Annotated in this window: 30 protein-coding genes and 1 pseudogene (1 of these 31 cut by a window edge); 14 read left to right on the forward strand and 17 right to left on the reverse strand. The window is 41.6% G+C overall.

The window, feature by feature from the left end; translation table 11 throughout:
• A protein-coding gene (locus J7I42_RS28225) for a dsDNA nuclease domain-containing protein (protein ID WP_209142539.1) crosses the window boundary here: on the forward strand, positions 1-1759 show its 3' end. It extends 2192 nt beyond the left edge of the window; only the last 1759 of its 3951 coding nucleotides appear in the window; its start codon lies beyond the left edge, outside the window; the stop codon is at positions 1757-1759.
• 90 nt (positions 1760-1849) lie between these two features.
• Here the strand turns inward: J7I42_RS28225 and J7I42_RS35760 are convergent.
• The 10 genes and pseudogenes from J7I42_RS35760 to J7I42_RS28270 form a co-directional block, all read right to left on the reverse strand.
• Positions 1850-2011, reverse strand: a pseudogene (locus tag J7I42_RS35760) (DUF6804 family protein); the annotation flags it as partial.
• Positions 2011-2466, reverse strand: coding sequence for a TerB family tellurite resistance protein (locus J7I42_RS28230; RefSeq protein ID WP_209142541.1), 456 nt, complete (start codon positions 2464-2466; stop codon positions 2011-2013). The pseudogene J7I42_RS35760 and the gene J7I42_RS28230, both read right to left, overlap by 1 nt.
• Positions 2463-3290 (reverse strand): RIP metalloprotease, encoded by an 828-nt coding sequence (locus J7I42_RS28235; protein WP_209142543.1) that lies wholly within the window; start codon positions 3288-3290, stop codon positions 2463-2465. Before J7I42_RS28235 ends, J7I42_RS28230 begins: the two co-directional genes overlap by 4 nt.
• Complete coding sequence (locus J7I42_RS28240) at positions 3280-5766, reverse strand: Hsp70 family protein (protein WP_209142545.1); 2487 nt, start codon at positions 5764-5766, stop codon at positions 3280-3282. The genes J7I42_RS28235 and J7I42_RS28240 overlap by 11 nt, the downstream gene beginning before the upstream one ends.
• A gap of 7 nt (positions 5767-5773) precedes the next feature.
• Entirely contained in the window at positions 5774-6154 is a 381-nt protein-coding gene (locus J7I42_RS28245; protein ID WP_209142547.1) for a hypothetical protein, read from the reverse strand.
• Between the two features lie 9 nt (positions 6155-6163).
• Entirely contained in the window at positions 6164-8089 is a 1926-nt protein-coding gene (locus J7I42_RS28250) for a hypothetical protein (RefSeq protein WP_209142550.1), read from the reverse strand.
• 4 nt (positions 8090-8093) lie between these two features.
• Positions 8094-8723: an SH3 domain-containing protein gene (locus J7I42_RS28255; RefSeq protein WP_209142552.1), complete on the reverse strand. Its 630-nt coding sequence runs from the start codon at positions 8721-8723 to the stop codon at positions 8094-8096.
• A gap of 450 nt (positions 8724-9173) precedes the next feature.
• Positions 9174-10847, reverse strand: coding sequence for a type I restriction enzyme HsdR N-terminal domain-containing protein (locus tag J7I42_RS28260; RefSeq protein ID WP_209142554.1), 1674 nt, complete (start codon positions 10845-10847; stop codon positions 9174-9176).
• Positions 10848-11481: 634 nt separating this feature from the next.
• Complete coding sequence (locus J7I42_RS28265) at positions 11482-13875, reverse strand: ABC transporter permease (RefSeq protein WP_209142556.1); 2394 nt, start codon at positions 13873-13875, stop codon at positions 11482-11484.
• A gap of 671 nt (positions 13876-14546) precedes the next feature.
• Complete coding sequence (locus tag J7I42_RS28270) at positions 14547-15092, reverse strand: GNAT family N-acetyltransferase (RefSeq protein ID WP_209142558.1); 546 nt, start codon at positions 15090-15092, stop codon at positions 14547-14549.
• Positions 15093-15422: 330 nt separating this feature from the next.
• On the opposite strand from J7I42_RS28270, the gene J7I42_RS28275 reads away from it, so the two are divergent.
• From J7I42_RS28275 to J7I42_RS28310, 8 genes are all read left to right on the forward strand, one after another.
• Positions 15423-16679, forward strand: coding sequence for a gliding motility protein GldB-related protein (locus J7I42_RS28275; protein WP_209142560.1), 1257 nt, complete (start codon positions 15423-15425; stop codon positions 16677-16679).
• Between the two features lie 469 nt (positions 16680-17148).
• Positions 17149-19494, forward strand: coding sequence for a fimbria/pilus outer membrane usher protein (locus J7I42_RS28280; RefSeq protein WP_209142562.1), 2346 nt, complete (start codon positions 17149-17151; stop codon positions 19492-19494).
• Positions 19495-19503: 9 nt separating this feature from the next.
• Positions 19504-20592, forward strand: coding sequence for a hypothetical protein (locus tag J7I42_RS28285; protein ID WP_209142564.1), 1089 nt, complete (start codon positions 19504-19506; stop codon positions 20590-20592).
• 26 nt (positions 20593-20618) lie between these two features.
• Entirely contained in the window at positions 20619-27449 is a 6831-nt protein-coding gene (locus J7I42_RS28290; RefSeq protein ID WP_209142566.1) for a hypothetical protein, read from the forward strand.
• A 17-nt stretch (positions 27450-27466) separates the two neighbouring features.
• Positions 27467-28300, forward strand: a complete 834-nt coding sequence (locus tag J7I42_RS28295) for a hypothetical protein (protein ID WP_209142568.1) — start codon at positions 27467-27469, stop codon at positions 28298-28300.
• A 155-nt stretch (positions 28301-28455) separates the two neighbouring features.
• Positions 28456-37098: a DUF6443 domain-containing protein gene (locus J7I42_RS28300; RefSeq protein WP_209142570.1), complete on the forward strand. Its 8643-nt coding sequence runs from the start codon at positions 28456-28458 to the stop codon at positions 37096-37098.
• 71 nt (positions 37099-37169) lie between these two features.
• Positions 37170-37838 (forward strand): hypothetical protein, encoded by a 669-nt coding sequence (locus J7I42_RS28305; RefSeq protein ID WP_209142572.1) that lies wholly within the window; start codon positions 37170-37172, stop codon positions 37836-37838.
• A 201-nt stretch (positions 37839-38039) separates the two neighbouring features.
• Positions 38040-40457: a glycoside hydrolase family 2 TIM barrel-domain containing protein gene (locus tag J7I42_RS28310; RefSeq protein WP_209142574.1), complete on the forward strand. Its 2418-nt coding sequence runs from the start codon at positions 38040-38042 to the stop codon at positions 40455-40457.
• Positions 40458-40525: 68 nt separating this feature from the next.
• On the opposite strand, the gene J7I42_RS35230 is transcribed toward J7I42_RS28310, so the two are convergent.
• Positions 40526-40888 (reverse strand): SBBP repeat-containing protein, encoded by a 363-nt coding sequence (locus J7I42_RS35230; protein WP_236065598.1) that lies wholly within the window; start codon positions 40886-40888, stop codon positions 40526-40528.
• A 385-nt stretch (positions 40889-41273) separates the two neighbouring features.
• Between J7I42_RS35230 and J7I42_RS28320 the strand changes: the two genes are divergently transcribed.
• On the forward strand, positions 41274-42023 hold the full coding sequence (locus J7I42_RS28320; protein WP_209142576.1) for an SDR family NAD(P)-dependent oxidoreductase: 750 nt from the start codon (positions 41274-41276) through the stop codon (positions 42021-42023).
• 14 nt (positions 42024-42037) lie between these two features.
• On the opposite strand, the gene J7I42_RS28325 is transcribed toward J7I42_RS28320, so the two are convergent.
• From J7I42_RS28325 to J7I42_RS28345, 5 genes are all read right to left on the reverse strand, one after another.
• Complete coding sequence (locus J7I42_RS28325) at positions 42038-45247, reverse strand: error-prone DNA polymerase (protein WP_209142578.1); 3210 nt, start codon at positions 45245-45247, stop codon at positions 42038-42040.
• A gap of 11 nt (positions 45248-45258) precedes the next feature.
• Positions 45259-46758 carry a Y-family DNA polymerase gene (locus J7I42_RS28330; protein WP_209142580.1) on the reverse strand — a complete coding sequence of 500 codons (1500 nt, stop codon included), beginning with the start codon at positions 46756-46758 and terminating at the stop codon, positions 45259-45261.
• 1 nt (position 46759) lies between these two features.
• Positions 46760-47482, reverse strand: a complete 723-nt coding sequence (locus J7I42_RS28335) for an ImuA family protein (RefSeq protein WP_209142582.1) — start codon at positions 47480-47482, stop codon at positions 46760-46762.
• Between the two features lie 286 nt (positions 47483-47768).
• Positions 47769-48116 (reverse strand): hypothetical protein, encoded by a 348-nt coding sequence (locus tag J7I42_RS28340; RefSeq protein WP_209142584.1) that lies wholly within the window; start codon positions 48114-48116, stop codon positions 47769-47771.
• A gap of 97 nt (positions 48117-48213) precedes the next feature.
• The gene (locus J7I42_RS28345) at positions 48214-48813 is read right to left on the reverse strand and encodes a TetR/AcrR family transcriptional regulator (protein WP_209142586.1); all 600 of its coding nucleotides are present in this window, start codon (positions 48811-48813) and stop codon (positions 48214-48216) included.
• A gap of 284 nt (positions 48814-49097) precedes the next feature.
• Here J7I42_RS28345 and J7I42_RS28350 point away from each other — a divergent pair, with 284 nt between their 5' ends.
• The 4 genes from J7I42_RS28350 to J7I42_RS28365 are packed head-to-tail and all read left to right on the forward strand — an operon-like array spanning position 49098 to position 55417.
• Positions 49098-49760, forward strand: a complete 663-nt coding sequence (locus J7I42_RS28350; protein ID WP_209142588.1) for a TetR/AcrR family transcriptional regulator — start codon at positions 49098-49100, stop codon at positions 49758-49760.
• A gap of 9 nt (positions 49761-49769) precedes the next feature.
• Positions 49770-51134, forward strand: a complete 1365-nt coding sequence (locus tag J7I42_RS28355) for a TolC family protein (protein ID WP_209142590.1) — start codon at positions 49770-49772, stop codon at positions 51132-51134.
• A gap of 6 nt (positions 51135-51140) precedes the next feature.
• Positions 51141-52208 (forward strand): efflux RND transporter periplasmic adaptor subunit, encoded by a 1068-nt coding sequence (locus J7I42_RS28360; RefSeq protein WP_209142592.1) that lies wholly within the window; start codon positions 51141-51143, stop codon positions 52206-52208.
• 35 nt (positions 52209-52243) lie between these two features.
• Entirely contained in the window at positions 52244-55417 is a 3174-nt protein-coding gene (locus J7I42_RS28365) for an efflux RND transporter permease subunit (RefSeq protein WP_209142594.1), read from the forward strand.
• 110 nt (positions 55418-55527) lie between these two features.
• Here the strand turns inward: J7I42_RS28365 and J7I42_RS28370 are convergent, their stop codons facing one another.
• Entirely contained in the window at positions 55528-56943 is a 1416-nt protein-coding gene (locus J7I42_RS28370; RefSeq protein WP_209142596.1) for a carboxylesterase family protein, read from the reverse strand.
• Between the last annotated feature and the right edge of the window lie 728 nt (positions 56944-57671).

A 57671-nucleotide genomic window follows, 5' to 3' on the forward strand; every position in this document is an offset into this window, starting at 1 on the left:
CTTTCCTGATATCGTTGAAATGGATGATCAGTATTTATTGACTGCATTGGAAAAGGAAGCGATTTCAGATGCTGCCGACCTGTTTCGGTTCTACCGAGCAATCAGGCCTGCCGCCTATCAACAGTTTATTAGCCGCCACAGGGAGACAGTCATCGCCTGGATTAAAAGGAAGTCAGCAATCATTTCCTTAACTGAAAATGGAAATGATGTTCGTATTGGCTACTTGTTCTATCAAGATTACGAAAAGGCGAACGAGGAAAGTATGGTTCGGATCAATATTGTTCATGCCTTTTTTGGGGATTATGAACGCTACTGCACCGAGATATCGCAGCATCCCTTATTTAATGATCACCTTTATGCCGTAGCCAAACAATTTGCCGAGAAGGCGCTGCCTAAAGATCAAATTCCTGATGACTTCGCCATTCATATTAACCAGATTTGGAAAAAGACAATTTTACTCAATTACTCTTCTGCGTCAGTTTACGAGTGGCAAAAGCAATTTTTTGATTTCCGATTTAAAGCCGTAAGCCTGGTAAAGACCAGTCTTAAAGTCTTTGAAGCTTACCTTTCCAGGGACGCTACTAAAATTGACGTAGCATCAAAACGTTGGATGGATGAAGCTGATAAATTCTTAAACGACAAGCAACGATTAAAGCAATTTCCTTATTATACTGTCAAGTATTTTGAAGAGTCTTCCAACCAGGACGAACAGCAGATTAATACGTTTTTTGCCTCTTTTGGAAACTTTATTAATCAAATGCCTGGTATATTTCTGCCCGATGAGGATAAGAAAAGACGCTTATCTATCTATAATCTGAGAAGTGCGGTTTGTAGCCTTGCTGCAATGCAAAAGTCGTATCAAGCTATTTTGGGATATACACATGCGCACTTCTGCGTTGACAAACTCAGTGAGGAGGAAGAGCTAATTTACAGCAAGCTTTTGAAGACTTCGCAGTTCTATGCCCATCTGTTGAAGGGTGGGTCAACCGAAAAATATCCAAACCCGTCCCGCTTTGTGGAGGCTTGGTGGCAAGCGGATAGGAAAGGCCGTTTAGATCGGATACATGCTATTATCAGGGGTTATGAGAAAGTGTCATCGATGCGGTTTTTGCTGCCGAGTGAGACTATTGAAGAAGAGAATTTGACTGGTATCATTATTGGCGTTAAGAATTGTAACCTTTATGATGATAATAATAACTCAGTCTATCACCTGATTTTAGGCCTTCGTGAACTTGGTAAGGCTGAAATTGACTATGTGACCTTTTTGTTTTTGAACGAAAAAAATGAAATCGTAGAAGTTCGAAGAGTGTATAAACGGTTGTTTGAGCGAATGATGGTTTTTGCCCAAACTAAAGATTTGGATATCGACGGAAACGGAAATTTAATAATTCAAGAAAATGTTAGCGATTCTTTTATCGGCAAGGTTAGGGGGCAGATCTCGCTGTTAAATGAGGAGGCCGATGAACAGGATCAGCGCTATGTATTGATGATGCTGAACATTTGGCAGCTGTCTGCTTATCGTAGTAACTTATCGAACCATCCGGTAGAAAGGGAATGGCTAGCAGCGTTAGAGGGAGAGTTAAAGCCCATTATTCTGCAGCACTTTACTATTGTATGGGATAATCCAAAAAGAGTTTACTTGCCCGGTAAAGCGGAAGTGCAAAAATTCCTGGATGGCGAAGTGACATTTAGTTTTGAGCAAATTCGGAGCTACATTGAGGATTGCGGAAAGGCTTTTGGAAAGGAATCTTTTGTGTAACTTTTTTGGCATAAGACAACCGTCAAAGCAACTTTTAACGTTTCCGAATTTAAGACATCGAGAAGAGTCAAGGCATCTTAAACAAACGTAAGCAATAGCTTCCGCCTTTTGCTTTTTTTCATTACCTTGATATGCGAGAACGGCAAATCCAACCATTGCCGCAAAGCGTACTAATTGATAATAGCCGTAAGGCATATTCGCCAGGCACAATAAAAATAGCAAAGCAAGAACGATCTTAATTACCTTGTCCATTAAGTAAAATTTAATTCAATGTCAAAAATGTCATCTACACCATAGTTGCCACCTATAAAATAATCAATTTGCTTTGGGAATTTTATAATGAGCAATTCTTCCGATAATTTGATTCTTGCTTTTACGAGTTGAAGAAATTGAACTTCGTTTGGATGTACTCCCTTGTCAGCCTCAATCATTCGCAGAATAACATCCAATAATATAATTTTTTGCTGCTCTGACATTTCGCTTTCGGGTAAGGAAGAAAGGAAGCTGTTAATTGCTTCCTTACCTTTTGTATTTATTTCCCCAATAATTTCTTTCAAGGTTAGGTCATATTCAAAATCCAGAAAGTATGCTGTATTTTTAATGATTGATTTTACTTCTTCCATTTCAGCTTCATGAATTTCTCCATCCACTGCGATTGTAGTAACTGCAGTACGAAAAAGAAGCTGTTGAAATATTTCTGATTTCATAACCTAATAGTATTTAGTTTTACTAAAATCACTGCAAGTACAAATATTAATGCACCAATAAAATATAGACCTAAAAGGAAACTGGCAATGTAGATTATATTCTGGTGAAATGAAAAGAAAGAAAAAACAAATACAGGAATTTTCCAAAGGGCCAAATACATGACAAAAATGGTTACAATAAAACCTACTATTCTTATCAGCCAATGGGGCTTTTTTTCATCTCGGGAATATAAGTTCATGATTTTTGTCATTGGGGTAAGAATAATATACATTGAAATCAATAATGTCAAAGAAAATGATATAATATTTTTATCATAGAGAATGTTATTTGTCCTCTTCACGAATTCACTATCTGAAATCGAACCAAACATTGTTTTAATAACCAACAAAATGTAATTACCCATTTCTTCTACAGCTTGAAGAAAATTACTGGAGCTTTTTAAGGTATATACACTTAGTAGTAAAACGAATAGCCAAACAAAAAAAGGTGTAAGGCGAAAAAGTATTTGCTTTGCTCTCGGCTTGCTAAAAAAAGAAAATGGGATTTCTTCTTTAACTATTCCTTTCGCATCTTCTTTTGACATTCCCAATGGCTTTATATATGCCCCCAAAGGCAACCAACCTAAAATATACGTCGTGCCATTGATTTCTTTTTTGAGCAAAGAAAACCAAGGATTTAAGAAAAATGCAAACTCTATGATTTTAACTTTCCAAATTTTACAGAGCCATACATAAATAAAATTACTAAGCGAAATTGCTAGAAAAACCATTGCGCCTAATCGAAAAGCATTATAGCTAAAAATAAACATTAGATTAGAAGCCAATTTTTGTATTTATTTCTTTTTGAGCAGATTTAGGCAACTGGTTGATGAGGGCACTATCAATCTCACTAAGTCTGTCCCAATTCTGGCTTTCAATAGCAAATCTCCCCGCATCAATCAAGGACTTGGCTTGCGTTTGATCATTCATCTTAGTAGATTTTTGAGAAAGGTCCTTGAAAATCGAGATTAAAAATTCAGGTGTCCGCCAAAGGATCGTTACTACTATGGCATGCAATTCCTCAGTTTTTTCCTGTATTTTTATTGGGTTGGTGGAGCTTAAGAAAGCAGATTCCTGCACAACAATATCATTGAAATGTTTATGCTCATAATCATTGCCATTTTCATTTAATAATTTTTGACATTTTTCTTTAGTATCAAAATAATCAACTTTAGCTGCCGCTGTTCTTTTGTCTTTCGTAGCATTATCAATGGCTTGAGCGAGTTTTCTTTTCCTATCTTCAAGCTGATATCGTTTATCTGTTACATCATCATCAGTTAAAGCCTCGGCATTTTCGGAAATGTTTTCCATGTCCTTTTTTAGGCAGGAAAGCTCTTTTGCGGCTTCAAAGTTTTCTTTTTCCGTTGCTTCTTCAATTTCCTCCTCTAACTTATCGGATAGACTTTCAATATCCAATTTTAGAGCATTAATGGGAGTATGTCTCTCCTTTGGGTTAAAGGTTTGTTTGAACTCCTGATCTGCCATGTTTAAATACACGGAGATAGTTAAATCTCTGGACTCAGTCATTTGTAGTGTAACCTCAATATCTGAGCCTTTGTGTACATCTCTTGCAATATTTCTACCAGAAAGTTCCATAAAGCCAATTGATTTATTTGCTTCAGGTAAGGATGTTTGGGGCCCCTCTAAAACATTAACCCGAATAATTTCTTCAGTCGAGCCCTTTATTACAGTTTTGTTTAGAATTCTTGTAAATGTTCTTTTAAGAGGCAAGATTGAGTTTTTTTGAAATGCTGGCAATAGTTTTGTCTCCCCTTTTAAATCATCATCATCCACTTCCAAGCAAATATCCTCGGGTAGGGGTTGACCACTTATGCCAAAACCACTGTTTATTCCAATCATATCAACATCTGTTTCAACTATATTATTTTGATTGTCATAAACTGTAATTTTAAAAAAGTTATAAGCATTTTCAACCAGTGGTAAATCTTCATTAATCCTTTCGGTTAGTTTCTTTAACCCAGTATCAAATCCTCCATCCTCTCTTGTTATTCGATAAAAAAGGCCATTTATATCGCCTGAGATCCTTGCCGAAAATAGTTCCTCCTTTTCTTTTGATGCTTTTTGGTATGCAGCCCTGATAGATATACTTGTTCCTTTTTTAGGTTTATCATCATTGGGTAACTGTTTAGGCTTTGTAGCTGCATAATAAGCTGCACCAATAGCTACTGCTGTTGTTGGATCAATTTCACAATTAATTGGAATTTGTAAAACTTCCTCAACTCGTTGCCGAACAAAAGGTATAAAGGTGGAGCCTCCGACCATTAAAGTAAATTGAACATCATTTGCTTTCAAAGTATTCCTGGTCAAAATCTTTTTAACCATCTCAATAGTACTGTCGGTATGCTGTTTTATCAGTTCATTAAATTCTGAACGTGTAATAGTAAGCTCGAAATCCACATCAGCGTTATTCTCATCTTGAAATCCTGTTACTTCTATTTCTGTTGATGACCTTGCAGAAAGATCAATTTTAGCTTTTTCTGCTGAATTCAATAGGATATAATATTTGGCGTTATACTTTCCTGAAGCACTTTTCATTTCATCTTCAAGGTTCTCAAAACTGTACCTTTCAGTAATTTTGGGAATGAGAATTTTCTCTACAATCAACCTGTCAAAGTCAGAGCCACCTAAGAAATTATCCCCTTCATGGTCTAATACTTTCATTTCTCCATCCTTAATTTTAATGAGGGCTACATCGAATGTACCTCCTCCAAAATCATAAACCAGCCATTGACCATCAGTTAAGTCTTTTTCTTTTTTCATATTGGCATATGCTAAACTTGCCGCAATTGGTTCTTGCAATAAAACTACTTGCTTAAATCCAGCCTGAATTCCTGCTTCCTTTGTTGCATTGGATTGTATTGTATCAAATGAAGCTGGAATGGTAATAATAGCCGCCTGTGGGGATTCACCAGGCGGCAAAAAAGTCTTTAGTTCTTTAAGAACAATAGCTGAAAGTTCTATAGGTGTTTTGGATTCGCTTATTGACTTGATTTTAAAACTCTCCGATGTTCCCATTTTTCTTTTAAAAACACCAACAACACTTTTTGGATCTTTTTCTAAAAGCTCTTTGGCTTTGCTTCCAACAAATATTTTATCTTTTTTAAACCCGACAACAGAAGGTAGTGTGTTTCTGCCATAGTCAGTTGGATTATTAAAGACGTTTATTTCCCCTTTGACAAATTTTGCTATAGCTGAGTTTGTTGTACCTAAGTCAATTCCTATATTGATCATGTTTTCCATGGTATCGTTATTGTGGTTTAGTTTGTTTTTTTGATTCTACAACTACAATTGCTTTTTGAACAATTATATTCATTCCTCCCTTGCGATAACGAATAATAGGCTTAATCACTTCAATGATTTTTAAATTTTCCGTACTTGTTCCAGCAATACTTGCTTCGCAGTCTGTTCTTGTTTCGTTATAATCTTCGCCTAATGGGTTATAATAGATGAATCCCTGCGGTTCACCTCCGGTTTGATTGCCTAAATCGTTTTCAAGAATCTCCTTGAGCTTATTAATATTACGTTGTATTGAGTGGGGCTCTTGAATTTGAGCTATTTTTTTTTCAATCTCAAATACTTGGTTAACGATATCAAGGAAAAATTTTGGTGCCTTTATTTGTTCTTGCATTCTAAATGTTTAGTTGTAGAAGAAATCTGATTCAGAAGTCTGTTTTGTTGACATATTACCATTGGCAACTGTATAAAGTGTTATCGAACCCGTTGTATAGCTATAATCTGAATTCTCAACTGTTATACGATCACTATAATTATCCGATTTGCTAAAATGCACATCAGATTCAAACGCACCTTTTGTGCCGCAAAAATTTTCCAATTTTGGATTCCAATCATTACCATAATACACCTTAAGATAGTACGTGCCGCTGGGAACATTTGTCATTTTAAAACTAGATCCGGCTTTTATATATTCATTTCTTATTGTTGTTCCAGTCATTACATTTACAAGACAAACTATTGCATCTGAAGCATTGCTATTGTCAAAGTTAATCCATGCTTGACCTGCATATCTTCCTTTACCAAAACAGCCATCAAGAGGTGATGCGCCATCTTTTAATTGATTTCCCTTGTAGGGGCTTTCTGTTTTAATCGGCTCCGTGTACATTGGAGTTACATTCGTAACTGAGGTGTCGTATGTTTTGGGGCTATATGAATTACTGTTGTTGGGTGTGGAATAGTCAGTGCTTTTGTAACTGCTAGGAGAACTTGGGGAATTGCTGGAATTTGCTAAATAGGAAATAAATCCGATAATGGCAGCAATACCTAATAACCACAAGCATCCAGAATTATCTGTGGTGGATGTTGAACTGCTGCTTGATGTAGTGTTTTTAGTTGTTCGTCCAGTTTTGTGGATTTCTTGCTGCTTCGCATCAATTTTACGTTTTAACTCGTTTAGTTGGCTTTTTGCTTCAAGTAAATTTTGAGTTGTTGTCTGATTTAATTTATCAATACTATGTGCTTTAGTAATTAAAGCAATGGCCGCATTAATATCGCTATAGTTATTCCAAACCTCAACTGATATTGCACGAAATATTAGTGCTATTTGATTCCTTATTTCATCAAATGTAGAGTCTAATGCATTAACTTCGGCAATATCAATTTTAGACGAAATCCAAGTTGTTAAATTTGAAACTGTCAGGGTTTTGTTCTTTAAGCCTTCAATTTTGGATTTTGCATCAAGAATAAGTGAAGCATATTTTCTTAAAATCGGCTCATGCCTGGCTTCTTCATCTCGTCTGCTTTTAATTGCATTAAGTTGGTTGTAATCTTCGGTCAGGCTTTGTTTTGAAATTCCGTTTATATCAAAATCCAAAGCATAAGAAATTAAGTCAAGAGCCACATTAGCATCATTGAATGTATTAAATACGTTGACCGATAAATTTCTAATTGAAGTAGCGCATTGATTTCTCGTGCTTTGAAAGTATTGAGGTAAAGTATTTATTTTATCTATATCAAGTTTTTCCTGAACCAAAAATAAAACTTCTTCTATGTTAGTCTCATCATAAATACTTTCTTCATTTTTAATATCCCGTGTGGCTTGGTCAATTTCATTGATGCTTTCTTTAATAGTTGCCCCCAGACTTTTATAAAGTTTGTCTTTGTCAAAATGGTTAACAGGTGGGTTTATGGATAGGATTTTATTAAGAAGATCTATGTTGTTATTTTGATACGCTTTGAATAACGCTCTGTCATATTGTTCGGAAAACCATGGGCTAATTAAATTTATAAATTCAGGAAGTTGATAAATACTTTCTTGCCTGAATGAAGAAAAAATATTTTCTTTTCCTGTAGCCAAAAAATCATTTAAGTCAGAATAATTGGCAATAAAATGATAAAACTCTATTTTGTCATTTGATTCCAACTCATTTATAGCTTTTTCACAGTCAGACTTTGCCAAACTGGTTCCCTTATATTCAAAATGGTGGTCGTCTGAAAGGTCAATATCAGCAAATAAGATTCTCTTGGCCTTTTTGATAATGGCACTATCTATATTATTTACTTCAGCTTTTTGAAGATTCAATATTTCAATAGGATTGATAAATCTCATTTAATTACCTTCTTCGTGTTACAATATAAAATTGCCAAGTATATTTTGTATTGCTTTGCAATGTTTCAGTACCATAGTTAGGAATAACTCCTGGAGCAGAAGCAATAAAATTATAAGTTGTTGGAGAAAGTGCAATATTCCTTTTTTCCTTTGGAGTAAAAGAATAGAATTGGGAGTTTAATTTTAAAGTGAGAGTAAGGGAAGTGTTATTAAAGATTTCAATTTGAGATTCGTAATCTTCAGTCGAACCGTTAGGAGTAAATAGTCCGTCTTCACTTTTAGGTAGTTGCTTTCCAATCGTAACGAATGATTTGTGAACATAACCGGTTTTGTTTGTTCTAATATCAATTATGTTATAAAAATCATATTCTGTTTCGAGCGAAACGATAAATATTTGTGTGCCCGGCTTTAAGGAACTGATTGTTTTGTATTCTGAGCCAGGCCCTTCCCTGAAATTTACTTGTTTACTAATCGCCCCAAGATATGATTGCCCAGTGGCAATCAATACATGGCAAATAATTAGAGCGCAAAGAAACAGTTTTCTCAAATTACTTTTCTGCAGAAACAAGAATGGAAAAAAGATTCTGGATGAAACGGTTAGTGTTCCGCTATACGGTGGCTTTCGAAAGATCATAAAAAGGGTTTAAGGCGGCGGTGGTTACTCAAATAAATATACGCTTCTTTTACCGCCCTTCAAAATAGAGCCATTTTATTGATCTAAATCAATATTTCGTAATTAATAAGCATGAAAACTATCCGCTGTCAGCGATTGGAAATATTCTCGTTAATCAAGTCTTGGTAGGAGATTTGTCAAGGTCAGTGGAAGTTTTGTAAAGTGGTGGGGTTAACCATGTAATTTAAGAAAAGCCTCAAGTAGCACTTTGCCAGTAGATATTTATTTAGGGGGTAAAGTTATTAAACAGTAAACTTTGGCAACTGCGAAGCCGTTTTTATCGGCCATAATTGCAACGTGTCAACGAAACAAGAAATGTGATTTGTTCCAAAAGATCTACCGTTTGTCATATCTACTAGACCTACCATAAAACTTCATTTTAAAAAGCTAGTCAATATCTGAAACTTTCACTCAATCTCGTTGATTTGCAGAAGGGTCGAAAAACTTCTCAATATCTCTTTTTCTGGCCTCCTCATCTATATCATCGCGAAATGCAATATTCAACTTATTACATAAAGCTGAAGCACAGTTTACATTTTTCAACTCCGCTAATTGGCTTATTCGCTTTCTTTGAGCTTCTGTTAAAGGTCCAAGTTGCTTTTCATTGTATAACAATATATCGCATACTACACTTCCCATTCTGTCAAAAAGAATCTGGTCATAAGAGTTTAAGTCACTCCAATCATTGCCTAACTCATTTTTCAACTTCTCATATTGTCCGCCAAATTGTTCATCCATTAAATCAGATGTGTGAACCAATTGTAAGTAATACTGCTTAGCGAGTGATTCATGAAACTGATGTTTTTTGAAATCGTAATACTTATTGATAAACGCAGAACGAAATTGAGCTAAAGAAGTTTCGACCGTTTGAATAACTACAGATGCTTGATTAGGGCCAAGATGGATCAATTTTTCCTCCGGAATATAGAAGAGTTCTGAATTTAATAAATTCTTTACCTTTTCACGCAAGGATGGCATCATAATTAAAGACTGCTTCGAAATTTTTGCAAAAATTCTTTCACAAACCCATAAGTATCGCATAATCGGCCTGTCTGAGAGGTGAAAAAGACACAAATTCAGCCAATCTTCCAATAACTCTGATATAGATTTCCTATTGTAACTAATGGAATCGAGCCCAACTGCTTTAGCTTGAAATAAAAAATGAAGTACATGCGGGTAATAATAATAGTTAACGGGATAGGGATTTTCCAATAGTAACCTGGAAAAAAAAGTGTACTCATTAAATGAGTATTTAGACCGATTATTCACGAGGCGGGTCACAAGTTTATCTGCAACATAATTAATTTCAAATCTAACTCTTATGTTTTGAAAAACGGAATAAACAGATGTCGAAATATCTTCCTGGTCAAGGAGCTTTAAAGCCTCATTCTCAGGATGATTTTTGAAGTAAATTTCTCTCGCAGCTTCCTCAACTTTCCCTCGAACGCGCGCAGCTTTCTCCTTTACTTCATCAATAAATTCATCCAATCTTTCTATTCTTATTTCAGAGGCAAATACTTTTTCAATTTGATCAAGAATCTTCTCTTTTACCATGGGTAAAATTTGAGTAGCACCAACATATTGATCCAGTTCCAGGAACTTTTCGGGTAAATCTGTATGTTTAATTGCCAGGATGGGAGTAAGCTTCCCAGCCAGCGTATCTCTATCATACAATTGAATATACCAGCCGTTGCTGACTACAAAATATCTACAGTTAACCTCTGGGTGTTGGCTATAAAAAAAAGCCTGTTCCACATCTTTTGCACGTATCTTGGGAGGACGTAAAGGATTTCGACATTTTCCTTCTTTTGCTTCTATTAGCCAGAAGTATTGCTTTCGAAGGCTACATATATAATCTAACTTAATTCTTTTACTGCCAGGATAAAGTGATAAATTATTCAATGGGAAGCTCTGCTCAAGAGAAATCGAATAATCGGTCCCACTTTGGTATCCCAACAATTTAAGAAGCTCAATCAAAAAAAATTCCCTTACTTCAGTTTCATTGTATTTGGAAAAATCCAATTTGGAGAGTCTTTTCAGTTGCAACAATTCGGCATCGCTAATTAGAGGGCGAAATTTTTTCATATTTCGAACAATGTAGACTGCAAGACTAGATTCGTTGATTACTCAGGTCAACATGGTTGATCCGGTAAAAATTAATTTGGCGAGCAGGTACAATATTTTTTAAAAGCTTATCTTAATTGGGGCAATATAAAACACTTTTTAATTCTATTAAACAATATATTATATTTGTTCTGACAGGCAGAAACTGTTAAAAAGTGTGCGAAACAGGCACACTAACGGGCACGTAAATAGGCTCTTTAATTATTTGTGACACACCTTTGACACACCAGGGTTTAAATAATTGATATCCAGAATTTAAGAATTCCTGTTCTGGGCACGAAAAGTAAAAGAGCCTCAAGTCGTTGAACTTGAGGCTCTTTTACTTTAAATCAATTTTTCCTTTTTTGACGGCCAAATTTCAAATCGTTTCACTTTCAGAAACTAAGTTTGCTCCTATTCGCCATCGCTTCTTTGCACAATCTTAGGAACATACAGGTGTATTTTAAAATTTCCTATTATTGGGATAACCTAAATCTTCTATCTCCTGGTTCGATAATTCTCTTACGTGGGGCACCACATTGGAAAGCTCCGAATTTTTGGAACTTTCTTTATTTTCAGCTGAATTCGGCATAAAAAGCAAGATGTTATTGAATTATCAATCTGTCCGTAAGCTTTTCATTGGAATACTGATAGCCGCTTTGATCGCCTGGAAGCATATCGTCAACATCGCGACACCTATGATTCCTATGCAAGATATTCCGAAAACCCACCATTCGATATTTATCCTATATGCGTAGTCTTGCAGCCACTTATTCATTAACCACCACGTTATTGGCGTTGCAATGAATATAGCCACGAGAACAAGTTTCAAAAAATCCTTTGAAATCAGGCCGATAATTGTTGAAACCGATGCGCCTAACACTCTGCGTATACTGATCTCTTTGGCGCGGTTGGCAACTGCGAGTGCTGAAAGCCCCAGTAGGCCTAAACATCCAAGAAAAATGGCAATCCCGCCAGCCCAACTAATAATATAGCCCAATCTTGTTTCCGCTTCATAGAATCGGTTAATATCCTCATCGAGAAACTCATATTTGAGTGGGTATTCGGAGGCAATTTTTTTCCATGCGGAATTTACCGAAGCCAAAGCTTCTGAAGGATCGCCTGGCTTCAGGCGCACATAAAAAAAGGTTAAATGTTGCCATTCTGGGGCAAACTCATGAAATAATATCGGCTGTACACGATCAGTTAGGGCCTCATAGTTAAAATCGCGGACAACGCCTATCACCGTCGGGTTTTCAGCACCGTACTTATCATAGCCCTCCAATTTTCGGCCAATGCAATCTTTGAGCGGCCAACCCAATTCGTTTATCATGGATTCATTAACGATGACCGCGTTCACAGTGTCTGAAGCAATTGCCCAATCGAAATTTCTTCCAGCAACTATTTGCATACCCAAGGTTGGAATGTAGTCAGGATCAATAAGAAATTGTTTAATTTTTATAGACTTCTGCTGATAACTAAAGTCTGTGAAGCCTGTACCTTCATGTTCACCGAGACCGTTGTCGGCACTTGTCACACCCAAAATTCCGGGATACCCGGAAAGGTCCTGTTTGAAGAGCGGGAAAAGGCGCCTCGTATCCGATACGCCAAACGCTTCCACCACAAGCACATTCTCTTTCGAAAAACCAAGGTCTTTCGATTGAATGTAGCGTAATTGCTGAATGATGATTATTGCAGAAACAATAAGCGCGGCGGAAAGTATAAACTGAAAAGTGACCAATGTCTTTGTAAAGAAATTGGCGCCGCCTAGCTTGATTTTAGCCTTCAATACGTCCACCGTATTAAAGCCCGACAATACTAATGCAGGGTAGCATCCCGAGAGGAAGCCAACAATCAGCACTAACCCAACAATGAGGCCGGTTAACTGCGGGAATTGCCCGAAAGAGAAACTCATATCCCTGCCGGACAATTGATTGAAGGAAGGAAAAAGCAGCCATACAAGTACCAAACTTATCAACGTCGAAAAAAAAGCAAGTAGTAATGATTCTGACAAAAACTGAACCAGCAAAGCCTTTCTGGTCCCGCCAATAACTTTTCGGACGCCTACCTCTTTTGCACGGCTTGCTGAACGGCCTATGGAAAGCGTGGTGAAATTAATGCAAGCAATTAATAAAACTCCAGCAGCGATAGTTAGTAGTATCCAAATCGATTTTGGATCGACAGGGGGAATATTGATGCCAACCAGTGCCGGATTAGTGTGCATTTTTTTTATTGGTTCCAGGTCGTACCCGCCCCGACCTTTATCGGGGAAATGCCTGTGCCAGAAGTCTGCCAGTATTTTATTGTTACTCGCTAATGTGCTTCCGGGCTTCAGCTGAACAAAGGTCATAAATGATCTCCCTTCCCAGTTATTTGCACCAACTCTTTTTGCCATACTGTTTACAACCAAATCAAAGTTAGCCAGCATGCTGAATTGGAATGAAGAGTTGGACGGGGGATCTTTTATTATTGCCGTAACTATAAAGGTTTCAAACACATCGAACGTCTTTACCTGTAATGATTCGCCGATGGCGTTTGTTTTGCCGAACAACCGTTGAGCGGTTGCTTCCGTTAACACCATACTATGCAAATCACTGATAGCCGATTGAGCATTCCCATACTTGAATTTAAAGGAAAAAACATTGAAGAATGTGGGATCGGCATAGGCTAAATTTTCTCGTATCCCCACATCCTTGATTTTTATGAATTGTTCGTAGGCCTGAACATATCGAACATAATTCTCTACTCCCGGCAACTCATATTTCATCGCTGGACCCAAAGGTATTGAGGTATAAATGGGCTCAGGACCTGGTTCTCCCTCTCCTTCTACAACCAGATAGGTGTTGTTGGCATTTTTATGGAAGCTATCAAAGCTAAATTCATTGATGGCATACAACATAAATAGGCTGAAACAGGCAATACCTATAGACAACCCCAACATGTTGATAAGGGACAATGACAATTGTTTTGCCAGTGTGCGAAGGGCTATTTTAAAATAATTTCTAATCATATAATCGCGGTCTTTGGCGAATAAAACCCGGATTCCTGCGGCTATGCAGAAAACCGGGAACAACGAGGTGAATATAAATTAAAGCATTCGTGCCAGCAAATCCAAACCCTTGTCCCAATTTTTCTTTATTTTCATAATGATCCAACTTTCCCAAAATCAACACACTTATCCTTCAAATCTGCACATCTATTGCCCAAATCAGCACGAGTATCAAATGTGACCAGGGTTTCTTTTTTAAGTGGGCGGCAGGGTTATATATTCGCCGCGCTCTATATGATACCTGCCAGAACCTGCCAATGAGAAAAGCAACTGTAATGGCAAACAATTTTTGGTTTACACTGATACGATAGACGTGCCCAATCGTGATGAGGGAACAACATTCCAGTTATTTACAGCACCCTGAATCGCAGTTCCCAGTTGGATGGAACTGCAGGATGCCAAAATATCATTGAATTGCCTGTAAGTGGCAGGAAAATCAACCTGCGTATAATTTCATTGTTTATTAATAACAGGTTACAGTTCAGTGGAAAAACTGTTTTGTCAGTTCTGGGTGCCAAAAAAGAAAAGGCTTTAAGTGTTTGGACTTGAAGCCTTTTTTATTAAAACTATTTTATATTTTGACGACCCGAGAGGTTTTGCACTACTGGCGGACGGAAACCCTGGTTCCACTTTTACTTAAGATTGTAATTTGAATTTGTCAAATGATAGCATATTAGGTCAGTAGCTGGCTTATCAGGTTCATTTGAATCCTTAAACGAGCATTTTTCCAACAACTTTATAGAACGCTTATTATCTCTGTGAGAGTATGCTTCAATTTTTTGAACGTTAATAGTGTTGAATGAATATTCAATAACTTTTTCTATAGCTTCCCTCATTATTCCCTGTCCCTGGAAATTTGTCAAAAGTTCATAGCCAATTTCACACGTGTCATTTTCATCTGAAAAGCTAAAAAGACAAGTTGTTCCAATCAAAATGTTTTTGTTACGCAATGTTATCGCCCAATATAAGGAGTCGTTTTTATCAGTATTCTCATTGACCTTATTTATAAAATTCCTTGCATCATCAATAGTATTGCTAATTGCTCTGTCAAGATATTTATTTATTTCACTATCAGAACGCAAAGCGAAAATTTCTTGTTCATCATTAATATCAGGTCGTCTGAGAGTAAGCCTTTCCGTTGTCAAGATTGGAAAAGGCGTGAAAGTTCTATTTAACATGCTGACGTATTTGGCTTGTTACAAACGCTGGTCGTCATAGTCTGACCGCTAACACTTAAATATACGACGTTAACCGATCTTGATCTAAAAAAAAAATAAGCGACCGCACCTCCTTTGCCCGATTGAATATTATCATCCCGAATATTGATACATGGTGCATACAAATTGAACGATTATGCAAACGTTTTTTTGTAGGGTAACCTCATATGGCTGGCCAAATTATCTTATGTTAGAAAGTTAATATATAGCCGAAGGTTTGCGACTAAGGTTTTTTTAGTTGTTTTTTACAAAAGACGTATAATTGTTACCGAAAGTTTAATAATTCATGCTATGAGAATAGGTTTTTTTTTAATTCTTTTATCAATTGTGCTGGGAGAGGTCTCCCTGGCACAGAGTAAGGCAGATAGCCTTTACCAGATGAAAAACTATTCAGCGGCTGGCTATTATTATCTGCAATCGGCACAGCATGCAGAGTTTAAAACGCTGCGATCGGGAGGTTATTACAACGCCGCTTGTTGTTATGCGCTCACCGGGAAAACTGATAGTGCTATGTTGCTGCTTCGCCTGGCCATTGCTGCCGGATATAAGAATGGCATACAGATGAAGGGGGACAATGACCTCAGCTCACTACATAGCTTACCTGAATGGTCGCAAATGGTCACCCGCCTCGAAAAGATAAGCTTAGGTACCCATAATCCCCAAAAGGCCAGGCTTATTACAAAGGATGTTGTTAACTTCTGGAAAGCTTACGATCTCGCTCAATCAGACACGGCTCACCGTGCCGATATTTATCGTCAATATTACCTTGATAAGGGGACAGATGGATTGCAGGACTATTTCGCCCTCAAAGTAAAAAGTATTAAACGATTTGTTGCCGCACACGACAAGAAACGGGAACTCTACGCTGCCATCCGGAATAATACAGCTATGGTGGAAAGCTTGAAACCAGTAATGGTCAACAGTTTTGTAAAGCTATATGAATATTATCCGGCGGCATATTTTCCGGATGTCTACTTCGTCATTGGATCATTCACCTCTGGCGGTACAGCCAGTGACAACGGGTTGCTGATCGGTCTTGACCAGGCTGTACGCTCAGCCAATATACCATTGGGGGAACTGACTTTGTGGGAACGCAATAATTTTGAGGAGTTAAACAAACTACCAAATACGGTCGCCCATGAATTGATCCACTTCAACCAAAATGGCATGAAAAGGGACACAACGCTGTTGTGTGCTGCTCTGGTGGAAGGCATGGCAGACTTCATTGGAGAATTGATCTCAGGCCATACTGCCAATGAGCGGCTGCATACCTGGGCAAAAGGCCGGGAAAAAAAGATCTGGGAAGACTTTGAAAAAGAAATGTTTTTGAACAAGGCTGATAACTGGATTGCCAATGCCGGGCAGGAGACAGCCGACAAGCCAGCCGATCTGGGCTATTGGGTAGGATACCAGATCTGCAAGGCCTATTATAATAAAAGCCCCGACAAAAAAGCGGCGATCAGGGATATGCTTAACATGCAGGATAGTAAAGAATTTTATGAGAAAAGTGGGGTGAGTTTTAACGATACGGGAAACCCGAACCTGTAAATATTTGATACGGTCTTTAACAAGCGCCTTCAAGTCCGTCTTGAAGGCGCTTGTTATTTCTAAGCCTGCAGTTACAGCGGTCATATTTTAACCTTACTTAATATTACCTTTCGGATACCTACTTTGCTGACCGACTTCTTTTTCGGCCAGTTCATTTTCATTTCAGCATCAGCCTAAAGATTGAACGCCATTTCATAGGGGTTAATTAAACGCCACGTTAAAAATAGATACTTTTCTAAGTAAGCATTACTCCCATCATTGTAGAATTATATTTAGTTTTTCACGCAATGTGAATTAATTAACTCATATGAATAAGTGCTAATGTGCCGAATGTTCATATCTTTGCGTCCTTGAAATACCTTTAGTAAGGATTTTTACTATTGCCAGTAACGTATTACTACATCCGACTGAATTTTTTCCGCTTGTCATTTTGAATATATTAAGACCCTGAACCCTTAAACAGAAACCGGTGCGAACCCTTCTTGCCGTATCAGTATTTTATTGTTGTTCCCTTTCCTTAGCCAAGGCTTCCGGCATTTCCGGTTCAGACAGGCGTGACCGTAATAATACTAAAAATGCACCATTATTTGTTTGTAGTACTGATACCATGCCTCGCATGCAAGCGCAACCGGGCGTAATTAAAATACCGGTGCGGGGCAAGCTGCATGATGTTTTCTTTTATGCAATTCCCGCCGATGAATTCCCCGAGGAAAAAGAAGTACTTAAAAAAAAGACGCTTTCCCCTGAGAATAAACGCCCGCAGTTGTTAAAAGTGACTGGTAATATATTATATGATGTAAACTATCGTTCCCGAATAGATACGCCTTATAATGAGAATGACGTGTATCAGCATACCGTTCAAACAAGGCTTGATCTGCTGTACAAAGAAAAATATCCCTTCCGGATGTACGTGACTACCCGGTTCAGCAATTCTTCCCTGTTCCGGAAATACACCGATCTTAATTTTCAGTTCAGCCAGGTGGACTTTAAACGAAAATTAAAGCAACAGGTGTTTGATGCAGTTCAGTCGCACCTGTTATCGCAGAATAATTTGTGCGATTCGCTCAAACGTTTACTGGAGGTTAAAAAACTGGCGATTTCTTCCATACATATGGACTTGCAAAAGCCCAATCTTATTCAAAAGATCGTGGAAGAAAGGGAGAGGCAGTTACTGGAAGCCAGAATGCTATTGAAACAATCTTCCATCCCTGGCCGCGAGGAGATAACAGACAGCCTGAAATTATTATTCAAAAAGAAAGAAAGCGACAGTACCAATAGTGATAATAAGTATAACAGATATAAGGATAGCCTGGAAGCAAAAAAGCAACAATTAGACAGCCTGATCGCAGAATACCATGCTCTCGAAGCTGCCTTTGCCCGGGTTAAATCGGCTGAACAAACAAACCTTGCAAATCTAAAGAAACAAATTGACGGCGCAAAAGACGCCCAGGCGCTGGAGGAGCAATTGCACCAGCTAAAGGTGCCTGATACTGTTTTACCTAAAGGGTATAAAACGCTTTACAGCATTCAGTCTTTAAGTATAGGCCGAAGCATTGCCGATTATTCAGAGCTCTCTGTAAAGAACGTGAGCATTACCGGTCTCCAGGTCGAATACAACCCGCATTATTATTATGCAGTGGCAGCGGGAAAGGTAGATTATCGTTTCAGGGATTATATAGTGCCTAACCATTCGCGTTCCAATCAATACCTGGCGCTGGCCAGGTTCGGTAAGGGAACAAAGAATGGCAGCCATCTCATCTTTACATATTATACCGGTAAAAGACAATTTTTTAATGCGGCTATTGCCTCGCAACCCACGGGCGGCATTCCATCGTATAATCTGGCCGGTATTTCCATCGAAGGGATTTATGCGCTAAATAAAAATATTTCCGTCATTGGTGAAGTGGCCAAGTCAACCATGCCTTATTACAGCCTCGATAGTATGCAAAGCAAAGGCTGGATGAATGCCGTTACCCGGTTCAGTGAAAGAAGCAATGAGGCGTATTCAGTAAAGTTACTTTCCCAGTTCCCCAAAACACTTACCCGCTTTAGCGGTAACCTGCGTTACACGGGAGCGAATTTTCAATCCTTCAGTACTTATACCAGCGGTGCTTCCCAGTTAAAGTGGAATGTACAACTAGAGCAGTCGCTGTTAAAAAAGCAGTTGACGCTTATTTCTTCCTTGCAGCAGAATGATTATAACAACCCATTTGCTACTACATCATATAAAAGCTCTTCGCTGTTGGCTAGTTTTCAGGCAAATCTCAGAATAAAGAAATGGCCGATACTATCCATTGGATATTATCCTTCGTATCAGCTTATTAAAACCGGTGATGATGCCTATTCCGAAAGCAGGTATTACACCCTTACCGGCAGTGCAGGTTATTATTTTAATATCAGAGATGCGCAGTTTAGTTCATATGTCGTATTCAGCAGATTCTTCAATTCAGCAAATGACTCGGGTTATATTTATTATAATTCAAAAAACATTTTGTTAAGCCAGAGCATAGCCTGGGACAGGTTTTCGGTAATGGGGAGTGCTTCGCTCAGCAATGGCACTGATTACAATATGTATACGATCGAGAATACATGCCAGGTTGCGATCAATAAGATCGTTTCCGTTGGTGGCGGTGGTAAAATGATACAATACAGCTTAAATCCCCAAACACAATGGGGCTATAACGCGAACCTTACTTTGAAAATACCCCGGCTCGGCGATATTCAATTAATGACTGATGAAGGGTATCTGCCGGCCGTAAACAAACAATTGGTGAAAAACAGAACAGGTCGGCTGACCTATTATAAAATTTTTTAAAAAGCCCCTATGTACAGGCGATCATTATATGGAATGTTATTGGTGCTGCTGGCAGTTGCCGGCAATGCACAGGTATCAATATCGGTGCAGGAGCCGCCGGCAGGTATTGTGCAAAAGAGACAGTTATGGAATCTGGCATTGATCAATTCGGCTAACGAGCCTTTTGATGTGATAGTTGGGCTTACATTGATCGACCTGTCTGATAACCAGCCGGCCCTAAGCGCTTTTACCGGTTTCATTACGCTTAATAAAGGCGTGAAGCAATTGAAAGTGGCAGACATAGAGCCGATAGATTACGAATATGTTTCTCCCGCGTTCAGCAGATTGAATGATGCGTTGTTGCCTGTAGGCAATTACCAGGCCTGTTATACTGTATACACCGTTTTTAAAGAAGAAAGAAGGGTACTGACTGAAAGTTGCATCATGCTTGATGTACAGCCTTTAAGTCCGCCACAACTGACCATGCCCGTCGATTCGGCAATAATTCAAAATCCCTGGCCGCAATTCAGCTGGTTGCCACCGGCGCCCGTTACGCTTTTTAATGATCTGAATTATGACCTGTTGATAACAGAGGTGCGGCCCGATCAGTCAGCCGGGGCAGCTATTCAGGAGAATTTACCTATTTATAATGCGCGTCGACTGACAACTATGGTAAACAACTATCCTTCCTCCAACAAAACGCTTGATACCGGTAAGGTATATGCCTGGCGGGTGATTGCGAAGAATGGCGAAACCTTTGCAGCTCAAAGTGAGGTATGGACGTTCAGCATATCGCAGAACACAACGAAAGCATTAACACCTGGCAATGGTATGTACCTGGACCTAAGGAATTCGAATGCATATACGGGTATTGCTGTTATTCCTGATAATGTTTTGGGTGTCCGGTATTATTCTTACGACAAGAGCCATGAAGCCGTGGTAAAATTCCTGAATGAAAAGAGAGAAGTGGTAAAGGAGATAGAAAAGACGATTGGATATGGGAACAACTATCTTGAGTTCAAACTCGGCCATTCATTCAAAAAAGATAATACTTATTCAATAGAGCTTACCGACCTGAATATGATCCGTTACCGGGCAACTTTCAGAATATCAAAATAATCTATAAACTCGTTTTTCGTAGCAATATGATCTTACAGTTAGCCAGTCGTCACTGCAAAAAAATTGCGGGATTCTACCTTTTTGTTTTTTATTTATCCATTGTGCTGCCGGTAGGGGCGCGGAGCATGCCTGTTAGCAGAACAAATTTTTATGGTGGATCCGGATCTGTGCCTAAGAATAATAATATTCCCAAGGCCCGGCATAAGGCAGTTATACCTGCATCTAAAGTATTAAATGCAGGTGTAGTAAATAAAAAATCAGGTCATGAAGTTGGTGCCGCATTTATTGGTGGTCCCAGTCAGCCGGAGATGTCATCGTTTAAATCGGTAAATGCCGACAATCTGGTGAATTTATTTACCGGTGATTTTAGCTATAATATTCCGCTGCTCGATGTTGGCGGTTATCCGATTAACATCTATTACAACGGTGGTATCTCTCCTGAGCAGGAAGCAAGTTGGGTTGGGTTGGGTTGGAATATAAACCCTGGTAACATTAACCGCAATATGCGTGGCATACCGGATGATTTTAATGGAGAGGAAAAGTTGACCGTTGAACAAAGAATGAAACCTAATAGAACCTGGGGGGCAAATATTGGCGGTGATGCTGAATGGCTTGGAATTAAGTTGCCAGTAATAGTTGAAGTAGGAGCGGAATTCAATAACCATCTCGGCCCCTCGCTGAGTGCAGGGGTAAGGGGTAGTACGACCTTATTTAGCGTTAGTAAGTTTGGTGGCGGCGAAAAGTTTGCAGCCGCAGCAGCAGGTGCAAAAGCTAATTGGGGCATTGATGTAAATAGCCGGGCAGGCGCTTCTTTCTCTGGTGGTGTATCATTAGGGGCTGCTGCTATGTTGAATTTTAATACGCTTTATGCTAGTGCAGGCGTTTCAACCTCATACAACTCCCGGTCGGGTATAAAGGCATTGAACATCCACGAACAGGTATTTTTTAACCAAACGCAGGGTGAGCTGGTAGATGAATCGTTTAAAACGAATGGCGTAGGCGGGGTGAATTATACTACCATCACTTTTGCCAAACCTTCCTATCTGCCAATTATCCGGATGCCGATTACCAATACGGCATGGTCGGTCCGGGCACAAGTTGGAACTGGCGCCTACGGTGCGGCTGCAGATATTGAAACAGAAGTGTATGGGCAAAAATCTGAAGTGGTGAAAGCCGACTATAAACAGGAAAAGCCTATGGTCGGTTATCTCTATTACCAAAATGCAGAGAACCATCCTGAAGACATAATGGATTTCACCCGTTATAATGACCGGGAAGTAACACCCAAAACGCCCATTATTTCAGTACCCCAATATACATATGATGTATTTGCAATTCAGGGAGAAGGCACCGGTGGCAACATCAGGGCATTTCGTTCTGATCTTGGTTATGTAAGAGATAACTTAACTACTTCAAAAGATAAAAATACCAGCGGCGGGGGTGACGTAGATCTGCCTGGGCACTTTGGTGCAAACTTGCAGATAATTAATACCCCATCAACAACAGGGGAATGGAAGAATGGAAATAAACTACGGGGTGTTACCGGGTTTACAAAGCCCAAATCAACTTTTGGTGCTGCTTACTTCCGTAATCCCGGCGAAGCTACCGTATCGGCGCTGGGCCGCTATGACAAACTGGGCGGAACAAGATTGGTGCGTTATGTATTGGGTGGAACCGTGCAGGCACCTACCATTGAGCCCGAGCTGCAATTTTTTGGAGACGATAGCCGCCCGGTAAAAGGCACTGGCGCTCCCAGCTCTGTTAAACTGACGAACCCTAATGGTGATTATACACCACGCACCAGCCGTTCACAGGTCATTAGCTTTTTGTCTGCTGAAGAAGCTTCTGTAATTGGATTAGATAAAGACATCAAGAGTTATGATAACGTGAGCTTTCTAGAAAATGCTACAAACAAATTGCTGTATTATCCCATCAAAAGGGTAGACGTTGATAGTAAAGATCGTAAGAAGCATCACATCTCACAGATAAATGTAACTGAACGCGATGGGAAAAGATATGTATATGGCATTCCTGTTTATAATACCATACAACAAGACCTTACATTCTCTGTTGATAATACCAATTCCGAAAGTCCAGACCAGGTTACAATAGACAATGAATGGGCCACAACTAATTCGGGATTGCTTGATAAGGAAACCATAGATGGTTACCTGCAAATTACCACTACGCCGGCTTACGCCCATTCCTTTTTATTATCGGGGATCTTGTCTCCTGATTATGTAGATATTACAAACGACGGGATTACCGAAGACGATCTGGGAACTGCCGTTAAATTCAATTACTCAAAGATCAAAGATGGAAGTGACTCCTTATATAAATGGCGCACGCCACATACAAAGGAGTCCACAGGTAATTTTAATGCAGGAAACCGCTCCGAGAAGAAAGACGATAAAGCTATGATCTCTTACGGTGAACGGGAATCGTGGTATTTGCAGTCTGTTGAATCCAAGAATATGATCGCCTTGTTTTTTGTAAAAAAAAGGGACGATGGTAAAGGGGCCAACAATGTATATGGAGGTGTAAGCGATACCAAAATGTTAAAGGCGCTGGATAAGATCTCGTTGTACAGCAAGGCTGATCTGTTAAAAAATGGATTGAACAAAGCCAAACCCATCAAAACAGTACACTTTGATTATACCTATGAGCTTTGCAAGAAGACACCTGATAATAATTCCGGTCTGGCCGAGGACGGTAAGCTTACGTTAAAGAGCATCTATTTCACATTTAATGGAAAGGAAAATAAAAAAGTAAAAAGCAGATACAGCTTTACCTATGGGGATAATCCCAAATATGCCGTTTCATCGGCTGACAGGTGGGGTACCTATAAGCCGGAAGACCAGAACCCGGGCGGATTAAAAAACAGGGATTACCCTTATAGTGTTCAGGACAAAAACACCATGGGCAATAATGCCAGCGCCTGGTCGCTGAAAGCAATAACATTGCCATCAGGCGGACAAATTGAAGTTAATTACGAAAGTGATGATTATGCCTGGGTGCAGAATAAAAGAGCCGCAGTGATGATGAATGTGGCTGGTTTTGGCAGTAATTCAGATTTCAGCACAGCCACTGACAAGTTATATCCTTCTCCTAAGGAGGATAATTATTACGTGTTTATACGAGTACCGGAAGCTTGTGATAAACCGGGCGATATAAAAATGTACCTGGAGGGGATGACGCAACTGGCATTCAAGATCTGGGTTGGAATGCCTAAAGGTGCAGAATATATTCCCTGCTATGCAAATTTTGGAGAAGAGGAAAATGTAGACTATGGCGTGGATGTCAAGGATCATCATATTATATGGGTAAAAATGCAACCGTTGGGTGAAAAGAGTCCATTGTCAATAACCACATTGGAATATTTGCGGCAACAGTTGCCTGGCCAGGCATTCGATGGATATGATGTCTCGGGGGAACCTACATTAAAGCAGCTGCTTCATATGTTTGAGGCCATTAGGAAGAACCTCGGCGGTGATGCCTTTAGAGACCCGGTGCGTTCCTTTCGTAAAGATTATAAAGCACAGATCACTGATCTGTCGAAATGCTTTGTAAGGCTGAATGCCCCGAAAGGGTATAAGTATGGCGGCGGGTACAGGGTTAAATCTGTAGTGCTGCGTGACAACTGGAATACAATGACCGGGCAGTATACAGCCTCCTACGGACAACAATACAATTATGAAACCACGGAAGTTTTCAATGAAAAAATACGTACTATTAGCAGTGGTGTAGCCTCTTATGAACCTTCTATTGGCGGCGAAGAAAACCCCTGGCAATCTATAGTAAATGTGGAAGATGATCTGCCGCTGGGGCCTACTTCCTACGGTGCAGTAGAAATGCCGGTGCTCGATGCATTTTTTCCTGCGCCGGTTGTAGGTTATAGTAAAGTGACCGTCACGTCAATTCATGCGGGTACAACCGCGCCCAAAAAGTCAAGATCGGGTATTGGCCGGCAGGTCACTGAATTTTATACAGCAAAAGACTATCCTGTTTCTTGTAAGTATACGTCATTTGATGAAGACGGGATGATGGAATTTCACCAGAACTCCAACAAAACATTCTTGAAAAAATACGGATATGACTACAAAGCGCAATCGCAGGGATTTTTGGTTGCCACGAATGATATGCATGGGAAAATGAGATCGCAAACATCCTATGCTGAAACTGATCCGGAGAGTAAAATACATTATACAGAGAACTTTTACCGGAATACGGGTGTGAGCGAGCTAAACGAAGTATTTTCATTCATAGACAACTATAATAACACTGTTTTTTCCGGCAATATGGGGATCGACATAGAGTTGATGACCGATGCGCGGGAGTTCAGCGTAAAAAGCACCAGCCGGGACCATCAGGGGAACGTTGATATATTTTATATCCTGGGAATCCCTGTTCCTATTCCCACCTACTGGCAGATCAATGGAATAAGTGAGAATATTTACCGGGCTGTGACCGCTACAAAAGTTATCAGTTATCATGCCGTTCTCGACCGGGTAGTGGTAATAGATAAGGGTAGCGAGGTAGAAACACAAAATATGGCCTATGATGCAGAAACCGGCCAGGTGTTGGTTACGCGCACTAATAACGAATATAACATGCCAGTTTATAACACCAGGTATCCTGCATACTGGGCTTATAGTGGCATGGGGCCAGCTAACAGGAATATAGATGCTACTTATGCTAATAAGGATTTTCTTAACGGGAGAATTAACGATCCGAACATTCCATTTGAAAGCGGAGATGAGTTATATATTATTGAGCCGGGTAATCCGGCAACTTGTCCCGAAGCTTCTGCTGAGAGTATAAAGTTGATCTGGGCTTACGATAAGAACAGGGCAGACAGCTCTATCACCAGTGTTGTTCCGGATCTTGTTTTTTTGGATGCCAATGGACTCTTGTATAACCGTACGGGTGTTTCATTCCGTATTGTCCGCAGTGGTCATCGAAATATGCTGGAACAATCTATAGCCGCTATTACCAGTATGGATAATCCTTTAGATTCAGGGACCCTGTCATTTGCGAACGCAACAAAAGTAATTAATGCGTCTGCTGTAGAGTATAAGGAAAAATGGCAAACAGAGAATGACCAGTTTAAACGATACAAAGAAGAATTAGATGAGTATCAATGTACATACCGGTTTTATGAAGACCCGGCCGGGGTCCTTATTAAAAATATCAACCCATATTGTAAGGGGCTGTTGGGGAATTTTCATCCCTGGCGAAGCATGGTTTTTTACGATGGCAGAAAAGAGGACAATTTTAATGTCAAAACCAACATTGCCGAAAATGGATTTTTGAAAAACTTCAAGCCTTACTGGATTAAAAAAACAGGGTACATGTGGCCCGATGTTCAAAATAAACAGTGGGTATGGAACAGCAAACTGAACAGGGTAAATACAAAAGGTCTGGAACTGGAGACCGTGGACCCACTGGGTATTTATACGTCGGCCCAATATGGGTATAATAAGACGACGCCTGTGGCTATGGCAAATAATTCCAGATTCTCTGAAATGTTTGCTGAAGGTTTTGAAGACTACGGTTATGAAGAGTCTCTTGGTACGATCCAGTATAATAACCAGGCAAAAAGACATATCGATCTTAATGGCTTGTCAAATTCGAGGATCATTGACCGGGATGCGGCGGCCGTTTCACCCCACTCAGGAAAATTTATGATGGAGGTGTATGGTGGTAGCACCGTGGTAAAGCAGGTCAACTTACAGGCAGCCGTTGTTGAGGATTTTTTACTTCCGTTTGGAAAGGCTGTTCGAAAACAGGTTGGGGAAAGAGGAGCAACCTATTCGATCGTCTCGCGGTATCCTGATGATATATTCAATAGCTCTAATATTGCCATCATCGGTGAGACTGGCATGGCGCTGGAAGTCAACCCTTATTCGCCTGGTCAGAATCCTGAATCATATTCATATCAATTAGAATTAAGCCAGTATGTTGATATTACAGAACATAGCAAGTATCGTTTTACAACTACTTCAAGGCGTATTTATCCTGCCGAGGGCCCAGGGATCGGTCCTAATGGCCTTGCCACAGTTAGTGGGGTTACTTTTTATTCAGTTACCAGTGGCGATATCATTTCACCCGCTCTGGAAAATTCGACAGAGAGCACCGATTTTTTACGGAAGGATTTTATTGTTTGTTTGCCGAAAGGGATCTATCAGATTGTTTGTAGTTTAAATGCTGATCCTTCAGATTATGGGCTGTATTCGAGAGTGCTTCCCCGTGATTATTATACATTTCAGTTTTTATATGACATGCCGGGTTACAAATCGATCAGCCCACAAAATGTATGTGAGTATGATACCCCAATACCTGCCAGTGAAGATATGTATCATACAATCTTTACGGTACCACGTAATAAGAAAATGATATTAAGTGCATGGGTGCACGAAAAGTGCGGCGACCCAGCCAATGGCATTCCCTGCAAGGAGTATACTTATAACCACAGCCAGGTTCAGGTTACATTTCCCAATTATCCTGCGCAAAATGTAATAATGAATCCAGCTGGTCCTATCATCGATGGCTGGCAACGGATCGAAGGCGAATTCAACACACCTGGCGGCAATGGAATGGAGCTTCGTTTTGTAAACAGCAGTGGCCAATCGGTCTATTTCGATGACATCCGGATCCATCCCTATAATGCCAATATGAAAAGTTATGTCTACGACCCCGTGAACCTTCGGCTTACAGCAGAGCTCGACCCGAACAACTATGCTACTTTTTATGAGTATGACGAAGAAGGCACCCTTATACGAAAGAAAGTGGAAACAAAAGAGGGCATTAAAACCATCACCGAAACCAGGAGTGCATTACAGTCATCGGTTAAGTAATAAAGAATTATAAAAGTATGAACCGGAATATAACCATAAAAATAGTGGCTGTGTTATTGCTTGTAACTGTTACAGCAAAAGCACAACAAAATAAACGAGGCAAAAATGATGCTTTCCAGGAGTTGGTCAGACTGGGTAAATGGAACACGGTGTGGCCTGTTCAAATAAACCTCCATATTGCCCATTATGTTACGCCAACGGTGTTGGAAAGTGATAGCGCAGATACTGATATGGCCCTGTATTATGATCCGCATGCGTTCTATATGCAGGCTGAAGGGATGGAACAGATCATCAATGATACCGTTTTGATAATGGTCGATAACACCGCCCAAATAATAAGGGTGTTTCCTGATAAGGGTTTGCTGTCTTATAGCAGAGGAAATGAGCTCGCCTTGTTTATGCCCGATACTTCTATGGAAAGGCTTTCGCAAAAATTTACGGCCACCATGCAGGAAGAAGGGAATTCAGGCAAGCGGATCGTTTTGAAAAGCCGCGACCGGATCTCCGGAACTGATCTTGAAAAGGAAGTAATCGATGTGGTTTACAACGCCGGCAATTATCAACCACTTCGGTATAAACAACTCAAAAGAAGTGTGGTGCCGGTTGATTCTGCAAGTTATAGCGCGATGGAAAAAGAGGCGGGCTGGAAAGGACGTCTTTTCACTATGGATGTCAAAGGCAGTCAACTGTTTTTTGTAGTAAAAGAACAGGTTATAGCATGCAATTTTACCAGCATTAACTATGCGCAAAAAGCGTCGCCTGTGCAGGAGCAGAACAGGGTGATAAGAACAGCTGATGGTGAATACCAACCAGTAAAAGGTTATGAGCTTTACAATATAAGCCAGGAATAACGCAGGTATAACCGAAAAGTAATAATAAAATTTAGAACTCATTAGAGAAGCGGAAATAATCAATGAAGAATTTTATGCCATCGTTATATAAACTTCTATCCGTACGAAAACATATAATCCTGTACCCTGTGTTGGCGGTTATGATGTTTTTGAACATGAAAGCAAGTGCGCAGTGGGCGATCAATGGACAAATAGATATTAAGCCAGGAAGTAAATATATATATACCGTAACCTATAATGGCTCCAGCAATCATCCGTACTGTGGGGAGTATCATTATGAAATTCGAGGCGGGTTTTATGACGATCGTACTTATTTGACCAACTACGATGGCAATATTGACTGTTCGGGCGGTAATAATTCCTTTACTTCTATTGACATCACCTGGCTGAGTAAAACGGGGGAAATACTTTTGTATGATGCAAGCTGGAATTTGTTGACATCGCTTCCTGTAAGTCAGGTGGGTTATGAATTGACGGGGCAGGCAAATGTTACTCCGGGGGTTTCTTATAAATACTCACTATCATATAATGGCCCTGGCAATACGACTTATTGCGGGAATTATAGTTATTATATTGTAGGAGGGTATTTTACAAACCATCCGGGAAGTAGTTTATTTAAGGGGAATATTCCTTGTTCTTCACTTTCTGCAATGGATATTGATGTTACCTGGACCAGTAACTCCGGATACCTTTATTGGTATAATGCTAACTCTGATAAGAGTGCTGTATTTTATGCAAACAACTATGCAGCACCACTTGACGCAGGTACATTGAGTCCCTATGAGGCTTTTTCGTACATAGGAGATCAAGCGCCATTGATTATGGGAAGTGAAGCAGTAGGCGGAGGCGGACCTGATTGTTATTATTATTTTTGGGAATACTCTTATGATGATGTCAATTGGCAGTGGTGGGATGGTGGGTATGGTTCAACCTTCCAGAATTGGAACGTAGGTGCATTATATCAGAACATGTATTTAAGGCGTGGTGTGCAGGATTGTGAAAATAATATAGTATATACACCATCAGTTCCATTCTATGTGTATGATCACGTAAGATCTGTAACCCTTAGTCCGGCGACACAGGCTATAACTGCAGGAACTGCTGCTGCCCAGCTTAGGTGTACAACTGATGGAGGGTTTCCATGGCCTGATTATTATTGGCAAAGCTCTACTGATAATGTTAACTGGACGGATATAAACAATCCTTATGGTACTGTTGAGTTTTATGATCCTGGGCTGGTGAATTCAAAAATGTATTACCGGGCTATTATGGTTAATAACGCTGATCGAATGATCAGCAATGTTGCTGTCGTGGATGTATGCCCTGCTTTGCCTTCTATAACCGGAAGTACAATCTGTGTAAAGGGTTCTACCTTGAAACTTAATAACAGTTTGCCCGGAGGCAATTGGGAAAGCAGTAATCCTGCGGTTGCCAAAGTTGATGGTCAGGGGGTGGTTACCGGAGTTGCAGAGGGAACGGCTACCATCTCTTATACTATTACAAATGCGTGTGGGACATCCCGAACTCAATTAGGAGTTAATATTGTCGCTGTTGAACCCTGGATGGCTATCCTCGGCAAGGGTATTGACGATATCCCTAATACAAGTATTATCCCGTTGTTAAAGAACGGCAGCCCGGTAGAAACCCAATACGATTACACTGGCGACCAGTCGTTAGCACACACCATTAAAAATGTGCTGGCGTTGCAGGTGCTTGAAGAAACGAATAATTTTATCCCTGGCGATTTTACTGCCAGTGTTGATCTGCAAATAGAGTATGGCCATTCTTCGTCCAGCGTTTGTCAGCCGCCGCAGCAGTTACATCTCTCCGTTAATTATACAAAAGACACCGGCGCGAAATATGATGCATTGAACTATTTTATGTTTGAAAATGCGGAATTTACCCGCGTTACCGTAACGAATGTACAGGCGCCCACAACGGTAAATGGTGTAGCCTTCGATACCAAACAGGTGTTGCAATTGACCAATACCCTGGCTGCTACCCGTTATTATCAGCTCGCAGACAATAAAAAACCGGATCTCAATATTGTTGTACCTGCACCTGGCGCTTTGCTCGATGCCCTGGAGGTTACCTGGACGGTACCGGCCAATACGGGTAACAATGGTATACAACTGGAATGGGCCTGGCTGGAACAAGGTGTGGAGGATGAATACAAAAACAGCAGTAATGTTGTTGACCCTGAGCTGCTCTTTAAAGCAGGGGCCACCCGTATCGATCTGGCGGAAGGCGCCGCAGGTGGAAGCTACAAGGTGCCATTGTTGTACGAAGGCGAGGGCACTTTGTATATGCGCGCGCGAGCGGTAAATGTGTTGCCATCCGGCAGTCGAAGCGACGGTCCCTGGAGCGATGCAAAAACATTTTCTTACGGCGGGCATGAAAAGGACCTGAACTGGCAGGTAACAACTTCCTATGCCGAAGAAGGAAAACGCAAATCCGTTATCCAGTATTTTGATGGTACGTTGCGGCCTCGCCAAACGGTGACAAAAGATAACACTACCAGTCAAACTGTAGTGGCGGAAACCATGTATGATATGGAAGGCCGCCCTGCTGTGCAGGTATTACCTGTGCCAGGTATAAATAATATTATAGCATACACAAAAAATCTGAACAAGTTTAATAACCAGCCAGATAATACCAATCCGGCTGATTATTTTGATTTTACTACTTCCACTCCTTTTTACGCTACCACCCCAATGGATGACACCAAAGAGGGGGCGGCCAAGTATTACAGTGATAAGAACCTGAACCTTACCGCAATTGATCAAAACATTCCGGCCGCCAATGGATATCCGTATTCTGTTACCCGCTATATGCCCGATGGAACAGGCCGGGTGATGCGGCAAAGCGCGCCCGGCGATGCGCATAAAATGGGCAGCGGTCATGAGACATTATATTTTTATAGTACGCCGGAACAGGATGAACTGGACGCCCTGTTTGGAACAGAAGTTGGCTACAAAAGCCATTACTTCAAGAACATGGTACAGGATGCCAACGGTCAGATGAATGTGAGTTATCTGGATATGCAAGGGCGGACCATCGCCACTGCTCTGGCCGGGGAATCGACGCAGCAAGCATTGTCCAGCAATGTTAATAACCCCTTTGAAGAAAATACCCGGAACCTGTTATCGAAAGAAACCAATTTGTTGAAGGGTAACAGCATTGAATTGGTCAAAAGTATGCTGGTACCCACCAGTACCAATTACAAGTTTGCCTATAAGCTTAATAAGCAAACGATAACGCTGCCTATCTGTGTTGGAGGTACAGTCACGTACGATTGCAAGTTCGATTGGGAGATCGCTATTGTTGATGAAACCGGCGAACGCTCTTCGTATGGGAAAAGTTTTACCGCGGTCACCGATATCGATTGGAGCGATACCTATAAGCTGCCAGTAGGCTCGTGGAATGTTCGTAAAACGTTAACGATCAACCAGGCCTGGTTACAAAGTTTGCTGGCGGAGTACGGTGCAGATGGGAAAGGGGTGTGTAGTACATTGGAGCAATTAATAAGCACCATTTCTAAAGATGATAAAGACAATTCTGACTGCAGCGCGGAGCCTGTTGAGCTCACCAGCAGCGAGTGTATAGCTAAATTAGGTGACTTTGAGACCTACAAAAAGAATTATGCAGCGTCTATTGATGTTGCGGCAATCGACCTTACTCCCGCGCAAATAAGCGACATCAAAACTCAATATGATGAAGCGGTTGCATTTTGTACATCCCTTGATCCGGAAATATCGAATACACTGGTAAGTATCAGAAAGCAAATGCTGGCCGATATGGTGCCTTTCACGGGACAATACGCTGATCCGGAAAGGTCAGGATATATATATGATAGGTACAATATTCTGGCACAGAGCGGTGGTTTATCTCAGCAACCATACTATAGATATCCGCAGAATGAATCGCCCGCAGATAATAACTATTATAATGACTATGGTAGTGTTGATGCATCGATCTCTGCTGCTGATTTAAAGAAAATGACACAGGACGATTTTGAGCAGTCGTTCAAGAGTTCGTGGGCTGGTGCATTGCTGAAACATCATCCGGAATACAATAAACTAATATTCGCAGAAAACAAGCTGCGCGATGCGTATGATTTTATCGATAAGCTGCAGTTTAATACAATTGCACGTGATCCCATTCCTGATGATCCGTTCTTTAAGATGGCCGGACAGGCCGACAAAGGGAATATTGTTGCCAACTACATCTATCCGAAAACAAGTGGTTACCGCTTGTGGCAATTGGCCTATGGGGATGCATTTGGTTGTAAAACCCTTATGGACCCTTATCAAAAGAACGCCTGCTATTCCGGTATGCCCACGGAGTTTAGAGGCACGGGAAGTAATGTGTATAACGGGGTTGCTAACGTTACTTTAACCGCTGCTATTCAATCGCAGGCGTGGACTGTATATAAAGGTCTTTATTTACAGGTTCGCAACGAAATGGTAAATGACTACATCAACGCAGAAGGCAGAGGCGATGAAAATGAGATACTCATTAATGAGAATTATAGACTTTACTTTCCTCGAAATTTGTCCGAAGCTGCGCGAAGCAATGCAAAAGCATCGATCACCGACGAGTGGAAAGGGATGATTCCCGACGCGGACGGGAATTTCCCCAATATTGACTTTGCAGGAGCAGCTGCTTCATACGGGCATCCCTGCGATACTTATATCAATGCCTGGCGGCAGACCTTGCTCAAATGTCCGCAGCTTGCAGATAATCCTGAAAAGGAAGCTATTCTCAGTACCATCACCACCAGAATGCTGGAAGTGTGCCGCAACGGTACCGATGGGGCTAACCCATATGGCGCTGCGTCAGTGGCTCCTGCCTATAGTGGCAATGCCAATACAAGTTTTGAACAGGTGATCCTCGATGTGTTCCATGAGAAAGGTATTACTGTCAACGAATATTGCCATCCCTATGGAATTGAACTGCCGAATCTCCATGGCATGAATCCGCCTGTTGCGAAACAGCTCATAAGTACCGTAGAACCGTGTACCTGTACTCAATGGAATAAGTTATTGCAGGAGATCTCTGCAGCAAATCCTTCAGCCAGTTCGCTAAATGTAATTAATGACTATTTAACGTCTACAAATCGCGAAACTATCACTCCTGAACTATATGCAGGTTTATTAAAATGCGGACAGTCATTTCAGCTTTGTCCGCCCAATACAGATCCCGGCCCATGTGAGATATGCCGCCCGGATGCTTCTATCCCTTTGCCGGGTTGTGTAACCATTACGTCAATACCTTTGTTATCTCCACAACCGTTGCCGGCTTTCCTGGTGTGCGGGTTTGACAAGGACATACCTAAATGTTATAACTGTGATGTATTCGTTGCACTGCAAGCTTCCTTTAAAACCCTCTTTGGTAAAGACCCTGTTATGACAGGCTCAGTGCCCGATGATATGGTGGTTTGGAATAACCTGTTTGCGAAATATGTGAATTATAAAACGGGGCTTCAGCATGACTGGGTATATTATTCAGACGAATTCAATGCAAAAAAATGCCCCATAGGTGGTATCATCAGTGGAGAAACTAACGGCAATCTGTTGATATGCAGGGACGATAAACCGTTGAATGATGCTACTGTTGACAATCCGCCTGGGCCTTGTGATGGCGTCACCAGCGGTTCAAAATTAAAGGCAAAGATCCTGTATGAGTACCTCAGGCAGCAAGCAATAGATGGTTTCCGTGCTGCTTACCTGGAAAAATGCCTGGCAGCTACCGAAACTTTTACTGTCAATTATCAACCGAAAGAATACCATTACACACTATATTACTATGACCGTGCAGGCAATCTGGTAAAAACAATTCCGCCTAAAGGTGTGCAGCCCAATTACACCAAAAGCTTCCTGGATGGCGTTATGGCAGAGCGGGAGAAAATGAAGAACGGGTTGTCTTACACGGAAAGAACGCCAGACCATATCCTTGATACGAGGTATATCTACAACAGTCTGGATAAGGTAGTTTTGGAAAAAACACCGGATGCTGGCATTAGTCAGTTCTGGTACGACCAGCTAGGCAGACCGGCGGCTGCCCAGAATGCCAAACAGGCACTGGCTGGAAATGTTTACAATTATACGAAGTACGATGATTTTGGCCGAATTGTGCAGACATCGCAGTTAACAAGTCCGACCCTGTTGACCGACGCGACTTCAAAAAATAAAGGAGCGTTAGATATCTGGTATAACAATAATAGTGCATACAGCTCGCAGAAGCAAGTTGTTCAAACAGTCTATGACCAGGGTTATAAGGTATTAGACAACTACGTGCTTAACCAGGAAAATCTGCGGAACCGGGTTGCTTATACTCGGGTATGGAATAACATAGGCGATCCATATTGTGCGTCTGCCACTTATTACACCTATGATGTGCATGGTAATGTAGATGCGCTTGTTCAGGACTTTGGTAATATTGGTGGCGTACCTAATTTCATGAACCAAAACAGTAACCGGTTCAAAAAGATCGTGTATGATTATGATCTTATTTCCGGGAAGGTGAACCAGGTAAATTACCAGCCAGGTGAGTATGATGCCTACTATCATCGGTATCAATATGACGACGAGAACCGGATAACAGATGTATACAGTGGAAGGGATGAGGTTATGTTGAATTATTTCCGGGAAAAAGAAGCGCACTATGATTATTATAAGCATGGACTGCTGGCGAGCACCAAACTGGGGCAGTTGATGGTACAGAAACAGGATTATGCGTATACAGTGAACGGTTGGATAAAAGGGGTGAACCCGGCATTTGGCGGCACCCTGGCCAATGGAATCAATACCACTGAAATAACGCCTGTTACCCAGGATGCCTATGGATTCAGTTTGCATTATTTTGATAATGACTATCATCCTATTGGATATGCGGCCCAAAACAATTCGATACTGAAACAGCTGGGTAGTGGCGCCGTACCTTTGTATAATGGAAATATCGCCGCCATGGCGGTGAATATTCCTAAATTGGGCGCCAGCAACGTTTATAACTATCACTACGACCAGTTGAACCGCATTGTGGCAATGGATGCTTATAGCGGGTTGAATATAGCCACCGGGTCATTTGATCCAAATACTCAATTAAATGACTATAAAGAAAGGATCAGCTATGACCCCAATGGGAATATTCTCTCTTATTTGCGTAATAGCTATGGTACAACGCCTTCGATGGATGATTTGACTTATCATTATACGCTTGGTACCAATAAACTCCATAAAGTAGTTGATCTGGCGCCTGACGCCTCCGCAACGAATTATAGTAAATACAATGACATTAAACAGGGGCAGGTAGACGATAATTATAAGTATGATGTCATTGGTAATCTTACCGAAGACAATGTAGAAGGCATAACTAACATTACCTGGGATAGTTACGGTAAAATGACCAGCTTAACAAAAGCTGGTGTGACCACAACATTTTCGTACGACCCTGCCGGAAACAGGATATTAAAAGTAACCCCATCGGGTTCTACTGCTTATGTGCGGGATAATGATGGAAATGTGCTGAGTGTTTATACAAAAACGAACTCTGGCTCCCTGATCCAAAGTGAGTTGCATTTATACGGCAGCAAACGGTTGGGGATTGTAACAACGCATTCGAAGCAGGATGATTTGATTGTTTTAGATTGCGGCTTTAAAAGTGGCATACAACGTACCTTTACGCGGGGAGAAAAGCTCTTTGAATTAAACAATCATCTTGGCAATGTACTGGTTACTGTGACGGATAAGAGAATTGCCCATCCCCAGGCAGGAGGTACGCTGATTGATCATTATGAAGCGGATATTGTAAACGCCAATGATTATTATCCGTTTGGCATGTTGATGCCAGGCAGGAGGTATATCACCAAAAATAGTAACAACTATCGGTATGGGTTTAATGGCAAGGAGAATGATAATGAGGTAAAAGGAGAGGGTAATCAACAGGATTATGGGATGCGGGTGTATGACCCGAGGATAGGGAAATTTCTTTCTGTTGACCCCTTAACAAAGGATTATCCGTGGTATACTCCGTATCAGTTTGCAGGAAATACTCCAATATGGGCAACAGATTTGGATGGAGCAGAGCCTAATCCAATTAATTTAATTTATGATGCAATACATCGTGACTTTGTACCAAATACTACAAAAAATTTTATTATAACGGCAGCCACGAATGGATTTTTCAAAATGGAATCGAAAGCCAACCCTATAGCTAGGCTTGGAAGGGTTTACGAGGATGCAGTTTTGAGATCAATGGGTGCGACGAAAAACACGAAAGTGTATAAACCAGCTTTAACAAGTCCTCAAGGTGTCATACCTGATGTTGTAGTGAATAGTATATTAAACAGGCTTGATCCATCTAACAATAAAAATACACAGAAAATTATTTTTAAAGATGCAACTTTTACTGATGCAAAATTTAAGGGTACATTACCACTTACTCCAGCTTTTAATCCTGAACAAATAAAGATCATGATAAATATATTATCTGAACAGAAAGGAGGCTGGGTTAATAGTAAATGGGATCCTAACTTGAAGGCTTCAGATTATGGAATGGCTCGATTGCTGATAGTAATGCCCTCGTCTGGTATTTTAGGAGCTGATTTGATAGAATATGCTACGTCTAAAAATGTGAAGCTTTTTCAAAGATTCACGGAGCAGGATAAGGCCGATCCTTCCAGAATTAGAGTTGGTTCATCAATGACGCCAGTTAATACGGTAAAGACTGAACAAAGCATAACTTTGCCTGTAGTTGCACCTGGCCAATCAGTAGAAGTAAATTGGAATACGAAATGATAAATTATAAAAAAATAGTAATTTGCGTTTTGACTTTATTTACATCATGTCAGTTAAAGAACTCTAAGACAATGGAATCTATTGAATTAAATAATGGGCAGAAAATAAACTGTAAATCACTTACAAAAATCGAATATAACAGCCTATTAAAAGATACAGTGGGAGGTATTGTAGAAAGAATTTGGACCCAGTATAATATAGCTGTTCACCAACTTAAAAATGGGCAGGTTGTTGTAGAAGAAAATAGTTACTACACCTTGTATGACAATTTGGAAGACGTTGATAAAGTATTGTTGAACGCCGTAGGGAACTCAAATGGGAGTGAAATTCTGGCGGGTAAAAATATTTATGGTGCAAAATTTCCCGAGGAAGTTCCTGTATTAATTAAACAACTTTGCCAAATTTTAGATATAAATTATACATCGTCAAACGAGCAATTATTAAAAGATATAGATGCGAAGGTTAATAGATTGGCAGATCCTCAACAATTTAGGGAAAGCCATTTAATCCATTTTATTGCATTAATAGGAGATGTAATTATTCGGAAATATAGTGCTGAATGGAAAATGGAGCTGGCTTCAGATGGAACAACTTGGAATCCTTACTTGATAATAAATAACCAGGATGTTCAGTTTTTTGTATATCTATATGAAGATATTTTTATCAATCGGGTTCAGGAAGAGGGCTTATTGTTTGGAATTTACAAAACAGTCGTTGCGATTCGGGAGCATAATCTGTAATCGCGATGTTATATAAAATAGTTATAGGAGGTCAATATGGCCTCCTTTTCTATGTGCGCCAAGCACGGCTATCGGTGAAGTTATGAAGTTGACTTTATATTCTGCTGCTGCTAATCGATCAGGATGCCACAGGACGAATTCCCAATGCCTTATTGATATTTTTAGCAATTGCTGTATGAATTAATACAATCAATTGATAATATGATGAAACGATTGCCTGGTTTACTTTTTACTGTTATTCTTATCCTCCCGCATTTCATGCTCGCACAAAGTGCCAGCGAAAACATCCGAATAAGCAACTTATTCAATTTTGAATGGAAATTTCAGGCTGGTAACATCCCCGATGCGCAAGCTGTGAATTATGATGACAAAGGTTGGCGTAAGTTGGACCTGCCGCACGATTTTCAAATGGAACAACCCTGGGACCAATCTGCCGGTGGCGCGCGTGGTTTCAAAGCTATGAGCGAGGGTTGGTACCGAAAATCATTCCGGGTTGAATCTGGCTGGAAAAGCAAAAAGATCTTACTCGATTTTGAAGGTATTATGCTTACCGGCGAGGTTTGGTTGAATGGTAAAAAGATCGCCGATGCTGACTATGGGTATCTTGGTTTTGAAGCTGATATTTCAAAGCTGGTAAATTTTGAAGGGGAGAACATCGTAGCTGTGCATGCGTCAACCGGTAAGACCGGGAGTTCACGCTGGTACACCGGGGGCGGAATTTTCCGGGATGTGCATTTGATCGTAAAGGACACTATTTCCATTGCCCGACATGGCGTATATATTACGACACCCAGTATCTCGGAACAAAATGCAACCGTGAATGTTCAGGTTGAACTGGAAGGTCTTATAGGTAAAAGGTTACCGGTTGAAATAAATGCCAGGATCTTTTCGCCGGAGGGTAAGCTGGTGGCAGAGACAAAACTACCGGCACCACAAGGTTCAAAGCTTAGAAGGGTAGAGTTGCCGCTTCCCGTACTATCAGTAACAGCACCTCAATTATGGTCATGCGAAACTCCAAATCTTTATAATGCGGAAGTATCATTGATATACAATGGAAAGGTTATAGACCAGGTATCAGAAAAATTTGGTTTTAGAACGCTGGAGTTTTCCAAAGAATCGGGTTTTAAACTCAATGGAAAGAAATTGTTCCTGAAAGGCGTGGCAGATCATCACGACCTTGGCGTTATAGGAGCTGCCGTGTATGATTTTGCAATAGAAAGATTGTTCAAACAACTGAAAGCGTTTGGTTATAACTCTGTTCGTACGTCGCATAATCCTTATTCGGAATCTTTTTTACGTTTGGCCGATAAATACGGAATATTGATCGTGGATGAGCTGACTGATAAATGGAGTGAAGAAAATTACTGGCCCGGCAAAAAGCCCTTCTCGCAATTATGGTATTCCATCATTCCTGAATGGATAAAACGCGACCGCAATCATCCTTCGGTGATCCTGTGGAGTTTGGGTAACGAATTGCAGATGCGGGAAGACCTGGCCGGGTTTGCTACCGGCGACTGGGGCGTTACTACTTATAAAATATTAAATGTGCTGGTGAAACGGTATGATTCAACGCGTAAAACAACGGTGGCCATGTTTCCGGCCCGGGCCAATGCGCTTGGAAAAACTGATCCTGATTTTAATATCAAAGTGTTTGCGCCTGAATTAGCCACCGTTACTGATATAGCATCTTTCAATTACCGGTACCTCGACTATCAAAAATACCTGCGACACGACCCTGACCTCATCATCTACCAGAGCGAAGCTACCACCAATGAACTAACAGCTCCTTTCTTTGGCATGGACCAGGACAGAATGATAGGGCTGGCTTATTGGGGTGCTATTGAATATTGGGGCGAATCGAACGGCTGGCCCAAAAAAGGCTGGAATTATTCCTACTTCAATCATGCCTTGCAGCCTTACCCGCAGGCTTATCTGATCAAATCTGCCTTCAGCAATGAGCCGTTGGTGCATATTGGTGTGGTTGACAGCAAAACCGAAAGCCTTGAATGGAATGACGTAATAGTGGGGCGCATGCCTGTTTCTTCTCACTGGAACCGTACGGAAGGCAGCACGCAAAATGTATTTACCTATACCAACGCAGATGAAGTGGAATTGCTGGTAAATGGAAAATCCATTGGTACGCAAAAGAACAACACCGACAGCATTACCCGCCGTAATATAATTTACTGGAAAAATGTGCCTTATGGCAAAGGGGGTACCATCACGGCTATCGCCCGCATCAATGGGAAGGAAGTGGCTCGTCATGCATTGACGACCACCGGTAAAGCGGTTGCATTGAAAATGGAGACAGAAAATACCGCCTGGAAAGCCGATGGCATGGACCTGCAGTATGTAAAAGTGGTTGCGGTAGACAGCAAAGGCCGTGTTGTGCCAACTGCAGAAGGGGAGGTGGTGTTTACTGTTTCGGGTGCTGCCAAACTGATCGCCGTTGACAATGGCGACCATTCCATCGACCAATTGTTTTCGGGAAACATCATAAAATTGCACAATGGTTTTGTCATGGCTATTTTAAGGGCACAACAAACAGCAGGAGAAGTTACAATAAATGCATCGGTAAAAGCGCTGAAAAAAGCGGAACAAAAGCTGGTGACAAAATAGATAAAACACAGCAGTGAAACTTTTTAATAGAGGTGATGAGTCGGCACATGAAGTGTTGTCGACCGTTTTCATGTACTGCAATTGGCTATAGAAGCGGTCCGGGAAATACGTAAAAACATATCCTGAACAAACAAAGCTGCCCATATGAGCAGCTTTGTTTCATTCATGGCACCGGAGAAGATTTTGTCACTGATAAAGTCGTCCTGGGTACCGCAGCCCCGGCTTTTCCCGGTTACATACACATTGTCTTTATTATCAAGCGCTATAGCACTGGCCTGATCGGCGTTGGTAGCAGGGCCGTTGTATGTTTTTTCCCATACTTTGCTTCCATTGCAGTCGTATTTTATGGTAGTATAATCCAAACCGGTATTATTCCTGGTAACTCCGCCTGTTACATATACACTGCCATGCTTGTCCACAGCCAGCGCCATTGCCACATCATTGCCTCCCTTTACCAGGTCGCCCGGCCCATTTCATAAGGAGACTTTACAAGTACTATTGGCATGTGCGGGAAACAACAGCATTGTTCCCGGCGGAAACCTAAGATGTTGGATTCGTGAAAAATGACATCACGTTTAAGTGAACACGAAATAGCAAGTCAACAGTTGGTGGAGGCTTGCAAAGTAAGCGTATTTGCAGAAGCTGTCCAATGAGCGCGATCAGCATTTACCGGTCCAGCATAGAAGCTGTTCATGTTAGTCGGGCTTTTTAATGATCTGTATCAGATTCCTTGTAGAATGTGCGAAATTGAAGTAGCTTTCAAGGTATTGAGGGGGCTTTGGCATAATACAAAATATTACCTTTAGAGAATGATATATGAAACTGTTAGAGAATAAAGTAGCTATTATTACAGGCGCGGGATCTGGTATTGGTAAAGCGGCTGCGAAACTGTTTGTTGCCGAAGGTGCCAACGTAATAATTTCAGACGTTAATGAAGATAATGGTAGAAAAACAGCAGAAGAACTAACAAAAGATGGTGGCGTAACTCACTTCATAAAAGCAGATTCATCAAAGCCGGAAGATAACGAATCACTTGTAGCTCAAACACTACAGAAATTCGGTTCCTTAGATATTGCAGTGAATAATGCCGGTATAGGTGGACCGTTACATGCTACCGGCGAATATCCCATTGATGGCTGGAAAAAAGTTATTGATATAAACCTTTCGGGGGTGTTTTATGGTCTTCGTTATCAAATTCCTGCCATGCTTACAAAAGGAGGAAGTATAATTAATGTTTCTTCAATTTTAGGCCAGGCCGGGACTAAATTTTCTCCTGCGTATGTTGCCGCTAAGCATGGTGTAGTAGGTTTGACAAAAGCTGCTGCACTTGAATATGCGGATAAAAATATCCGCATTAATGCAATAGGGCCAGGATATATTAAAACGCCGTTGGTCATGAATTCGCTAAGTAGGGAGGCGTTAGATGCATTAGTTGCTTTGCATCCAATTGGACGACTGGGTGAGTCTGAGGAAGTAGCGGAGCTTTTGCTTTGGCTGGCCTCCTCTAAATCTTCTTTTGCAACGGGTGCGTATTATCCAATAGACGGTGGATATTTGGCGCAATAGAGCTGGCCAGATAATCACCTGAAATTCCTGCCCTTTGGGAACATACTTAACTGCTGACCGGCTTCTTCATTTGGTGCAGGGATGATCTTATTGTTTGGGGCTCTCTTTTTATCATTTTCTTCATTTGCTTCATGGTGCTTTCTTGCATCCGCCAACAGCTTTGAATAATTAAAGCAGCGTTCAGCAATTACATGAATAACCTCTCCTTCTTTTTGCAGTTTGCCTGCTATCATTATTAATTTCGACAGCGTGATCTCTTTCCGGAATTCCTTAAATAGATTTTCAAAAAATACAACATTCACGGTGCCGGTTTCATCTTCGATGGTCATAAAACAAACGCCTTTTGCCGTTCCTGGCCGCTGCCTCACTAATACTAAGCCTGCCACGCTAACCAGATCGCCATCCTTCATTGTTACCAGATCGGATGCAGATACGATGTGAAGCTGTCTCAATTTCTCGCGTACAAAATGCACCGGGTGTTGCTTTATGGAAAGGGAAGTGGTATGATAATCCTGGAGCACATGCTCAAATGGTGACATTTCTGGTAATGTCACCGGTTCCTGCTCCTCGTTCAATTGATCCGAAAAAATGCCGGTAGGGGTATCTTTTGTTGAAACTTCCCACAGCGCCCGCCTTCTATCCAGACCAATAGACCTGAATGCATCCGCATCAGCCAGTTTTTCCAGTGTTGAATCTGAAAGGCCGAGATTCCGCAGCTCATTTATAGTCGAATAATAGGTTGTTCTACCGGTTAACAGCATTTTTATATCCTTTTCGCGCAACCCTCTAATGTGTCTGAAGCCAAGTCTTAAAGCATAATATTGCCCCGATCTTTCTTCCAGAGTATTATCCCAGTCGGAATAATTGATATCAACTGGCCTTGCCACAACACCATGTTTTTGCGCATCACTCACCAATTGGGAAGGTTGATAAAAGCCCATTGGCATGCTATTTAAAATGGCGCAGCTAAATACGTCGGGGTAAAAGCATTTGATCCAGGACGAGATATAAACCAGGTGCGCAAAGCTGGCTGCATGGCTTTCCGGAAACCCGTAACTGCCAAATCCCTCCAACTGTCGAAAAACACGCTCAGCATACGCTGCAGTATAGCCGTTATTCACCATGCCTTTTATGAGTTTCTCCTTAAAGTGAGATACCATGCCTGGTGATTTAAAAGTGGCCATGCTCTTTCTCAGCTTATCAGCTTCGGTAGGGGTAAAACCTGCCGCTACAATGGCAATTTTCATGGCCTGCTCCTGGAAGAGCGGAACGCCTAAAGTTCTTTTCAGAATATCTTCTAACTCCTTTGAAGGGTATTCTACCGGTTCTTCTCCATTTCGGCGCCGTAAATAGGGATGCACCATATCGCCCTGTATCGGTCCGGGTCTTACAATGGCAACCTCAATCACCAGATCATAAAAACAGCGGGGTTTTAATCGGGGAAGCATGCTTTGCTGTGCCCGGGATTCAATTTGAAAAACCCCAATCGTGTCAGCCTTACTGATCATTTCATAAACGGCCGGATCATCGGGAGGGATATTGGCAAGCGTTAGATTAAGACCGTATTTTTTCTTAGCCAGATCAAAAGCTTTTCTAATGCAGGTAAGCATGCCAAGTGCCAGCACATCAACTTTAAGCCAGCCCAATACATCAATATCATCTTTGTTCCATTCTATACAGGTCCTGTTCTCCATGCGTGCGTTTAAGATGGGCACCAGGTCAGATAATTTTCCTCTGGTCATAACAAACCCACCGGTATGTTGCCCCAGCTGCCGGGGAAATCCCACATACTGTCTTGTAAGCGCTAACACCTTTTGCAAATGTTTATCCCGTACATCAAATCCTTCTTCTGTGATGCGGGTGGTATCTATCGGTTGTTCAGGATATTCACCAAGAGAGCCAACGGAACCTGCAAGGCGGTTGATCATGTCTGTGGATAGTCCCATTGCTTTTGCAACATCCCTGATCGCCCCTTTTGAATGCTGTTGCGTAACGGTTGCGACGATCGCTGCCCGGTCGCGGCCATACTTATTGTAGATATATTGAATGACTTCTTCCCGGCGTTCATGTTCAAAATCCACATCAATGTCCGGCGGTTCATTACGTGCAGCAGAGATGAACCGTTCAAATAGCAGGTCGAATTTTGTCGGGTCTACAGCCGTAATATTCAGGCAAAAACAAATGGTGGAATTAGCAGCAGATCCTCTTCCCTGACAAAGAATACCTTGTTTACGGGCAAATCGTACAATATCATATACCGTAAGGAAATAAGAAGCATAGTTCATTTCCTCAATAAAGTGAAGTTCATGATTGATATTGTCAATGATCTTTTGCGGGATCTCGTTACCATAATGTTCTTTGGCGCCTTCCCAGGCTAAAAAAGTCAACGCTGAGAGGGGGCTGCGACCTTCAGTAATGATCTCTTCCGGATATTCATACTTTAATTCATCAAGAGAAAAGGTACAGGCTTCTGTTATTTCCCTCGTGTATTTGATAGCGTCTGGGTACTGTCTGAACAGCCGTTTCATTTCATTAGCAGGCTTTAAAAATCTTTCTGCATTGGCGTGCAGGCGAAACCCCGCGTTATAAATGGTACATTTTTCTCTTACGCAGGTTATAATGTCCTGTAATTGTCGTCTTGAAGGGATGTGGTAATGCACATCATTGGTTGCCACCATTGGAAGATCAAAGCGACCAGCCAGTTCGGAGATGCGAAAAAGCTGCTTTTGATCGTCGCCCCGATACGTTTTTGAAGCGCCAATATAAAGATCACGTCCAAAGGCTTCCCGATATTCTGCTAATATGTTTATGTAGGAACTGTCAAAAACAAATGCTGAATTCAATGTATCTGGCGGGATAGAAATAAATTTGATCCCTTTTGAATGTTTATATACCTCTGATTTATTTAAAAAGCAGTCGCCTTTTTCTGCGCGGGTATTGCCAAAGGTAAGTAAGTTAGTCAGCAGGGAATAGGCTTCTTTATTGGTTGGATATGCCAGCAGACTGGGACCATCCAGCAGATCAAGTCGGCAACCGGTAATAATTCTCAGCCCGTGTTCCCTGGCTGCGCTGTGCGCCCTAACCACACCAGCCAGAGTATTTCGATCAGTGATGGCAATTTCTTTATAGCCAAGTGATGCCGCCTGCTCCACTAATTCGTGTGGGTGTGATGCCCCGCGCAAAAATGAAAAATTGCTGGTAACCTGTAGTTCAGTGTACTCCATAAAATAAACCTTCAGGCAAAAAAGCCATGTATGAACCAATAGGGTTTCTTTTCTTCATCATAATGACCTGCACGAAACAGCCAGTAACGGCAACCCTGTTCATCTTCAACGGTATAATAATCCCGGTGTTCTCCTTCTTCGATCCACCATTCCTGTTCAATTCTTTCGGGGCCATCTGCTTTCACTACTTTGTGGAATTGTCCCTTGTATCTGAAATTCATTGGCGGGTAGTCGGGGATGGGGGCAGTTACGGTTATCTTTTCGGGTTTTTCCAATAGTAGTATTGGCCGGGGTTTGTTTGTTTGCCACTGTGTAGTTGATTGTTCAGTAAGTGACCCTGCTTTTTTAAAAGCTCGTTCTGGTAAATGATGTTCGGCTGGTAAATACCGTTGAATGGCATCCGGATTGATCCTTCCAGATAAACGGTCAATCAATTCAGCTATATGCTGATCATTTAATGCCGGGCTTTCTTTCCAGAATTCTTCCTGAGCAGGCGTATAATCTTCCACATTTGTGGCTTCCAGCAGAAAGAGCTCAATGCCCAGGTCGGGTTCTAATGCAGACAGTTTCATTTCAAAAAGATGAAACAAATGTTTGACGTTACACGAGGCCTTGCTGGTGCTGATCTGTATGCCTACGGTCTTGCTATCAACGCGATAACCTTTAAAATTAGCGGTGCGTACTCCTTTCCCTTCTTTTTGCATGCGCTCGCAGAGTTGTTGCAGCAGCGTATGTAAGGCTATTTCAATTCCTTCTATCCGGGCAATAGGTTCTATACAAGGGAGTCGTACCTGATAAGGTTCCGGGGGGATGATGGGTTCAATAAATTCGGGTTCTTTACCCATCATTTGGTTGATGCGTTGGAGAATAAGCGGGCCAAACCGGCGTCTCAAGGAAGCGGACGGAATGGTAACTAAACTTTTGATCTGGCTTAATCCCAGTTTATGTAAACGAGCTATTGTATTTTCATCCAGTCGCAAGGCTTCGGGCGGTAAAGAAATGAGTGATCCCAATTGTTTGTTCTTTTCGACAATCATCTCATTTCCAAACCGGGTGATAGCCCAGGCTGCGCCAATCGTATCAGCCATTGCCGCCTTTGCCTGGTAACCTCTGGCTTTTAATCGGTTTATTATATCCAATACGTATGCTTCCTCACTGCCCCATAAATGGGAACAACCTGTTGCATCCAGTAGTATGCCACCCAATGGGTCCAGGGCTACAGTTGGCGTAAAACGGATACACCATGCTGCTATTCGTTGCCAAAGCTGACTGGCAAGTCCTGGCTTATCATCAAAATATTGCAATGAGGGGCAGATGGCCCTTGCATCGGCCAATGCCATTCCTTCGCGGATCAGTAATTGCTGTGCAAGGGGATTTGCTGCAGTGATCACCATTCTACCATGTGTAGCCGCCGATAGAACAAACGCATTATTTTTAAGGTCGGGCCTTTGCTGCTCAAACCAATCCGTCGCCAAATGCGGAAACCATATTGCCACATATCTTTTCTCCATCTCATACTATTTTCCGGACCAGTTCTCTTTCGAAATTGTATTTCGGGGTCACTACAAATTTTCCCGATTGCCATTGGATTTCCCAACGGCCCTGTTTGCCGTTTCTCACTTTTAATAATTGTACGTCCCATTTGGGAAAGCCAAGGCCAGGCAAGCCATCATTCCCTTCACCTGGCATTGGTGTTATCTGCCAGCGGGTAACACAGGATGTCATTTGATTTCTTGGATTTTGACGAAGAAGAAATCCCGTTACTTTGCTATGTTCTACCGCCAGTTGAAATCTTCTGCTTTCAATAAGACTGATCTCATTAAGTTGACCTACTACGGCCGTAACTGCATCGCATTTAAGCGCTTCCTCCATCGCAAACAACTTTTCTTTTTCATTTTTAAGGTGAATAAAAATGACTTTTTCTGGGTTCACCCCAAAAGCTTTTAAGGAGGGCGGATAGATCATTTTGCCGGTGCTGATCCATATGATAGCGCCCTGTTGTGTAAGCAGAGAAGATAATATGCCGCTGATAAATCCTGCAGATGCAGAAACCGTTTCCTGGCCGGTACAAAAGAATTCATGAATGGCTCCTGTTGGAAAGATATTATTGGGAAAGGCCGTTTTAATCTGTTCCAGGCCATGCCAATTGGTAACATTGTTGGAGGCAGGTTTGAAACCTTGAAGCAAGAGAATATCCTGCTGCAATCGCGCAAAAGTATCTTGATTGGCAGCCATGACTATTGGTTGTAGTGTTGCTAATGATTCTGGCTGCAAAATACTAAATATATTAGTATTTGCCGTGTTCTTTTATACATATCTTTAAAAATTATTGACAGATCGAATCGAGAATAGAAATGGTCAGTGAAAATCGGGTATTTAAAAGAAGCTCCGGAATATACAATGCCGTTCATCGATAAAAATAATAATAAAGGAGGCCATTTTCTGGCCTCCTTTATTTTTTTCCCAAACCGGCTATAATTGTCAGTAGGGCGGTTTATTCAGGTGATCTGATTGAAAGGTGTTAAAGTAATCCACAGGCCAATAAAATACCAAGATCAATAAGGATACTGGAAAACAAAAAGGGGATGGTTATTTTAGTTGGTAACGCGGCCAAATTGGTGATAAGTACCATGGCCATCGCTAATATCGCTATCATAAATAAGATCAGGTTATTACCCGAATTTACAACGGCCATAACGGTTAATGGGGTCAGCACGCAGCCGTGGCCTGCGATGGCAATGGCTAACCATGAGAAACGATTTTCCTGCTGATTACTGCACCATTTGATAAAATTGGAAAAAGTTAAAGTATTTGATCTTCTTTCGGTATGAGTTGCTGCTATTGGGTGTTTGAATGCTATGTTTGACATTTGTTATTTGATTTTGTTACCCAAAGGTCACTCTGGATAAGCGGGCATTCAATGAGCCATGTGAGCTTGCAACATGATTTTTGTCAGTCCGGAATGATCAGGCTTTTACGCCGTTGAAAAAAGTATCAGCTATAAAGGTTAGCTGGGTGGGGGACAATTGGAAATTTTCTTCCAGAAAGATCTTACTGGCCGTAGCCTTCAACGTTACATTGATCATGGTAGCCCACAAACTCATTTCTGCAGTGCTCATTACCTTAACTTCATGTTGGCTGATCCCGAGTATGAGGATATCTTTTAAGAGGTCTTCAATAAAAGAGTCCCGCTTTTTAATAATACTGTCAAACAGAAAATGATTTTCATACAGGTCTGCTTTAAAGATCCCAAACTTGTTGGCCTTTTGTTTTACGTCCTCAAGCAGGGTGGTAACCAGGATACGGAACCTGCTGGTGGCGGACCCCTCTTTTTTTACGGCCTCGGCAACCGTCGTCTGCGAGGCTACTATATCATTTAAAACAACCGCCTCAAAGATCTCCTCCTTCGTTTTATAATAATAATACAAGGCACTTTTCGACTTGCCTACCTGACGGGCAATGTCCTCCATGGTGGTCTTTTTAAACCCAAACCGTTGAAACAGATCGCGGGCGCCGTTCAGTATTTCTTCTCGAAATGGATCTTTCAAATCTTGACTATTCGACATTTTTGGTCGATTTATAGGTGTTCTTACAAATATACAGAATCCTCTCTTATCACCTGTTCCGCGCAAACAGAAACGATCGAAAAACCAGGCGTTTTGTGTGTGTATTTATAAAATAGATTGCATTTCAAGTAATTATATCAAATCGTCAATGCTGTTGCTGCTAAATCCTACCAGACCCTTTTGCTGGTTTCACATATTCTTAACAATTTAATTCGACTATTTGTACTTTTTGGTCGAAAAGTCATCATACATTTGACCAACAAACCAAATTGGTCGAATATTTAATGAATGAATTAGTCATCTTAGAAACAGCCTATCGTCTCTTCACCATACAGGGCATACAGCTCTTTACAATGGATGAAATAGCCTCGCGGCTGGCGATCTCTAAAAAGACCCTTTACCGGTTTTTCACTTCCCGCCAGCATCTGGTGCAGCAGGTTTGCCAACTGGTGGCAGACGATTACAGCCAGGCCATGGAAACGGCTGAAAATGGAAAAGCAGACAACCTGCAAAGGGTACTTGGGTTTATGGCAGCCAACGTGGCTTTCTGTAAGAAGATCAGCTTCACCTTTTTTGCCGATCTGCAAAAGCATTATCCGGCTGAGTACCTGAACCTAACCACCACGCTCAATGCGATTACGGAGCAACGGTTACTGGGTGTACTGGAACAGGGTATTGTGGAAGGGGTGTTCCGGGGAAGCCTGCATCCGAAACTGGTAGTTACCATCTTACTACAACATATAAAAAGGGATTTTGAGTTCGCGGCAGAGCTGGTCAACGATTATTCAAAAGATGAAGTGTTCAGACAGGCCATGTACTTGTTCCTGTATGGCATTATTGCGCCCAATGCGCTTCCGCAATTGGAAAATGAATTGAAACAGTACAGTTTATCCAACAGAGCGGCACACACGGAAGAACGAAATAATATAACCCAACAGTTCAATTAAATATATAAAATGAAACACAATCAATCGCTTCGAACCCTTGTTCAACGTTTGGTATTGCTTGTGGCCGGAGTAAGCGTCCTATCGCTGGCAAATGCCCAGACAGCACCGCTCTCCCTGAAAGAAGCATTACAACAGGCATTGAAAAACAAATCGGAAGCAATTAAGGCCAAACTGGATGAAGAGAACAGCCAGAACAAAATTGAGGAGGCCAGGTCAAGAGCGTTGCCGCAAATAAACGGAACAGCGGGACTTACCTATAATCCTATCCTGCAGTTAAGCGCCATTTCTGGTGATCTGGCCGGACAGCCTGGTAAAACGTTACTAATTCCGTTCGGACAAAAATGGAATGGTTCCGCATCCGTTAACGTATCGCAAACCCTTTTCGATAAATCGGTCTTTACTGCACTGAAAGCATCAAAAACAACTCAACAATATTATCAACTGGTAAGTGGATTGACCGACGAACAGATAATTGAAAAAGTGGCCACTCAATATTATCAGGTACTGGTACAACGCCAGCAGTTAGTGGTTATCGACAGTAATATCGCCACCACCACGCGTGTCATGAATGTAATTGAAGGTCAGTTTAAAAACGGATTGGCTAAAAAGATTGACCTCGACAGAAGTAAAGTGAACCTGTCGAACCTGCAGGCTCAACGCCAGCAATTAAACAATGCGGTCCAGCTACAGGAGAACACCCTGAAGTTTTATATGGGTATTCCTATTGAAACAGCTATCTCCGTTCCTGCCTCGGCACTTGACAGTATTGAACCAAAGCTGGCTATAATGGACAATGCGCCTGATGTAAAAAAAATGTCGGATTACCAGGTGTTGAAGAAACAGGAAGAATTACTGGTGTTACAAAAAGAAGCTACTACCGCAGGCTTCTATCCATCCCTGTCCTTATCGGGTAGTTACGGGTATTCAGGATTAAGCAAGAGTTTTCCGGTAGGAAGCGGCTCTAACTGGTTCGATTATGCTTCGGTAGGCGTGAACCTTAAGGTGCCGATCTTCAATGGGTTTTCAACCCGGTCAAAAGTGCGGCAGGCCGATGTAGAGATCAGAAAATTACAGGCAGATATCAAAAACACTGAACTGGGGCTGAATCTCGCTCATCAAAATGCAAAGACGCAACTCGGCAACAGCATTATCACTTTGAATAATCAAAAGACAAACGTTGCGCTGGCCGAAGAGGTATATACCAATTCACAAAACAACTATGCACAGGGATTAGCGCCGCTGACAGACCTGCTTGATGCGGAAAACTCGCTGACCACAGCACAAAATAATTATACCAATGCTTTGCTCGATTACCGGATCGCAGAGATCCAATTGATAAAAGCACAGGGGAACTTAAAATCACTCTTAAACTAACATACAATGAAAAAGATCGGTAAGATCATTGTAACGCTCGTAGTAATAGTAGTCTCTTTAGGAGCTATAGCCAAAGTACTTTCAAACAATAAAAAGAAATCGGAAGAAAAGACACAGATAGTAGCCCAAACAAATGCTACCGTTTCTGTACGGATAGATACGGTGTCGCGTGAAGTTCCCAATTTGGATGTAATTGCAAATGGCAATTTTGCGCCCGCACAGGAATTAAAACTGGCTTCAGAAAAATCGGGCCGGGTTGTAAATGTGCTGGTAGATGAAGGCAGTTTTGTACAAAATGGGCAAACCGTAGCTACTATTCGTGTTGACCAATTGTCAGTTGACCTGCATAATTCAGAAGCAAATTATCAAACCGCCCGTACCGACCTGGAAAGATATGAGAACGCCTTTAAAACCGGTGGTGTTACTCAGCAACAACTCGATCAGGCGCGTTTACAAGTAGAGAACGCAAAAGCAAAACTGGAACAATCAAAGATCAACCTTGGTGATGCCAGCATTCGCGCGAGCATCAGCGGGATCATAAACAAACGGCACATTGAACCAGGTAGCGTGGTTTCACCTGGCTCCGCCTTATTTGATATCGTGAATGTTTCTACCCTTAAACTGAACGTTACTGTAAACGAGGCGCAGATCCCTTATCTCAGTGTTGGTAAACAGGTTCAAGTGAAGGTAAGCGTTTTCCCCGAAAAGACTTTCTCAGGTAAGATCAACTTCATTTCTCCCAAAGCCGATGAATCGCTGAACTTCCCCGTAGAAATAACCATCACCAATAACGCTGCCTCCCAACTGAGAGCCGGCATGTATGGAACTGCTGTTTTCGATTTCCCTAATCAGTTGCCGGTTATTATGATACCACGAACTGCTTTTGTGGGTAGTGTAAACAGCAAACAGGTATTTGTAGCAGACAACGGAGTTGCCCGGCTGAAATCAGTGACACCTGGACGGGTAATTGGTGAAAAAGTTGAAGTATTGAACGGCTTAACAGAAGGGTCATTGGTTATCACCAGTGGTCAGATCAATCTTGTTGACGGTAGCCAGGTGAGTGTTATTCAATAAGTGCCGGAACGACCATCATTGTTAAATTATTAAAGATGAAATTAGCTGAATTATCTATAAAACGGCCTTCCCTGGTGATCGTACTGTTTACGATACTCACATTGGGTGGATTGTTTAGTTACAAAATGCTTGGGTACGAGCTGATACCCAAATTCGATAGTAATGCGGTGACCATTACAACGATCTATCCCGGTGCGTCACCGGCGGAAGTAGAAAATACCGTTACCAAGAAAATTGAAGATGCCGTTGCTTCTCTCGAAAATATCAAGAAGCTGGAATCAAAATCATATGAAAGCATTTCCCTGGTAACCATTCAATTGAACAGTGGTGCCGATGCCGATTATGCATTGAACGATGCCCAACGTAAGATCAATGCAATTCTGAAAGATCTGCCTGATGATGTGGACCCGCCTTCTTTGAATAAATTCTCATTGAGCGATCTTCCTATTCTTACCTTTTCGGCTTCAGCCAAAATGGATGAGACTCAATTTTATGACCTGATCGACAAACGCATCAGTCCGGCCCTTTCCCGGGTAAACGGGGTGGCGCAGATAACCCTGGTAGGTGGTCAGGAAAGAGAGGTGCAGGTAAGCCTCGATGCAGAGAAATTAAAAGGTTATGGCTTGTCAGTTCCCCAGGTGCAACAGATCATCCTTAGCTCAAACCTCGATTTTCCTACCGGTAATGTGCAAACCCGTGAGCAAAGTATTCTGGTACGTTTATCGGGTAAATACAAGAACGTAGAAGAGATGCGCAACCTGGTACTCTCCTCAAAGAATGGTATTGCCGTTCGGCTTGGTGATGTAGCTGATGTACAGGATTCTCAAAAAGAAGTAGAGAAGATCTCAAGGGTTAACCAGAAGAACGCGATCGCTGTTCAGGTTGTAAAGCAAAGTGATGCCAACGCGGTAGCGGTAGCAGATGAGATCAAAAAAAGGGTTACAGCGCTGGAGCAGCAATATGCAGCCAATGGCTTAAAACTTGAAATTGCCAACGACAGTACCGTGTTTACCCTGGAAGCTGCTGATTCTGTAGTGCATGACCTGTTGCTGGCCGTAGTACTGGTGGCATTTGTGATGCTGTTCTTCCTGCACAGTATTCGTAACTCGCTTATTGTAATGGTTTCTATTCCGGCCTCCCTGATCGCAACCTTTATTGGAATGGCGTTGTTGGGTTATACCCTTAACCTGATGAGCTTACTGGGTCTGTCGCTGGTGGTTGGTATCCTGGTGGATGACGCCATTGTGGTGTTGGAGAATATTTACCGCCACATGGAAATGGGTAAGAACCGGGTGCGGGCAGCCTACGAAGCCACCAAAGAGATCGGGTTTACCGTAACCGCCATTACCATGGTAATTGTGGTGGTATTCTTACCAATCGCTTTAAGTACCGGTCTGGTGTCGAATATCATTAAACAGTTCTGTGTAACTGTAATTATTGCCACGCTGTTATCCTTGTTGTCATCATTTACCATTGTGCCCTGGTTGTCATCGCGCTTTGGTAAACTGGAACATCTTTCCAATAAATCTATTTTTGGCCGCATCATCCTTGGTTTTGAAAAAGGGCTCACGGCTTTCACCCATTGGATCACCAATATTTTAAAATGGTCGCTGAAACATAAACGCATTACGCTGGCCATCGTAGTGGTAATGTTTGTAGGTTCTTTGTATATGCTTGGTGGTGGTTATATTGGTGGGGAGTTCTTTGCAAAGAGTGATCGTGGTGAGTTCCTGGTACAAATGGAATTGCCCAAAGATGCTTCTATTGAACAAACCAACCAGGTAACGCAAAAGGCGGAAGCTTTTTTAAGCAAAAAGCCAGAGATCGTGAGCCAGGTTACGGCTGTTGGTCAAACCAGCGAGGGCTTTGCCGGTAGTCAGTCAACCGCTTATAAATCCGAGATAAGGGTAAGGCTGGTTGATCAAAAAAAGCGTACCGATGATTCTTACGTGTACGCGGCTAAAATAAAAAGAGAATTACAGAATGTACTGGTAGGCGTTAAAGTAAAAACAACCCCGGTAGGTATGTTGGGTACGGCAGACCAGGCTCCATTGGCGCTGGTAGTAATGGCGCCCGATCTTGACAGCGCCATGGTATTTGCCAATGCAGCACACGAGGAGCTGAAGAAAATAAAAGGTGCTACTGAAACAAAACTCACCGTTGAAGCGGGTAATCCCGAGATCAACGTACAGGTTGATCGCGATAAAATGGCCAGTTTGGGTCTTAGTCTGCAAACAGTGGGTCTGACCATGCAAACGGCCTTTAATGGTAATACCGATGGTAAGTTCAGAGCAGGTGAATATGAATACGACATCAATATCCGGTATAACAGTTTCAACAGGTCGAATATTGAAGATGTAAGAAATCTTGAATTTACCAATGATCAGGGACAGCGCATTAAATTATCACAGTTCGCTAATATCATTGAATCATCTGGTCCCAGTTTGCTGGAAAGAAGAGATAAAAGCCCCTCTGTAACTGTTCAGGGACAAACAGTAGGTCGCCCGTCGGGTACTGTTGCCGGCGAATGGCAGAAAGCTTTTGAAAAATTAAGAAAACCTGCTGGTGTAAGTTATGTATGGGGTGGCGATATGGAAAACCAATCGGAAGGTTTTGGTACGCTTGGCGTAGCACTGCTGGCTGCTATCTTACTGGTTTATCTGGTAATGGTGTTGTTGTACGACAGCTTTGTATATCCGCTGGTAGTATTGTTCTCTGTGCCGTTGTCGTTCATTGGTGCGTTGCTCGCATTGGGATTGACCAATAACTCATTGAACATCTTTACTATCCTTGGTATCATCATGTTGATTGGTCTGGTTTGTAAAAACGCCATTATGATCGTTGACTTTACCAATCACCGGAAAGCTGCTGGTGAATCAACTTTCACCGCATTGATACAGGCTAACCATGCAAGGCTGCGCCCCATCTTAATGACAACCATCGCCATGGTGTTCGGTATGCTGCCGATCGCTATTGCCTCAGGCCCCGGTGCTGAATGGAAAAACGGTCTGGCCTGGGTGATCATCGGTGGTTTGATCAGTTCACTGTTCCTTACCCTGATCATTGTACCTGTGATCTACGCGATATTCGATCATTGGATCACCCGTAGAAAAAACAAAAAGCAACAAAAGACGATAGAAGAACTAATGGTTGAAGAATATGTGCCCGCTGAAACTGAAGATGGATTTACTTCTGTACACGCGGTGTAAGTGTAAGGCAGGATTTAGTAGATAGGTTGGCGTTTTTCATGAAGGTTAACAGGATCCCGGAATTCATTTTCCGGCTACTGTTGACCTTTCTCTATTTAGTGTCGGTTTGGTTATTGACGTTTCTGCGCAAAGAGCCAATCCCATAAACCGGGTGTTGTGGTGACTTTATACCAGATATTATGGCCTTCGTCCGGGAACTCAGAATAGATGGGATGACCGCCTGCTTTTTCCAGGGCAGTTATCATATTCTGTGCGCTACTAACCGGAACGTTTTTGTCCTTTTTGCCGTGGAAAGCCCATACGGCGACGGTGGCAGCATTCGAAGCAAGTGCAGGATCGCCCCCGCCGCAAACCGGGATGGCAGCGGCAAATAGGTCTGGACGCCTGCAAATGAAATTCCATGCCCCGTATCCACCTCTTGAGATACCGGTTACATAACGCCTGTTTACATCTATTCCAAACTGTTTATCTAAAGAACTGATGGCATCAAACACCAGTGAATCTACTGAGGGATAATTGGGTAAGCCGCCCCAGCCACTTCCAGGTGGGCAGTGCGGAATAAAAATAAATGCAGGGTACTTTCTTCTGTTGCTATCAATGGACAACAATTCTGCTGCGGCAGCCCCTTCAATTTGTCTTAGGGTATCAGTAGGCGGCTGACCGCCATACGGCAGGGATACCACTAAAGGATAGTTTTTTGAAGGATCGTAATGGAGTGGTTTTATTAATCGGTACAACAGGGTTTCTCCCTTACTGTTTACGAAGGTCCTGAATTCAGATCGCTGTGCCAGCTCTTTTGTTCTTTCAAAGTTTTTGTTTGCCCAATATAGGGAAGAGTAACATTCGGAAGATAGCATTATACCAGAGATGAGCATAACCAGTAAACTTATTGCTCCTGTAGAATACCACACGTTTTTCGAAAGGTTGTGTATAGGGGAGGGGCGCGTTGTTAACTTTCTATGCTCCTTTAAAAAATGGATTATAAAAAATACAGGAACAAGGCTATTGGCCAATGAGATCCATTCAGCGATCTTTTCTAAATTGAAGTTGTACCGAAAACTGTTTGTGGTTAGTGATCGGATAACTGTGATCAAAAGGAATAGTCCTATGGCTAACATATAAACTCCGGCCAGCCTTAGCCAGTAATTACTTTTTGTTTTAAGGGATAGTAAACAGGCTGCATACACGACGTTGGCGCTCAAGGACAGGATCAGCATGGGCAGATTTAAATTGCCCGGTTTTTGAAACTCCAGTATTATAAAAATTACCATTGCATACAAGAACGTTGAAGTAACGGAAACTATCCCTGCGGCTAATGCAAGCCGATACCGCTGGTGGTAAAAATATTTTAGGATAAGCGTTGATCCAATGAACGTTATGATGTTCGTCACCAACAACCAGTCACTAAATGGCTCGAGCGTAAGCATTTGAGGGCCAACCAGGAAACGGATGGTGCTTTGCAGTAATCCTGACAAAGCAGTAAGGGCGGAAAAAAATATTAATATGGTATAATGCCACTTCCTCATAATGAGCTAAATCTAAAAAAAAATGAACAGAATAACTAATATTCGGTTATCCATTTCAGATGAAGATTTATCTTAAAAAATAGGGAGTGCCGTAGTGTTTTCAGACTGAATACAGTAAAAGCAAATTCGACTCCCTTTACGAGCACCTGGTAACCCTGTTCGTTTAAAATGCTCGCTCCCTTCTGATCTTGTGCCTATGGCGTCATTAGAAGCTGATTTTGCCCTTGTTTTGTCTTTGGTGGTAATTGTCTTGATTATGCAGTAGAAACCCTTGTAAGGCAAATTATCGGGTGAAGACTACCGATAGGGGTATAGAACCATACCATGACGGGCAGGAATAGTCATTGATCCTGGTCGAATTCTCTCCAGATTCTCTCCAGATCCTCTCCAGATCCTCTCCAGATATATCTAAAATAGGCTATTTACCCGGTCAGAATTGCATAGGAATTGCATAAGAATTGCATAAGAATTGCATAGACTATGCTATTCTGATGCCATTCTGGTGGCAGTTTGGTGGGATATGTAGTATATATTCGCCCTTATTTCATTGGATCTGCACCGGGTCTGCCTTGGAGCATGTTCGGGTCACGTTCGGGATTCCCAAAGAAAGCCCCCTGTTTCCCCAGGGAAGACCCGAAGAGATCCCGAACAAATAGGAGTTATAGCGCTATTAAATAGTTGTATTTCAATTTTATATAGCTCTAGAGAGATCGTGTGTGTATTATAGT

The sequence above is a fragment of the Niastella soli genome (assembly GCF_017742245.1).
GTDB lineage: Bacteria > Bacteroidota > Bacteroidia > Chitinophagales > Chitinophagaceae > Niastella > Niastella soli.

Coding starts and splice junctions, on each gene's coding strand:
- J7I42_RS35230 (WP_236065598.1), bottom strand. CDS start 40,888: ATGGCGCTGGCTGTGGACAAGCATGGCAGTGTATATGTAACAGGCGGA.
- J7I42_RS28275 (WP_209142560.1), top strand. CDS start 15,423: ATGAGAATAGGTTTTTTTTTAATTCTTTTATCAATTGTGCTGGGAGAG.
- J7I42_RS28230 (WP_209142541.1), bottom strand. CDS start 2,466: ATGAAATCAGAAATATTTCAACAGCTTCTTTTTCGTACTGCAGTTACT.
- J7I42_RS28320 (WP_209142576.1), top strand. CDS start 41,274: ATGAAACTGTTAGAGAATAAAGTAGCTATTATTACAGGCGCGGGATCT.
- J7I42_RS28240 (WP_209142545.1), bottom strand. CDS start 5,766: ATGGAAAACATGATCAATATAGGAATTGACTTAGGTACAACAAACTCA.
- J7I42_RS28325 (WP_209142578.1), bottom strand. CDS start 45,247: ATGGAGTACACTGAACTACAGGTTACCAGCAATTTTTCATTTTTGCGC.
- J7I42_RS28340 (WP_209142584.1), bottom strand. CDS start 48,116: ATGTCAAACATAGCATTCAAACACCCAATAGCAGCAACTCATACCGAA.
- J7I42_RS28255 (WP_209142552.1), bottom strand. CDS start 8,723: ATGATCTTTCGAAAGCCACCGTATAGCGGAACACTAACCGTTTCATCC.
- J7I42_RS28265 (WP_209142556.1), bottom strand. CDS start 13,875: ATGATTAGAAATTATTTTAAAATAGCCCTTCGCACACTGGCAAAACAA.
- J7I42_RS28370 (WP_209142596.1), bottom strand. CDS start 56,943: ATGAGGAAGTGGCATTATACCATATTAATATTTTTTTCCGCCCTTACT.
- J7I42_RS28260 (WP_209142554.1), bottom strand. CDS start 10,847: ATGAAAAAATTTCGCCCTCTAATTAGCGATGCCGAATTGTTGCAACTG.
- J7I42_RS28365 (WP_209142594.1), top strand. CDS start 52,244: ATGAAATTAGCTGAATTATCTATAAAACGGCCTTCCCTGGTGATCGTA.
- J7I42_RS28290 (WP_209142566.1), top strand. CDS start 20,619: ATGATCTTACAGTTAGCCAGTCGTCACTGCAAAAAAATTGCGGGATTC.
- J7I42_RS28270 (WP_209142558.1), bottom strand. CDS start 15,092: ATGTTAAATAGAACTTTCACGCCTTTTCCAATCTTGACAACGGAAAGG.
- J7I42_RS28245 (WP_209142547.1), bottom strand. CDS start 6,154: ATGCAAGAACAAATAAAGGCACCAAAATTTTTCCTTGATATCGTTAAC.
- J7I42_RS28310 (WP_209142574.1), top strand. CDS start 38,040: ATGATGAAACGATTGCCTGGTTTACTTTTTACTGTTATTCTTATCCTC.
- J7I42_RS28285 (WP_209142564.1), top strand. CDS start 19,504: ATGTACAGGCGATCATTATATGGAATGTTATTGGTGCTGCTGGCAGTT.
- J7I42_RS28295 (WP_209142568.1), top strand. CDS start 27,467: ATGAACCGGAATATAACCATAAAAATAGTGGCTGTGTTATTGCTTGTA.
- J7I42_RS28250 (WP_209142550.1), bottom strand. CDS start 8,089: ATGAGATTTATCAATCCTATTGAAATATTGAATCTTCAAAAAGCTGAA.
- J7I42_RS28355 (WP_209142590.1), top strand. CDS start 49,770: ATGAAACACAATCAATCGCTTCGAACCCTTGTTCAACGTTTGGTATTG.
- J7I42_RS28335 (WP_209142582.1), bottom strand. CDS start 47,482: ATGGCTGCCAATCAAGATACTTTTGCGCGATTGCAGCAGGATATTCTC.
- J7I42_RS28350 (WP_209142588.1), top strand. CDS start 49,098: ATGAATGAATTAGTCATCTTAGAAACAGCCTATCGTCTCTTCACCATA.
- J7I42_RS28300 (WP_209142570.1), top strand. CDS start 28,456: ATGAAAGCAAGTGCGCAGTGGGCGATCAATGGACAAATAGATATTAAG.
- J7I42_RS28330 (WP_209142580.1), bottom strand. CDS start 46,758: ATGGAGAAAAGATATGTGGCAATATGGTTTCCGCATTTGGCGACGGAT.
- J7I42_RS28345 (WP_209142586.1), bottom strand. CDS start 48,813: ATGTCGAATAGTCAAGATTTGAAAGATCCATTTCGAGAAGAAATACTG.
- J7I42_RS28305 (WP_209142572.1), top strand. CDS start 37,170: ATGGAATCTATTGAATTAAATAATGGGCAGAAAATAAACTGTAAATCA.
- J7I42_RS28360 (WP_209142592.1), top strand. CDS start 51,141: ATGAAAAAGATCGGTAAGATCATTGTAACGCTCGTAGTAATAGTAGTC.